The 57022-nt window shown below is 41.4% G+C and carries 64 protein-coding genes and 1 riboswitch (1 of these 65 cut by a window edge); of the genes, 13 read left to right on the forward strand and 51 right to left on the reverse strand.

The window, feature by feature from the left end; all coding sequences use genetic code 11:
- The 12 genes from HNQ84_RS09980 to HNQ84_RS10035 form a co-directional block, all read right to left on the reverse strand.
- On the reverse strand, positions 1 to 294 hold a 294-nt coding region (locus tag HNQ84_RS09980; protein WP_435622015.1), incomplete at its 3' end, for a helix-turn-helix domain-containing protein.
- Between the two features lie 217 nt (positions 295 to 511).
- Positions 512 to 2062, reverse strand: a complete 1551-nt coding sequence (locus HNQ84_RS09985) for a fatty acid--CoA ligase family protein (protein WP_435622016.1) — start codon at positions 2060 to 2062, stop codon at positions 512 to 514.
- 225 nt (positions 2063 to 2287) lie between these two features.
- Entirely contained in the window at positions 2288 to 2965 is a 678-nt protein-coding gene (locus HNQ84_RS09990; protein WP_435622017.1) for an ABC transporter ATP-binding protein, read from the reverse strand.
- The gene (locus HNQ84_RS09995; RefSeq protein WP_435622018.1) at positions 2962 to 4050 is read right to left on the reverse strand and encodes an ABC transporter permease; all 1089 of its coding nucleotides are present in this window, start codon (positions 4048 to 4050) and stop codon (positions 2962 to 2964) included. The genes HNQ84_RS09990 and HNQ84_RS09995 overlap by 4 nt, the downstream gene beginning before the upstream one ends.
- A 79-nt stretch (positions 4051 to 4129) precedes the next feature.
- Positions 4130 to 5551: a sensor histidine kinase gene (locus tag HNQ84_RS10000; RefSeq protein WP_435622019.1), complete on the reverse strand. Its 1422-nt coding sequence runs from the start codon at positions 5549 to 5551 to the stop codon at positions 4130 to 4132.
- 15 nt (positions 5552 to 5566) lie between these two features.
- On the reverse strand, positions 5567 to 6235 hold the full coding sequence (locus HNQ84_RS10005; RefSeq protein WP_435622020.1) for a response regulator transcription factor: 669 nt from the start codon (positions 6233 to 6235) through the stop codon (positions 5567 to 5569).
- 14 nt (positions 6236 to 6249) lie between these two features.
- A complete protein-coding gene (locus HNQ84_RS10010; protein ID WP_435622021.1) occupies positions 6250 to 6489 on the reverse strand; it encodes a hypothetical protein in 240 nt (79 codons plus the stop codon).
- A gap of 252 nt (positions 6490 to 6741) precedes the next feature.
- On the reverse strand, positions 6742 to 7404 hold the full coding sequence (locus HNQ84_RS10015; protein WP_435622022.1) for a 3'-5' exonuclease: 663 nt from the start codon (positions 7402 to 7404) through the stop codon (positions 6742 to 6744).
- Positions 7405 to 7415: 11 nt separating this feature from the next.
- Positions 7416 to 9248, reverse strand: coding sequence for a DUF294 nucleotidyltransferase-like domain-containing protein (locus tag HNQ84_RS10020; protein WP_435622023.1), 1833 nt, complete (start codon positions 9246 to 9248; stop codon positions 7416 to 7418).
- 53 nt (positions 9249 to 9301) lie between these two features.
- The gene (locus HNQ84_RS10025; RefSeq protein ID WP_435622024.1) at positions 9302 to 10951 is read right to left on the reverse strand and encodes a sodium:solute symporter family protein; all 1650 of its coding nucleotides are present in this window, start codon (positions 10949 to 10951) and stop codon (positions 9302 to 9304) included.
- A 26-nt stretch (positions 10952 to 10977) separates the two neighbouring features.
- Positions 10978 to 11280 (reverse strand): DUF4212 domain-containing protein, encoded by a 303-nt coding sequence (locus HNQ84_RS10030; RefSeq protein WP_032100864.1) that lies wholly within the window; start codon positions 11278 to 11280, stop codon positions 10978 to 10980.
- Positions 11281 to 11967: 687 nt separating this feature from the next.
- Positions 11968 to 12702 (reverse strand): MBL fold metallo-hydrolase, encoded by a 735-nt coding sequence (locus tag HNQ84_RS10035; RefSeq protein ID WP_435622025.1) that lies wholly within the window; start codon positions 12700 to 12702, stop codon positions 11968 to 11970.
- 152 nt (positions 12703 to 12854) lie between these two features.
- Between HNQ84_RS10035 and yhfH the strand changes: the two genes are divergently transcribed.
- On the forward strand, positions 12855 to 12986 hold the full coding sequence (gene yhfH, locus HNQ84_RS10040) for a protein YhfH (RefSeq protein WP_080730300.1): 132 nt from the start codon (positions 12855 to 12857) through the stop codon (positions 12984 to 12986).
- A gap of 151 nt (positions 12987 to 13137) precedes the next feature.
- Here the strand turns inward: yhfH and HNQ84_RS10045 are convergent, their stop codons facing one another.
- The 10 genes from HNQ84_RS10045 to hemE all read right to left on the reverse strand — a co-directional run bounded on the left by HNQ84_RS10045 (position 13138) and on the right by hemE (position 26045).
- Complete coding sequence (locus tag HNQ84_RS10045) at positions 13138 to 14847, reverse strand: glycoside hydrolase family 13 protein (RefSeq protein ID WP_435622026.1); 1710 nt, start codon at positions 14845 to 14847, stop codon at positions 13138 to 13140.
- Between the two features lie 18 nt (positions 14848 to 14865).
- Positions 14866 to 15693 carry a carbohydrate ABC transporter permease gene (locus HNQ84_RS10050; RefSeq protein ID WP_055440457.1) on the reverse strand — a complete coding sequence of 276 codons (828 nt, stop codon included), beginning with the start codon at positions 15691 to 15693 and terminating at the stop codon, positions 14866 to 14868.
- 11 nt (positions 15694 to 15704) lie between these two features.
- Positions 15705 to 17000 (reverse strand): ABC transporter permease subunit, encoded by a 1296-nt coding sequence (locus tag HNQ84_RS10055; protein WP_435622027.1) that lies wholly within the window; start codon positions 16998 to 17000, stop codon positions 15705 to 15707.
- 69 nt (positions 17001 to 17069) lie between these two features.
- Positions 17070 to 18377, reverse strand: a complete 1308-nt coding sequence (locus tag HNQ84_RS10060) for an ABC transporter substrate-binding protein (protein WP_435622028.1) — start codon at positions 18375 to 18377, stop codon at positions 17070 to 17072.
- 38 nt (positions 18378 to 18415) lie between these two features.
- On the reverse strand, positions 18416 to 19435 hold the full coding sequence (locus HNQ84_RS10065) for a LacI family DNA-binding transcriptional regulator (RefSeq protein WP_183248390.1): 1020 nt from the start codon (positions 19433 to 19435) through the stop codon (positions 18416 to 18418).
- Between the two features lie 135 nt (positions 19436 to 19570).
- Positions 19571 to 21880 carry a YhgE/Pip family protein gene (locus HNQ84_RS10070; RefSeq protein ID WP_435622029.1) on the reverse strand — a complete coding sequence of 770 codons (2310 nt, stop codon included), beginning with the start codon at positions 21878 to 21880 and terminating at the stop codon, positions 19571 to 19573.
- A 74-nt stretch (positions 21881 to 21954) separates the two neighbouring features.
- Entirely contained in the window at positions 21955 to 22524 is a 570-nt protein-coding gene (locus HNQ84_RS10075) for a TetR/AcrR family transcriptional regulator (RefSeq protein WP_055440452.1), read from the reverse strand.
- 101 nt (positions 22525 to 22625) lie between these two features.
- Positions 22626 to 24044, reverse strand: coding sequence for a protoporphyrinogen oxidase (hemY, locus tag HNQ84_RS10080; RefSeq protein WP_435622030.1), 1419 nt, complete (start codon positions 24042 to 24044; stop codon positions 22626 to 22628).
- A complete protein-coding gene (gene hemH / locus HNQ84_RS10085) occupies positions 24041 to 24988 on the reverse strand; it encodes a ferrochelatase (RefSeq protein WP_032100874.1) in 948 nt (315 codons plus the stop codon). The genes hemY and hemH overlap by 4 nt, the downstream gene beginning before the upstream one ends.
- Before the next feature lie 7 nt (positions 24989 to 24995).
- Positions 24996 to 26045, reverse strand: a complete 1050-nt coding sequence (gene hemE / locus HNQ84_RS10090; protein WP_183248379.1) for a uroporphyrinogen decarboxylase — start codon at positions 26043 to 26045, stop codon at positions 24996 to 24998.
- 181 nt (positions 26046 to 26226) lie between these two features.
- On the opposite strand from hemE, the gene HNQ84_RS10095 reads away from it, so the two are divergent.
- Positions 26227 to 26733 (forward strand): antibiotic biosynthesis monooxygenase family protein, encoded by a 507-nt coding sequence (locus tag HNQ84_RS10095; protein ID WP_435622031.1) that lies wholly within the window; start codon positions 26227 to 26229, stop codon positions 26731 to 26733.
- A gap of 15 nt (positions 26734 to 26748) precedes the next feature.
- Here the strand turns inward: HNQ84_RS10095 and HNQ84_RS10100 are convergent, their stop codons facing one another.
- Complete coding sequence (locus HNQ84_RS10100; protein WP_055440447.1) at positions 26749 to 27117, reverse strand: rhodanese-like domain-containing protein; 369 nt, start codon at positions 27115 to 27117, stop codon at positions 26749 to 26751.
- A gap of 96 nt (positions 27118 to 27213) precedes the next feature.
- Here HNQ84_RS10100 and HNQ84_RS10105 point away from each other — a divergent pair, with 96 nt between their 5' ends.
- Complete coding sequence (locus tag HNQ84_RS10105) at positions 27214 to 28389, forward strand: M20 family metallopeptidase (protein WP_435622032.1); 1176 nt, start codon at positions 27214 to 27216, stop codon at positions 28387 to 28389.
- A 10-nt stretch (positions 28390 to 28399) separates the two neighbouring features.
- Here HNQ84_RS10105 and HNQ84_RS10110 read toward each other — a convergent pair whose 3' ends face one another.
- A complete protein-coding gene (locus tag HNQ84_RS10110; RefSeq protein ID WP_435622033.1) occupies positions 28400 to 29584 on the reverse strand; it encodes an ABC transporter permease in 1185 nt (394 codons plus the stop codon).
- Positions 29577 to 30323 (reverse strand): ABC transporter ATP-binding protein, encoded by a 747-nt coding sequence (locus tag HNQ84_RS10115; RefSeq protein ID WP_435622034.1) that lies wholly within the window; start codon positions 30321 to 30323, stop codon positions 29577 to 29579. The genes HNQ84_RS10110 and HNQ84_RS10115 overlap by 8 nt, the downstream gene beginning before the upstream one ends.
- 401 nt (positions 30324 to 30724) lie before the next feature.
- Here HNQ84_RS10115 and HNQ84_RS10120 point away from each other — a divergent pair, with 401 nt between their 5' ends.
- Positions 30725 to 31144, forward strand: coding sequence for an HIT family protein (locus tag HNQ84_RS10120; protein ID WP_435622035.1), 420 nt, complete (start codon positions 30725 to 30727; stop codon positions 31142 to 31144).
- Between the two features lie 36 nt (positions 31145 to 31180).
- Here the strand turns inward: HNQ84_RS10120 and HNQ84_RS10125 are convergent, their stop codons facing one another.
- The gene (locus HNQ84_RS10125; protein WP_435622036.1) at positions 31181 to 32014 is read right to left on the reverse strand and encodes a peptidylprolyl isomerase; all 834 of its coding nucleotides are present in this window, start codon (positions 32012 to 32014) and stop codon (positions 31181 to 31183) included.
- Positions 32015 to 32179: 165 nt separating this feature from the next.
- Here HNQ84_RS10125 and HNQ84_RS10130 point away from each other — a divergent pair, with 165 nt between their 5' ends.
- Complete coding sequence (locus tag HNQ84_RS10130; RefSeq protein WP_009362001.1) at positions 32180 to 32272, forward strand: YjcZ family sporulation protein; 93 nt, start codon at positions 32180 to 32182, stop codon at positions 32270 to 32272.
- Positions 32273 to 32307: 35 nt separating this feature from the next.
- Here HNQ84_RS10130 and HNQ84_RS10135 read toward each other — a convergent pair whose 3' ends face one another.
- Positions 32308 to 32487, reverse strand: a complete 180-nt coding sequence (locus HNQ84_RS10135; RefSeq protein WP_032100882.1) for a hypothetical protein — start codon at positions 32485 to 32487, stop codon at positions 32308 to 32310.
- A gap of 137 nt (positions 32488 to 32624) precedes the next feature.
- Between HNQ84_RS10135 and HNQ84_RS10140 the strand changes: the two genes are divergently transcribed.
- Positions 32625 to 32966 (forward strand): YhaI family protein, encoded by a 342-nt coding sequence (locus HNQ84_RS10140; RefSeq protein WP_435622037.1) that lies wholly within the window; start codon positions 32625 to 32627, stop codon positions 32964 to 32966.
- Here HNQ84_RS10140 and HNQ84_RS10145 read toward each other — a convergent pair.
- A complete protein-coding gene (locus HNQ84_RS10145) occupies positions 32946 to 33545 on the reverse strand; it encodes an HTH-type transcriptional regulator Hpr (protein WP_183240662.1) in 600 nt (199 codons plus the stop codon). The two genes, HNQ84_RS10140 and HNQ84_RS10145, sit on opposite strands and share 21 nt — an antisense overlap.
- A gap of 135 nt (positions 33546 to 33680) precedes the next feature.
- Between HNQ84_RS10145 and yhzF the strand changes: the two genes are divergently transcribed.
- Entirely contained in the window at positions 33681 to 33863 is a 183-nt protein-coding gene (gene yhzF / locus HNQ84_RS10150) for a membrane protein YhzF (protein ID WP_435622038.1), read from the forward strand.
- Positions 33864 to 33908: 45 nt separating this feature from the next.
- Here yhzF and HNQ84_RS10155 read toward each other — a convergent pair whose 3' ends face one another.
- The 3 genes from HNQ84_RS10155 to HNQ84_RS10165 all read right to left on the reverse strand — a co-directional run bounded on the left by HNQ84_RS10155 (position 33909) and on the right by HNQ84_RS10165 (position 35876).
- A complete protein-coding gene (locus tag HNQ84_RS10155; RefSeq protein ID WP_435622039.1) occupies positions 33909 to 34430 on the reverse strand; it encodes a tryptophan transporter in 522 nt (173 codons plus the stop codon).
- A gap of 98 nt (positions 34431 to 34528) precedes the next feature.
- Entirely contained in the window at positions 34529 to 35605 is a 1077-nt protein-coding gene (gene serC, locus HNQ84_RS10160; RefSeq protein ID WP_435622040.1) for a 3-phosphoserine/phosphohydroxythreonine transaminase, read from the reverse strand.
- A gap of 103 nt (positions 35606 to 35708) precedes the next feature.
- Entirely contained in the window at positions 35709 to 35876 is a 168-nt protein-coding gene (locus tag HNQ84_RS10165; protein ID WP_183248356.1) for a sporulation YhaL family protein, read from the reverse strand.
- A 121-nt stretch (positions 35877 to 35997) separates the two neighbouring features.
- On the opposite strand from HNQ84_RS10165, the gene HNQ84_RS10170 reads away from it, so the two are divergent.
- Positions 35998 to 36183, forward strand: coding sequence for a YhzD family protein (locus HNQ84_RS10170; RefSeq protein ID WP_183248355.1), 186 nt, complete (start codon positions 35998 to 36000; stop codon positions 36181 to 36183).
- A 19-nt stretch (positions 36184 to 36202) separates the two neighbouring features.
- Here HNQ84_RS10170 and HNQ84_RS10175 read toward each other — a convergent pair whose 3' ends face one another.
- The 5 genes from HNQ84_RS10175 to HNQ84_RS10195 form a co-directional block, all read right to left on the reverse strand.
- Entirely contained in the window at positions 36203 to 37702 is a 1500-nt protein-coding gene (locus HNQ84_RS10175) for a coproporphyrinogen III oxidase (protein WP_435622041.1), read from the reverse strand.
- Positions 37703 to 37771: 69 nt separating this feature from the next.
- On the reverse strand, positions 37772 to 38632 hold the full coding sequence (locus tag HNQ84_RS10180) for a Cof-type HAD-IIB family hydrolase (RefSeq protein WP_183240673.1): 861 nt from the start codon (positions 38630 to 38632) through the stop codon (positions 37772 to 37774).
- A 71-nt stretch (positions 38633 to 38703) separates the two neighbouring features.
- Complete coding sequence (locus HNQ84_RS10185) at positions 38704 to 39048, reverse strand: YlbF/YmcA family competence regulator (protein WP_435622042.1); 345 nt, start codon at positions 39046 to 39048, stop codon at positions 38704 to 38706.
- Between the two features lie 62 nt (positions 39049 to 39110).
- Positions 39111 to 40220: a DUF445 domain-containing protein gene (locus HNQ84_RS10190; protein WP_435622043.1), complete on the reverse strand. Its 1110-nt coding sequence runs from the start codon at positions 40218 to 40220 to the stop codon at positions 39111 to 39113.
- Between the two features lie 40 nt (positions 40221 to 40260).
- Positions 40261 to 40551, reverse strand: coding sequence for a hypothetical protein (locus HNQ84_RS10195; RefSeq protein WP_435622044.1), 291 nt, complete (start codon positions 40549 to 40551; stop codon positions 40261 to 40263).
- 100 nt (positions 40552 to 40651) lie between these two features.
- Here HNQ84_RS10195 and HNQ84_RS10200 point away from each other — a divergent pair, with 100 nt between their 5' ends.
- The 3 genes from HNQ84_RS10200 (at position 40652) to HNQ84_RS10210 (ending at position 42981) form a co-directional block, all read left to right on the forward strand.
- A complete protein-coding gene (locus HNQ84_RS10200; protein ID WP_183240682.1) occupies positions 40652 to 40801 on the forward strand; it encodes a hypothetical protein in 150 nt (49 codons plus the stop codon).
- 74 nt (positions 40802 to 40875) lie between these two features.
- Complete coding sequence (locus HNQ84_RS10205; RefSeq protein WP_435622045.1) at positions 40876 to 41757, forward strand: PucR family transcriptional regulator; 882 nt, start codon at positions 40876 to 40878, stop codon at positions 41755 to 41757.
- A 111-nt stretch (positions 41758 to 41868) separates the two neighbouring features.
- Entirely contained in the window at positions 41869 to 42981 is a 1113-nt protein-coding gene (locus HNQ84_RS10210) for an ABC transporter ATP-binding protein (RefSeq protein ID WP_435622046.1), read from the forward strand.
- A gap of 30 nt (positions 42982 to 43011) precedes the next feature.
- On the opposite strand, the gene HNQ84_RS10215 is transcribed toward HNQ84_RS10210, so the two are convergent.
- Positions 43012 to 43254 carry a hypothetical protein gene (locus HNQ84_RS10215; protein WP_435622047.1) on the reverse strand — a complete coding sequence of 81 codons (243 nt, stop codon included), beginning with the start codon at positions 43252 to 43254 and terminating at the stop codon, positions 43012 to 43014.
- A 223-nt stretch (positions 43255 to 43477) separates the two neighbouring features.
- On the opposite strand from HNQ84_RS10215, the gene HNQ84_RS10220 reads away from it, so the two are divergent.
- Positions 43478 to 43678 carry an alpha/beta-type small acid-soluble spore protein gene (locus tag HNQ84_RS10220; RefSeq protein WP_003395655.1) on the forward strand — a complete coding sequence of 67 codons (201 nt, stop codon included), beginning with the start codon at positions 43478 to 43480 and terminating at the stop codon, positions 43676 to 43678.
- Between the two features lie 38 nt (positions 43679 to 43716).
- On the opposite strand, the gene HNQ84_RS10225 is transcribed toward HNQ84_RS10220, so the two are convergent.
- The 14 genes from HNQ84_RS10225 to tenA all read right to left on the reverse strand — a co-directional run bounded on the left by HNQ84_RS10225 (position 43717) and on the right by tenA (position 55579).
- Positions 43717 to 44451: an amino acid ABC transporter ATP-binding protein gene (locus HNQ84_RS10225; protein WP_429631216.1), complete on the reverse strand. Its 735-nt coding sequence runs from the start codon at positions 44449 to 44451 to the stop codon at positions 43717 to 43719.
- A gap of 19 nt (positions 44452 to 44470) precedes the next feature.
- Positions 44471 to 45172, reverse strand: a complete 702-nt coding sequence (locus tag HNQ84_RS10230; protein ID WP_435622048.1) for an amino acid ABC transporter permease — start codon at positions 45170 to 45172, stop codon at positions 44471 to 44473.
- The gene (locus HNQ84_RS10235; RefSeq protein ID WP_183248331.1) at positions 45159 to 45941 is read right to left on the reverse strand and encodes an amino acid ABC transporter substrate-binding protein; all 783 of its coding nucleotides are present in this window, start codon (positions 45939 to 45941) and stop codon (positions 45159 to 45161) included. Before HNQ84_RS10235 ends, HNQ84_RS10230 begins: the two co-directional genes overlap by 14 nt.
- A gap of 97 nt (positions 45942 to 46038) precedes the next feature.
- The gene (locus HNQ84_RS10240) at positions 46039 to 47304 is read right to left on the reverse strand and encodes a hemolysin family protein (protein WP_183248329.1); all 1266 of its coding nucleotides are present in this window, start codon (positions 47302 to 47304) and stop codon (positions 46039 to 46041) included.
- A 277-nt stretch (positions 47305 to 47581) separates the two neighbouring features.
- A complete protein-coding gene (gene thiD / locus HNQ84_RS10245) occupies positions 47582 to 48370 on the reverse strand; it encodes a bifunctional hydroxymethylpyrimidine kinase/phosphomethylpyrimidine kinase (RefSeq protein WP_435622049.1) in 789 nt (262 codons plus the stop codon).
- A 5-nt stretch (positions 48371 to 48375) separates the two neighbouring features.
- On the reverse strand, positions 48376 to 49392 hold the full coding sequence (locus HNQ84_RS10250; RefSeq protein WP_435622050.1) for a MoeB/ThiF family adenylyltransferase: 1017 nt from the start codon (positions 49390 to 49392) through the stop codon (positions 48376 to 48378).
- On the reverse strand, positions 49389 to 50159 hold the full coding sequence (locus HNQ84_RS10255) for a thiazole synthase (RefSeq protein WP_435622051.1): 771 nt from the start codon (positions 50157 to 50159) through the stop codon (positions 49389 to 49391). The genes HNQ84_RS10250 and HNQ84_RS10255 overlap by 4 nt, the downstream gene beginning before the upstream one ends.
- Position 50160: 1 nt before the next feature.
- On the reverse strand, positions 50161 to 50364 hold the full coding sequence (gene thiS, locus HNQ84_RS10260) for a sulfur carrier protein ThiS (protein WP_435622052.1): 204 nt from the start codon (positions 50362 to 50364) through the stop codon (positions 50161 to 50163).
- Complete coding sequence (gene thiO, locus HNQ84_RS10265) at positions 50348 to 51469, reverse strand: glycine oxidase ThiO (RefSeq protein ID WP_435622053.1); 1122 nt, start codon at positions 51467 to 51469, stop codon at positions 50348 to 50350. The genes thiS and thiO overlap by 17 nt, the downstream gene beginning before the upstream one ends.
- The gene (tenI, locus tag HNQ84_RS10270) at positions 51457 to 52071 is read right to left on the reverse strand and encodes a thiazole tautomerase TenI (RefSeq protein WP_435622054.1); all 615 of its coding nucleotides are present in this window, start codon (positions 52069 to 52071) and stop codon (positions 51457 to 51459) included. The genes thiO and tenI overlap by 13 nt, the downstream gene beginning before the upstream one ends.
- Position 52072: 1 nt before the next feature.
- The gene (locus tag HNQ84_RS10275; protein ID WP_435622055.1) at positions 52073 to 52867 is read right to left on the reverse strand and encodes an energy-coupling factor transporter transmembrane component T family protein; all 795 of its coding nucleotides are present in this window, start codon (positions 52865 to 52867) and stop codon (positions 52073 to 52075) included.
- A complete protein-coding gene (locus HNQ84_RS10280; RefSeq protein WP_435622056.1) occupies positions 52864 to 54315 on the reverse strand; it encodes an ABC transporter ATP-binding protein in 1452 nt (483 codons plus the stop codon). Before HNQ84_RS10280 ends, HNQ84_RS10275 begins: the two co-directional genes overlap by 4 nt.
- Before the next feature lie 3 nt (positions 54316 to 54318).
- The gene (locus HNQ84_RS10285; RefSeq protein WP_032100903.1) at positions 54319 to 54909 is read right to left on the reverse strand and encodes an ECF transporter S component; all 591 of its coding nucleotides are present in this window, start codon (positions 54907 to 54909) and stop codon (positions 54319 to 54321) included.
- Positions 54884 to 55579, reverse strand: coding sequence for a thiaminase II (tenA, locus tag HNQ84_RS10290; protein WP_435622057.1), 696 nt, complete (start codon positions 55577 to 55579; stop codon positions 54884 to 54886). The genes HNQ84_RS10285 and tenA overlap by 26 nt, the downstream gene beginning before the upstream one ends.
- Before the next feature lie 89 nt (positions 55580 to 55668).
- Positions 55669 to 55776: riboswitch (TPP riboswitch) on the reverse strand.
- A gap of 131 nt (positions 55777 to 55907) precedes the next feature.
- Here tenA and HNQ84_RS10295 point away from each other — a divergent pair.
- Positions 55908 to 57022 carry the 5' portion of a class I SAM-dependent rRNA methyltransferase gene (locus HNQ84_RS10295; RefSeq protein WP_435622058.1) on the forward strand. Its footprint extends 70 nt past the window's final position, so the window shows 1115 of its 1185 coding nt (coding positions 1–1115); the start codon lies at positions 55908 to 55910; its stop codon lies beyond the right edge, outside the window.

A 57022-nucleotide genomic window follows, 5' to 3' on the forward strand; every position in this document is an offset into this window, starting at 1 on the left:
AAACTTCGCCCGTCCTGCAAAAAAGTTTTTGTACGCTTGACACACATCTTTTATGGCTTGTTTTGTGATGTTGTTGGAATAATTGTTGAGCCAACTGTACTCTTTCGTTTGTTTGAGCCGCGTTAATCTTTTTCTTAATTCACCATCATTTAAAAATTTACCGCCTTGTTTATGATTTTCTTGTTGTTGTGCTAAGGCAAAATTATACGCCCACCTTGCTACACCAGCGCACTCAAATAATCTTGTTTGTTGTTTATGATTAGGAAGTAGCATAACTTTAAATGTTTTAATCATTTTCAGTTAGCTCCTTAATCATCTTCTTGGCTTTATTTGCTCTTTTGCCTTGTAATTTTTTATAAATTGTATATAGAGTTTTATGGATTTTCACAAAAATATTTTAACAGTTACTAACCCCCCCTACTTTTTTGCTGTTTCGCTTTTATGCGTTAAATTATACAAATATATTTTCTAAATATCAAGCAAATTCTAAAAAATAAATAAAAAACGGTGCTTACATCGCACCGCTTTGAGAGATGACTTGTTCTTTTAACGCGCGTCTTAAAATTTTTCCAGTCGTATTTTTTGGCAACTCTTCCAAAAATTCAATCGAACTGGGTACTTTATATTTTGCTAAATGCTCGCTACAATAAGCGATAAGCTGTTGTTCAGTTAGCTGTTTATTTTTGCTTACGACAAAACATTTGACCGCTTCTCCAAAATTCGGATCCGGTACACCAATCACTGCGGCCTCAACGACATCTGGGTGGCTGTAAAGCACTTCTTCCACTTCACGAGGATATACGTTATATCCTCCGACAATAATCATATCTTTTTTCCGATCAACAATATAAAAATACCCTTCTTCGTCCATCTTCGCTAAATCGCCTGTATATAGCCATCCGTCCCGAATCGTATGCGCTGTTTCTTCTGGCATTTTATAATATCCTTTCATGACGTTCGGGCCCCGTACGATGAGTTCCCCTACTTCCCCAACAGGCATTTCTTCTCCTAATTCATTGACAATTTTATTTTCGACATTCATAATGCTCGTTCCGATCGAGCCTGGTTTGCGCGGACGATCAAGTGGATTAAAGCATGTCACCGGTGAGGCTTCCGATAAACCGTACCCTTCAGAAACGATCACGTGAAATTTTTTCTCAAAGTTTTTCAATAACGCAACCGGCATCGATGCGCCGCCCGAAATACATAGACGAATGTGTGCGAAATCTTCTGCCTTGCCGTCTGGATATTGATATAAAAAGTTATACATCGTCGGTACGCCTGCAAACACCGTCGCTTTTTGTTCGCGCGCTACTTTAAACACTTCTGCCGGACTAAATTTAGGAAGAATAAGCACCGTTCCACCGTTCATGAGTGGCGCATTGAGCGCAACCGTTAAACAAAATACATGAAACATCGGCAACGTCGCAATCACTCGGTCATCTTCATGAATTTTTAAATAATCCGCGACATCTTGGGCGTTGCTGTATAAATTTTTATGTGTCAACATCGCTCCTTTCGGTTTTCCAGTCGTCCCTGATGTATATAAAATAACTGCCACATCATCATCGTCGAGTACTGGACCATCGAACGGAACATCACCTATCGCAAGCACATTTGTAAACGATTTCATTTTTTTCGGCACAACAACGCCTTGTTCTTTTCCTTGTGGTGTTTCGCAAATGATGATGTGCTCGACATTTGGCAGGCGCCCATCAAGCTTCATCAGCGTCGGAATGACTAGGTCAAGCGCAATGACAACCTTGACATCACCGTTCGTTAAAATGTAATGAATTTCATCAGGTGTGTAGATTGGGTTAATTGGAATCACTGTCGCCCCTGTGCGCATCGCACCGTACAAACTGACGATAAAATACGGTGAATTGCCTAACAAAAGTGCCACATGATCCCCTTTGTTTACCCCGAGCTTTGCTAGCCCGCTCGCAAACTTCATGATCGCACCGTTCAATTCACCGTACGTTGCAGACGTCTGCTCAAACACATACGCCTCCTTTTCCGGCTTTTGCGATGCAATTTGCTGTAACCGTGAAACTAAATTCATCTTCCCCACCCCTTAGTGAATGAATGATCATTCATTTTAAAATTAAAAAAATTCTAAATGTATTATATTTTAAAAAAGAACAACAAGCAAGCAAAAAACATACGTGTCACATGTTTGGACGTGTGAAATATCGTTTAAGACGAATACGATAAGCAAATGTATGCCGTTCAAACGAAACGGCTAATAACAAAGGGCTCCCGCAATATTGAGGAGCCTTTAAGCGTTTCATTGCTCGATCAGTTTTCCATCTGAAAGATAAACGACTTTGTCGCAAGCGTCAAGTACGCGCTCATCATGAGTAACCATCACAGCCGCCTTATTTCTTCGTTTCACTTCATCGCGCAACATTTGGACGACAACACGCCCCCGCTCAGCATCAAGACTTGCCGTCGGTTCGTCGGCTAAAATAATCGCCGGATCATTCATAAAGGCACGTGCAATCGCAACGCGTTGCCTTTCTCCACCCGATAACTGATTCGGATAATGATGCTTTCGCTGAAAAAGATGAAGTTGAGCAAGTAGTCCATCCGCGCGTTGCTCTGCCTCTTTACGATTTCCTTTCGCTAACTGTTGAACGAGCAACAGCTGATCGCGAACAGTTAAATACGGCACAAGGTTTGCTGCCTGAAAAATAAAACCGATTTTTTGCAAGCGAATCGCGCTCATTTCTTTTTTCGATAGCTGTTGAATTTCCGTTCCGTCGATGATGACTCGACCGCTTGTCGGTGAAAGAAGCGCTCCTGCAATAGACAAAAACGTACTTTTTCCAGATCCAGATGGGCCAACAACAGCAACAAACTCTCCTTCTTTCACCGAAAAAGAAACGTGATGTAACACCGTCACTTTCTGTTCTGCATCTTCATACGTTTTCGTCACACGATCAAGCACTAACAACTCATTCATGCAGCAACCCTCCCGATCGCATCGATAGCATCTACTTTTGCTACTTGATATAACGATAAAAACGTCCCAAGCATCGATAAAACGATAAATAGTGTACCATAAATCCATATGAAAAGAATCGGAAGTTCAAACGGTATACTCTCTGGTAATAAGAGAGACATACCATACGTGCATATGACGCCAACGGCAACACTTGCGCTCGTTAAAAGAAACACTTGTGAAAAAATCGTTTTCGCTAAATAGCTAAACGTCGCGCCAATCGCCTTCAATATACCGAACTGATTTATTTTTTGGATCGTTATAACATAGAAAAAAACAGACGATAAAATGGCGGCGATGATAAAAAGAAAAACGATCATTAGTTGCAAAGAGCTTTGCTCCTCTTTGTAACCCGGAATTCCTTTCAAAGCCTCATCTTTCGTTATTACTTTTACGTTAGATAACTCATCTTCAATTTTCTTTACTTTTTCTGTATTTGTTAAAGCAATAACCGTGAAAAAATGTTTTTCTTTTTGCATGTTTCTCCAGCCATCAAGTGGAACGTGTATGACCGGCGTATGACTAAATGTTTGCTTTTCACTAAATCCTTTAATCGTAAACGTAATTCCCGATCTCTCGTCTTTTATGCGATCACCGATATGAAAACCAGCCTGCTTAAACGATTGGTCTACAACTACTTCATCTGCTTTTAAATGCCGAAACGCTTTTCCTTCCACCACTTTCGGATCCAAATAAGAAGCTTGTTCAATCCCGAAAAATGTAGCGTCTGTTTTATTTTTTCCATTATCCGACGTCACTCCGGTCATATAAATGCCGACAGGAACAGCTTTCGTCTTTTGTACGTATTGTTCGACTTTCTCGACTGTTCTTTCTGACAATATAGAGCGACTAAGTTTGCCATCGGCGTCTTTTTCAATGACAAAATAGTGCGCAGACATTTGTTGAATAGCGGAAGCGTTATCGACAGCCAATCCTTGAGCTAGTCCCGAAACGAACAAGACGAGCCAGACGATGAGCGCCATAATAAACCCGATTAAGCTATAGCGCAGCTTAGCGTATTTCATTTCTTGCACGGCTAAAAGCATTCCATTCACCTCTCCTACAACGATATTCGTTACATCGTTCAGTATAAAAAGGAAAGATGAACAGAAGATGAACGAGCGATTACATTTTTCGCAATTGGACGATAAACATCGTCCCTTCCCCAAGCTTACTTTTTACTTCAATTTGTCCGTCATGAAGGTCGATAATTTTTTTAACAATCGATAAACCGAGACCGCTCCCTTCCTTTTTACGTGTGCGCGCCTTATCCACCTTATAAAAACGGTTGAAAATATACGGTATATCTTCTTCGGCAATCCCGATACCTGTATCTTCAATTTCAACGATGCCGTACTCGTCTGTCTCTTTTATTCGAACGGAAATCGTCCCACCTGTTTCTGTGAACTTGATACTATTTATGAATAAATTTAACCACACTTGTTGCAGTAAGTTTTTATCCCCTTTCACGAGAACAGGGAGTAATTCTAAATCGAGCGCTAACTCTTTGTCGCGCCATTGCCATTCTGTTGACATGATGACTTGTTTCCATTGAACAGAGAGATCAATTCGTTCTTTTTTTATTTTATCTCCTTCTCTATCAAGAAAAGCGAGCGTAAGCAACTGTTTACTTAACACCGATAGTCGTCTACTTTCCTCTTCAATAATCGATAAATAATACGTTTTTTGTTGTTCTGAAAGACGCTCATTTTGCAACGCTTTTGCAAATCCTTGAATGGAAGTTAGCGGCGACTGAATCTCATGTGAAACGTGAGAAACAAACTGCTGTCGCATATTTTCAATATTCGATAACTGGCTTGCCATTTGTGAAAAATGTTTCGCCAGTTGACCAATTTCATCGTCTCTCTTTACTTGCAGCTGAATATGGTAATGCCCTTTCGCAATCATTTTCGTTGCTTTCGTTAACTGTTCAAGCGGCTTCACTAAATAGCGTGTGTTTAGTAAAACAAAAAAGACGCTCAATACAATCGCGAACAAAAGTAAAAGAGCAAAAAAAATGCGCATCTCCCAAAATTGCCATTCGACATTCGGACGAATAAATAACGCTATTTTCTCGCCAGCAATCGTGATCGGCACACCGATCGTATTGCGCAACTCGTTATCAAAAAATCCTGTCACGAACAATCCGATCGGGAAATGTGCAATTCCATGATATACGTTCCCTCTCAAAACGCTTTCTACATCGTCTTCATTTATTTCTCCCCTTCGAAAGCTCCCGCCATAGCATGTTCGCTCTTTTTTATCATTCACTAAACAAATTTGATATCCTAAGTTTCCAATATGTAAAAAGTAATCATCTCGATTGATTTCACGATGTTGCTGAACGAACTGAGCGATGTGCAACGCAACTTCAGCAACCTTTTTGTCATTTTCTCTTTTCAACTGCAATTGATAATAAACGTTTGCAGCAATAAATGAAAATATACCGCTGACCATCATTACAAGCAACGTCGTTACAACAACGCGAACATAAAGTGTCTTCATCGTCTTTTGGGCGACTTCTTTCTTTAACGTCGCGCCTTCCACCTTTCTTTGCTCGTTTTATTTTATATGTAATCGATACCCGACACCGCGAACAGTTTGAATGACAAAATCATCGCTGTCGGCAAACCGCTCACGAATTCTTTTAATATGAACATCAATCGTCCGCTCATCGCCTTGAAAATCAATTCCCCAAATGAGTTGAATAAGTTCTTCACGCGAAAATGTTCGGCCTGGATAACTTGCGAGTTGAGCAAACAGTTCAAATTCTTTCAACGGCAACATATACACTTTTCCATCGGAATATATTTCATAACTTTTGCGATTGATCGTCGTTCCTTTCACTTGAATGATGTGTTCACTTACCATTTGGTATCGACGCAACAATGCTTTTATCCGAAACAACAGCTCCTTTGGCTCAAATGGCTTCGTCACGTAATCATCCGTCCCAGCCATATATCCTTTTTCTTTGTCCACAAGCTGATCTTTAGCTGTTAATAAAATAACAGGCAGATCGTAATGTTTGCGTATTTCTTCACACAACTGATAACCATCTTTATTTGGCATCATAATATCAATAATCGCTAAGTGAATCGTTTGATGATTAAGCACCATCAATGCCTCTTCTCCATCCGCCGCTTCATGCACAACGTATCCCTCTCTCGACAAATAAAGTTTTAACAATTCGCGGACGTGAATATCATCATCAGCTACTAATATATGAATCATGCAATATCCCCCTACTATTCCTCTATTAAAACCGCTCGTTGTACGGGTGGGCAGTATGTTGCTGCAACATTTGTTTCATACAAATAATATTTTTTTCCATCTACCAATAACGTGTTCACATCGATCATTTCGCATTGCTTTCCTTCGTTTTTTAAATGTTGTACAACTGCATGCATAAAGCTGTTTTTATCAAAATACCTTTCATTTAATTCAATAACGATTTTACGTTTTGTATGAAAAAAATGACGAAACATTTCCATCCCTCCCTTTATCTTTGTTGTTTCGCGAAAAATAGCGCCATCAAACCGATCAAAAGAAACAACCATCCTCTAATCATTTCCAATGTGTCATAGTAAAAAAAAGATTTTATTATCACAACAAAACCATATATGAAAAATGGTACTCCAAGAAATAGAAAATACAAAAATCTTGTCTTATTCGTCATAGACCACCATCCTCTGTCTCATTCATATTTTACCATAAAATAAAAAAAAGGGGATCTCCCCTCAAAACGATAGTGAGCGCATTTGGCTATCTGTTGCCCGCAACAGTTCCCCCCATGTTTGATAACCGCGCATGCGGAATTGTTCTAATAGCTCAACGAATAAATACGCGGTCGTGAGCGCATCACCGATGGCGGAATGTCGGTCGTACATGCGCGTGCCGAACGCTTGGGCATAGCGCTCTAAATCACGCATATCATATGACGGTGCAATAAAACCAATTAAATCGAGCGTATCGATAAACGTCGGCTTGCGAAATTTTATTTTTTCACGGCGCAATTCGTGCTTCATAACAAATAAGTCAAACGAAATGTAGTGACCAACAAAACATACACTTTGTTTTTGTTCAACAAACTGGAAAAATTGTTGTAGTGCTTCAAGTGCTATAGGCGCATGTTGCACTTTTTCCTCGGTAATATTCGTTAGTTCAACAATAACTGGTGGAATGTCGCGATTTGGGTTGACGTACGTATGAAACGTTTCGTCTTCAAGCACGTTCGTCCCTTTTACTTGCACCGCACCAATTTCAATTAATCGATCTACGGTTGCCACATTAAATCCCGTCGTCTCTGTATCAAAAACCGTAAAAACAACGTCATCGATCGGTGTCGATAATGGGATGTTATCATTTAGCTTATAGTCCATCGCCTTTCGTAAAAAAAACATCATCATCCCCCTCAAAAATGAGAAAATAATTGTGCTTGCAGTTGCTTTAACGTTTTTAAGCTTAAAATCAGTTCATCTTTTTCACGCGTTGTCATCGTTGTAAACGACAAGACAGACGATGATTGTTTATTTGCTTTATAGTGATTCCATTTATGGCGAATGTAAATGGATAACACGTTTTCCGCCGCTTTCTGTACATCCTTCGCAAACGATGGAGACAACACTTGTTTTTCTTTTAGTTTCTCGATTCGCTCAAACGGCGTACCGCATACAATCCCATGAATTAACCCTAAAATTTGCACGCTATGGTGGTAAGGAAATAGTACTTCTTTTTTCATATCAATCGTTTTCCGTTCAAGTCCAAAAATCGAACGAATCGGGCGATCGAGCGTTGGAATTTCATTTTGCCTTTCCATCTCAACAAGGCGAAAAAAGAAAATTTTTGCCCGATTTAACTGCCCGCGAATTTGTTGTTCAAACGTACGGTGCAAATCAATGTCCCCATATATAAATCGATACGAAAAAAAGTTTTGCGCTAACAACAAATTGTCATTTGTCGCGTGAATCATCCATTCACGCAATCGGTCTCTCCACGTCTCTAGCGAACCGCGCCACGCTTCTTCACTCGCCATCATTTTCCCTTTGCATCGCTCATATCCAGCTTTCTCCATGACACGTACAATCGCCTCACCAAGCTTCGCAAAATACGATGCATGTTCGTCACTTTCATACACGAGAAAATGGTCTTGATCGGTAAGTAAAAACTGCTCTCTCCGTCCACTTGATCCCATTTGGTAAAAGGCGAAGCGACACGGAGGTTCGCCTACTTCGTTTAGCGCTAACGCCATACAACGTAAGACGAGCCGATCGTATAGTTTCGTAATCATATTTAAACATTGGGAAATCGGCACTTGATCGCGCAACATCGTCGCCAACAACTCATAAATCGCCGTTTTTACTTTTGGCAACGTCTGTTCATCGGAATGATCAATTTGTTGAATCATCCGCATGATGCTTTCGTTTTTCTTCCTCATTAAGTCGGAAAACGTGACAATTCCTTGTACTTTTCCATCATCTACAACAGGCAAATGTTTTACCCCGCGTTCAATCATCATCGCAAGTGCATCATAATAATACGCAAATCGTGAAATCGTTGCGACGTCCTTCGTCATCACGCGTTCAACGACTGTATCATACGGAAGCGATTGTCCTAGCACACGCTCGACAAGATCCGTTTCTGTTAAAATCCCACATAACTTTTGTTCATCTGTCACGACGATCGAACTAATATGAGTGGCCGCCATTTTTTTCGCCGCTTCTTGCACAGTTGCGCTCGGCGGAAGGGTCACAACATCGCGAATCATTACATCCTGGACAGGAACAACAAACGATGTAGAATCACCAAATTTCCGCGCCTGCTTAATTTGTTCTGCAAGCGACACATACACATCTTTTAAACGGACACATGCCTGTGTAAGCAAATAATCATGCACGTTCGGATCATCCCACAACCGCGATAAAACAGAAAACGGAATAATTAACACTTCGCATCGTTCCGCTGCCCTGACCGCGACAAGCTCTTCTTTGCCTCCTTTGGATGCACCTAAAAAATCGGCTAAGCTTGAAAAACCGATTAGTCCCCCTTTTTGCACAACTTCGAGCACTTCATCATATCCTTCATGCTCGACATATACTTCCGCCACCCCATTTAACAACAAGACGAGTCCTTTACGTTGCTCATTTTTCCCTAAAATCGTATCGTCTTTTTCAAACGTTTTTTGTTCACATTGAGCAACGAGTCGATCAATTTCTTCATGTGATAAACTGCTAAATAGTGGATGCATCTCTATCCCCTCCCTTATAAAAACGGCATCTGTGTACACAGATGCCGAACGTATTATCTCATCCACACTTGACCGTCTTTATATGTCATTTGCTCTGGATAACGAAGGTCATATACTTCTTCTTGCACAGATTGCGAAGGCTCTTTTGTCATTAACGAAACGACGATATTTGCTAACATGGCTGCAACCGCACCAAATACCCCTGCACCTGTATCAACAATACCCGCAATGGAAAAACCACCATACTTCGCCGCTAAAATGTAGCCCAACGAAACGGCTAAACCGACAATCATACCTGCAATGGCCCCTGCAGCGTTCGAACGTTTCCACCACACACCAAGTACAAGTGCTGGGAAGAATGTGCTTGCTGCAATAGCAAACGCCCATGCAACAATTTGCGTAATTACGCCCGGTGGGTTTAAAGCGACTAAACCAGCTAATACCGTAGCAGCAACGATTGAAATGCGCGCAACGAGCAAACGATTTTGCTCTGATGCATTTGGACGTAAAATGCGATAGTAAATGTCATGAGCAAACGATGACGAAATAGCAATCATTAAGCCGCCTGCTGTCGATAACGCTGCTGCCATCGCTCCTGCTGCTACTAAGCCGATAACGAACATGCCAAGGTTTGCAATTTCTGGTGTTGCCATAACGACAATGTCGTTGCTAATGACCATCTCTTGCCATTGTAAAATACCGTCACTATTTGCATCCGCAATTTGCAATTTTCCTGTGTTAATCCATTTCTCTGTCCAAGCTGGCAATTCGCTAATTTTTTGACCGACAACATTTTTAATTAAAATGAAACGTGAAAACGCTGCATACGCAGGTGCTGATAAATAAAGTAAACCGATAAATAAAAGTGCCCATGCACCTGACCAACGTGCCGCTTTCATCGTTGATACCGTATAAAAGCGAACGATGACGTGCGGAAGACCAGCTGTTCCAGCCATTAATGTAAACATAAGTGCAAGGAACTGCCACTTACTACCTTTCAAAAATGGTTCTGCATACTGTGAAATACCTAATTGCTGATCTAACTCTTGAAACTGACCAACAATTTTTCCGTAAGAAAGCCACGGAATCGGGTTTCCTGTCAACTGGAGCGACATGAAAACGACCGGAATTAAGTATGCGATGATTAAAATAACGTATTGCGCAACTTGCGTCCATGTGATTCCTTTCATTCCACCAAACGCTGCATAAAACGCAATTAACACAACACCAATCATCGTACCGACTTTTGCGTCTACTTCAAGCAAACGTCCAATAACAACTCCTGAACCAGAAAGCTGTCCGATCGAGTAAACGAATGAGATGATGATCGTACAGAGAGCTGCAATTACACGAGCCGTATGACTTTCAAAACGGTCGCCAATAAACTCTGGTACTGTATAACGACCGTATTTCCGAAGTTGTGGAGCAAGTAAAAACGTCAACAATAAGTATCCACCTGTCCACCCCATAATGTATGCAAGACCGTCATACCCTAACAACATAATCGTACCGGCCATACCGATAAATGACGCTGCGCTCATCCAATCTGCTGCGATCGCCATTCCGTTTGAAAACGGCGAAATACCACGACCTGCGACATAGAAATCAGACGTTTCTTTCGCTTTGTTATAAATAGCAATCCCAATATATAATGCAAATGACGCAATAATAATGGATAAAGACACGAGAAATTGTGTATCCATGATGCTCCCCCTTCCCCTTTGTTCTCTTAATGATCGAGCGCTTTTCCAGCGCTTAATTGTTCATTTTTCTCTTCGCTAATGCCGTATTTTTTATCGATGCTGTCGCTTACTTTTGCGTTAATAAACAACAAAATAATGAACGTGACTACTGCACCTTGTGCCCCCATAAAATAATGGAACGGAAAACCGTTGAATGTCATGGCTTTAAACGACTCTGCAAACATGACAACACCGAATGAAACAATAAACCAAATAATCAAGAAAATAACAATTAATCGCACACGTTCACGAAAGTACGAATCAGCTACTTTTTTATCAATTTGTTTCAAACAAACACACCCCCAAGTTAAAAATAAATTTGACCGTTTCAAAAAATGGAGCTGGGAACGTTATGACTTCAAATAAAAAGTAAGCGAAGACTGACAAGAATGGAATGAGTAAAAAGAAAGGTTTTTGCTTGCGAAAAGCAACATACAAGCTCACGATCGTAATCCCTAAGATGAGGTAAAACACAATCAAACAAATACCCCCTTCAACTTGTAAGCGTTATCATTTTATTTTAACACCCACCTCCTAACACGTGTTACTAAATTTTAAGAAAATTCTAACACACCCATATTATCTCTACTTTTCAATCTATCGTCAAGCACCTGTTCAAAAAATTTTCAAAATTTTTATTCTGTATTATAACAAATACAACAAAGAATCTAACTGAAAAAGGCTAATCCCAAACTGTAAACATGTTTTGAGATTAGCCCCATCATCTCCATTTACTCTATAAAAGGAAATTTAATATCAAAAAAGTATAAAATAACAAGTATAGTGGTCAAAACAAGCGTTTGAATGCTGTCACGTTTAAGTAAAACGCGATGCGAAGGTTTACACTCTTGTTTTGATGTCCAGCGATGAGTAACATAGGAAGAAAACAAAAACCAACAAAAAATAACTATATAGCTAACTATTCCGTATTGCCACCACGTCATTTGAATCACCTAAAAAGAGAGGTAGACAATCACTTATTCTTCCCACGTCCATCTTGTTTTTGCTAATTGCACATCGCCGTGGAAAATCGTTTTTGCTTCGCTGACAAGCTGTTCGATGTTTCCGAAATGAGGCAAGTGCGTCAGTAACAACGTTCCAACCTCAGCATCACGAGCGATCGTAGCTGCTTCTTCGCTCGTCATATGTCCTGCCTGTTTGGCGTTTTGTCCTGCGTAAAAGTTGCATTCACAAATGAGCAAATGTGCATGTTTCGCAAAAGGAACAAACTGCGGTAAATAGCTCGAATCCGCTGTATACACAACCGTTTTTCCTCCTGCTTCTATGCGCATCGCATAACAAATCGCCGGATGTTCCGTTTGCATAAACGAAATCGTAAATGGACCGATGTGAATCTTCTTATTCGGATCATATGCCACCGCTTTTGTCACTCCTTTATGCCCAAGACGCGCAAATCCATCACGATCGAGCGAATGGCCGTAAATGGAAAGTTCCGTCAAATCTATACCTAAATTTTTCTTAATAAGCCGCGCGTATTGAAGCGGACCAATGTCTGCCACGTGATCGTGATGATAATGCGATACGATCACCGCATCAATTTGTTCAATATCAATGACGTTTTGCAGTTGGGCTAACGCTCCGCTTCCGCAATCGACTAACAAGCGAAACCCATCGTGTTCAAATAAATAACATGACGTTGCTTCATTTTTTTTCGGAAATGCACCCCAATAACCGATGACTGTCACCTTCATATGTATTCACCTTCCTGACAAAAATGTGTACAACTACACAATACCAAATTTCCGAACGAATTTCACACATATAAATGTTATAAAACAACTATTGACAAAAGGCAATCTGTTATAATACAATAAAATCAACAAAAACGAAGGGGTTGGGGAGTATGCTAGAAAAAATGTCTGAATTTTATAAAAAGTTACCACCAAAAACATGTTGTGAATGTGGTAAAGAAATGGAAGAGCAACATGAATGCTATGGAAACATTTGTGTTCAATGTTTAAACGTCTCTTGCTAAGAAAAGCGCAAAGCGCCCGCCTATCGGTGAAGAGCGCACAAGCCCCACCGAGGAGGCTGTTGCCGCCACAGTGTGGGGCGAAGCGACTCGAGCCGATGGCGCTTGGAGCTAGACATCAATTCTTTAAAAAAGCAGCCTGCGTGGCTGCTTTTTACTTTAACTTATATACACGTGCTTCATACGGTTTTAGCACGATCGTGTCAATGGATTCATTTTCATCGACCGCATAGTTGCTGATGAGCAATTGTTTTTCCGTAAACGTGATGTGTGCTGGCAATGTAAATGTCGGTTGCTCGCTACTAAAGTTTGTAATGACAAGCAACTGTTCATTGTTGAACTTGCGCACGTATGCATAAATTTGTTCATCATCTTCAAGCAATAGCTCGTATGAACCGTACACGATAATTGGATGCTCTTTTCGAAGACGAATGAGCTTTTTATAATAATGGAATACCGAGTTTTCATCTTGTAACGCTTGTTCGACGTTAATGTCTCGGTAATTCGGATTCACGTTAATCCATGGGGTGCCTGTTGTAAATCCTGCATGTTGTGTCGCATCCCATTGCATCGGTGTGCGCGCATTGTCGCGACCACGATAATGAATCGCTTTTAAAATTTTGTCTGGGTCTTCCCCTTTATTGACGACAACATCGTTCCATAAATTTATCGTTTCGACATCGCGATAATATTCGATCGACGGGAAAGCGACGTTCGTCATGCCGATTTCTTGACCTTGATAAATGTATGGCGTTCCTTGCATCATATGTAGCCATGTGGCTAACATTTTTGCGCTTTCCACACGATACGTTTTGTCATCGCCAAAACGCGAAACAGACCGTGGTTGATCGTGATTTTCTAAATAAAGCGAGTTCCACCCTTTTCCATGCAATTCAACTTGCCATTTGCTCACAATTTTTTTCAAATCAGTCAACTTCCACGGCTGAATGTCCCATTTTCCAAGATGACTTCCCGGTTTTGAGTCAACGTCCATATGCTCAAATTGAAACAACATGTTCATGACGCCGTCTTGCTCGTTCGTAAACCGAATCGCATCGTCTGTCGTGACCATCGGTGTTTCTCCGACCGTCATAATGTCGTATTTGCTTAACACTTTTTCTTTCATTTCACGCAAATAGTCCATTAATTTTGGACCGTTGACAAAATATTGCCCACCCCATTGATAACGGTCATTCGGATTCGTCACCGGAGCATCTGGCAATCCTTCCACTTTCGACAATAAATTAATCACGTCCATGCGGAATCCATCAATGCCACGGTCTAACCACCATGTCATCATGTTGAAAATTTGTTCGCGTACCTTTTCATTTTCCCAGTTTAAATCTGGTTGTTTTTTCGAAAATAAATGTAAATAATATTCTCCAGTCGCTTCGTCGTACTGCCATGCTGAACCGCTGAAAAACGATTGCCAATTGTTTGGCTCTTTTCCGTCTTTTCCTGCACGCCAAATGTAATAGTCGCGATACGGGTTATCTTTTGACTTGCGCGATTCGATAAACCAATGATGCTCATCAGACGTATGGTTGACGACTAAATCCATCACTAATTTCATGCCGCGTGCATGCATTTTGGAAAGAAGCTCATCCCAATCAGCAAGCGTGCCGAACTCGTCCATAATGTCTTGATAGTCACTAATGTCATAACCGTTATCATCGTTTGGTGACTTATATACAGGCGATAACCAAATGACATCAACACCAAGTTCTTGTAAATAATCTAATTTTTCGATAATACCTCTTAAATCGCCAATCCCATCCCCGTTCGAATCTTTAAAACTGCGCGGATAAATTTGATATACAACCGCTTCTTTCCACCATTGTTTCGTTTTTGGAATCGATTCCATTTTCTTTTCCCCTCTCCGCTATTCTTTCACTGAACCAGACGTTAAACCAGACACAATGCGACGTTGGAATAATAATACCATAATGACGAGCGGGATGGTGACGATAACGGTCGCAGCTGAAATCTCCCCCCATGGAATCGTATATTGTCCTTGGAACATCGCAATACCGACTGGCACCGTTTTATAATTTTCCGCAGTGTTGATGGTTAAAGCGAATAAAAATTCGTTCCAAGCCGCGATAAAAACAAGAATAGATGTCGTAAAAATACCCGGTACGGCTAATGGCAAAATGACTTTAAAATACGTTTGAAGCGGTGTTGCTCCGTCCATTTTTGCCGCTTCTTCTAAATCAAACGGAATTTTACGGAAAAACGTCACTAATAACCAAATCGAAAGTGGTAACGCAAACGTTGTATATGGAATAATTAATCCTAAATAACTATTTGTTAACCCAAACTTTTTCACAAACATATAAATTGGTGAAATTGTTGCGATTTGCGGAAACATGGATACCGATAACACAATACCGAGAATAACTGACTTTCCTTTAAAATCTAAACGGGCAATCGCATATGCCGCAAACGCTGCCACAAATACGGTATATACGGTTGTAATTGTCGCGATGACTGTACTGTTCCATAAATATTTTAAAAACGGATAATTGACAAAAACGGAAACGTAACTTTTTAACGTCGGATGGCTCGTAAACCAATTAAACGCTTCTTCACCAAACAATTCACTTAACGGCTTAATCGAGCTTAATAAAATCCATAAAAATGGAAACATGACTAAAAAAACAAAAACAAATAAAAACACATAAAACAATGGACCGGCTTTCTTTTGCATCGTTGCACCTCCTATTTTCGGTCAGAAATGAGGTCAGCACCTAAAAACTTAATGTAAATCGTTGAGATGATCGCTACGCAAATAAAGACGATCACCGCTAACGCTGAACCGCCACCGAAGTTTGTTTGCGAGAACATGACTTTATACGCTAAAATCGAGATCGTTTCTGTCGAGTTCGCTGGTCCGCCGCCTGTTAAAACGAAAATTAAGTCAAATACCCGGAACGCATCAAGCGTACGGAACAAGAGCGCAACGAGAATGCTTGATTTTAAAAGTGGTAACGTAATTTTGACGAACTGTTGCCACTTTGTCGCACCGTCAATTGATGCCGCTTCGTATAGTGAGCTTGGGATCGTTTGCAATCCTGCAAGCAACAATAGCGCCATGTATGGAGTTGTTTTCCATACGTCAGAGAAAATAACAGCAAACATTGCTCCTGTACCCGTTGTTAATAGCTCACTCATATTATTGATAATACCAATATCCGCAAAATATTTTGCGACAATGCCGTTTTGTCCGTCATACAAAAACTTCCACATTAATGCCGATACTGCTGTTGGAATTGCCCATGGAATTAAAATGGTTGCCCGTACAAGTCCTCGGCCAAAAAATGCTTTATTAATTAATAAGGCAATCGCCAAGCCAAGCACTAATTCAATCGATACCGAAATGACTGTAAACACCGTCGTATTCCAAAGTGCTTTCCATAAACGAGCATCAGTAAAGTAGTTTTTATAATGTGCAAGACCGACAAAGTTCGGTTCAATGATTGCTCCGCTTAACCCGTTTGCAAGTCCTGTTAATTTATCTCCTTGCTTTAATTGACCGTTTTCGTTTAACGATTTTAACGTTTGTTTCGTGTCATTGATCGTTTTTATTAAATCTTCTGCCGCCTGTTCATCGATTGGAACAATTTTTATTTCTTCACTTGGCACTTCGAAATTGTTTAAAATTTCGTCTACTTGCTCATATCGTTTCGCTACTTCTTTATCGGCGCGAATTTCTTCATCCACTTGCTGCAACTGTTCATGTAACGATGTCAGTTGCTCTTTTTCCTCACCTGTTGCTTGAGCTACTTCTTGCTTTAATGCGTTCATTAAAAACGGATAACTTTCTAAATATCGTTCTAAGTTTAAGCTGTAATCCAGATGGAGAGAAGATTTCGCTGGGTTGTTCAGACGATAATCAAAAAGACTGAAATAAAATGACTGAATAACCGGCCAAATCGCAACCGCCAAAATGAGCAAGAGCGACGGAGCAACAAGAATATAGGCTAAACGGCGCTCCGATTTTTTTTCGTTTTTCACTCGTTGTTCCCCCTTTATGCAAAGGATTTAGCCTTCAGCGCTCAGATGAGGCTGAAGGCTAACGTGCAACTACTGCATAACTGCTTTAATTTCTTTTTCCATGTTGGCAACTGCTTCTTCAACTGTAATTTGTCCAGCAATCGCTTTTGATACGTTAATTTGAATAATCTCAGATACTTCTGGATAGTTTGGTACAACTGGACGTGGTACCGCTGCATTTAATCCGTTAACAAATCCTTCTTCTGCAAAGAATGGGTTCGCTTTTAACACTTCTTCGTCTTTAAATAACGCTGGAAGCGTTGGTGCTAAACCACCATAGATCGCAGAAATTTTTTGACCTTCTGGACCAGTCATAAACTTCACAAATTCCCAAGCTGCTTCTTTATTTTTCGAATATGCGTTAATTGCTGTCATCCATCCACCTAATGCAGCTGCTGAACCTTTATCACCAGCAGGTAGTGGCGCAACGCCTACTTTATCAACAATTTTTGATTGCTCTGGATCGTTTGCTAACGCGTATTGATATGGCCAGTTGCGAATAAACGGTGATTGCCCTTCAATAAACGCTGTATGAGACTCTGGCTCTGTAAATGTCGTAATGTTGCTTGGTACAACGTCAGATGTTGCAATTTCAACCATTTTCTTCAATCCTTTAATTGTTTCAGGGCTGTTGACGACAACGTTGTTGTTTTCATCAACGATTTTTCCACCGTATGCCGCAATAAATTCAATTGCGTTACATACTAATCCTTCATATTGTTTTGCTTGCATTAAGTATCCGAATTGTGTACCGCCTTTTCCTTTAAACTCACGTGCAGCCGCTAACAATTCATCCCATGTTTTCGGCACTTGATCTTCTGGCACGATATCTTTACGATAGAATAATAGTCCTGTGTCAATAAATTTTGGCATCGCCCATTGTTTTCCGTCGAAGTTTCCAGCTGCAAGCGCACCTTGGTTATATGCGCTTAAATCAATGCCATCTTTTTCAATGAAACGATCAAGCGGGAGAACATATCCGGCTTGCGCAAATTCTGCTGGCCAAATCACGTCTAAATCCATCACATCAATTTCAGATGATTTTGCGTTTAACATTGTCACGTATGCATCATGCTGCGCCCCTGTGTCTGAAGGCATTTCACGAAATTCGACATCAATGTTTGGATATTTTGCTTCAAACGCTTTCACGATTTCGTCTGTCGCTTTTGTTGCATCTTTACCACGAGCATAAACGATTTTTACAACTTCTTCCGATTTTTTTGCATCGTCTTTTTTGTCCGTCGTTTCTTTTTTGTCCGTGTCTTGACCGCCAGAACAAGCTGTCAAGCCGAGCGTAAGCGCTAACAACGCAGAAGAGAATTTTGTTGCCTTCTTCATGAAAAAATCCCCCTTTATTTAATAACTTGAAATGTATGTCAAGCTTCACTTTCATGAAGCTCGCTACCCACTGTCGATGCGCGCACAATAAGCTGAAGTGGAAATTCGTAAATTTCTTTCACTTCATATTTTTTTGTCTGAATTTTTTCTACGATAATATCCACCGCTTTTTGTGCCATTTGTTTGACTGGTTGATGCACAGTTGTAATCGTCGGATTCGTTAGCTCGGTAATCGCTTGATTGTCAAAGCCAACAACAGCTAAATCTTCAGGGATGCGATAGCCACATCTTAACGCTTCAGATATAATGCCAGCCGCCACTTCATCGCTTCCGGTAAATACAGCAGTCGGTCTTTCTGAAAGCGCCATCATTTGATGAAACACGCGCTTTCCATCCGCGATGTGAAACACATCACGAAACGCGTACCGTTCATCGAATGTCAGTTTATATTCTGCTAGCGCTTTTTTAAAGCCGATTTCCCGCGATTGTGCGACATTGCTCCGATAGCCACCAGAACAATAGGCAATTTTCGTATGCCCTCGTTCAAGTAAATGTTTCGTTGCTATGTATCCCCCATACACTTGGTCAAGCCGAACGGTTGGAACGTTTGCACAGTCATCAAACTCATTACAAAGAACAATCGGCCCATACTGTAAAAAAGGTTTTAACTTTTTCCATTCATTTTGAATGGAAGCCAAAATAACCCCGTCAACTTGTTTCGTTTTCAATAAATTCATATAGTTTAATTCTTTTTCCGGCGAATAGCGAGTCTGACAAATAATAAGCTGGTAGCCATGTTCCGCTGCTGCGATTTCCGTCGCTTCTACAAGCTCACTAAAAAACGGATTTGTAATTCGCGGAATAAATAGCGCTAAAATACTTGTTTTTTGATTTCGCAAACTTCTCGCCGATGAATTAGGTACATATCCTAACTTCTCCATCGCTTCAAGCACGAGCTTTCGTTTCTCTTCTGACACGTACGGGTGATTGTTTATGACGCGCGAAATCGTCGTCCGTGAAAGCCCTGTTAGCTTGGCGACATCTTCAATCGTCGCCATCCTTCCATCCCCCTTATTTCAATTGAAAAGAAACGAATGAAATCGTTTTCATATTCATATTATACTTACATTACCTTGTATATGCAAGTTAATTTTTTAAAAAATTTTTTATAAACAAAAAGCTCCCGAAGCATATTACGCTTCAGAAGCTTGTTCTACAATTGTTGTAAATTGGCGACGATGTTGGATTGTAAAATACGTTAGCGTTCCCGCCATCATCACAACAATAAACATGAGCAACTTTCCGATGTTTTCCCACATAAACGAGAAGTCGCCGCTTGAAATGACCGCTTTTAATCCGAAAACAGAATATGTCATTGGAAGCCATGCGTTAAAATGTTGCAACGCACGTGGAATTAATTCAAGCGGGAACGTTCCGGCACTTGTTGTCAATTGTAAAATTAAGACGACAATCCCGATAAATCGCCCTGGGTCACCAAAAACAGTCACGAGAAATTGAATGACTGATAAAAAGGCAATGCTTGTCACCACGCTAAATAAAATGAATAACGGAATGCTTTTCACTTGTAAATCGAGCCCAAAAAGCAATACGCTATCGGCAAGAAGTGCTTGTAACACACCTACACCAATGAGTACACCAAATTTTGCAAAAAACCATTGAAACGGTGAGCGTGGCACCCCAGCTGGTTCACGGAGCGGAAAGACGATCGAAAGTAAAAGCGCCCCAACAAACAATCCTAATGACAAGAAATATGGTGTAAATCCTGTTCCGTAGTTTGGCACTTCATTGATTCTTTCATTTTTTACTTTCACCGGTTCAGCAAACATGTTATATACGTCTTCGTTTGCTTTGACGTCGCTTGCTTTTTTGGCACCTTCATTTAATTTATCTGCTAGTTCTCCTGAACCATCCGAAAGCTGATTCATTCCATCTTGTAATTTTTCTGTACCATTCGTTAGTTCATTCATTCCGTTTGCTAATTGTTGTGCACCATCCGCTAACCGATGCGCACCGTCTTTCAGTTGGTCGCCTCCATTCGCAAGAGCTTGCAAACCAGAAGTAAGTGTTTGACTACCATTTGCTAGTTTCGCTGTTCCTTGCTCCGCTTCTTTCATTTTTTCATGTAACGTATTCATGCCCGAAACAAGCTGTTCTTGCCCGTTCACTAACGCATTTGCCCCATCAGCGAGTTGTTGTTGCCCAGCAAGCAGTTGGTTTACGCCACTATCAAGAGCCGTATGCCCTTCATGTAGCTTCTTTGCCCCTTCGCTTAAAGACGTCGCCCCTGCTTGTAACGCTTGAGCACCATCATTTAACTGCGCAACACCTGTTTCTACTTGTTTGCTTCCTAGTGATAATCGCTCAACATTTTGTTTGAACTGCTCATATACGGCTTTTTGCATTGGGTCTGACGTTTGCGCAATAAGCGCATCAAGTTGTGCAGCTAACTGCTCTAACCCACCTGTCACTTGTGTTGCACCTGTTTGAACTTGTGACGCTCCTTGTCGCCACTTGGCAAGCGACGTAGCTAATTTTTCCGCTCCGCCACTTAATTGTTCTGAACCTTGTAAAAGCTGTGGCATACGAGCATCGAGTGCTTTCATTCCTTCAAGCACACGATTTGCACCTGAAGCCAGTTTCGTTGTCCCTTCTTTTGTTTGCTGTGCTCCCGCAAGCAATTGTCCTTGCCCATCTACCATGCGCTTCATCCCGTCATGAAGCGTTTGAACACCAGTTTGAACTTGCATTGAACCGTCAGCTGCTTTATGCAAGCCGTTCGTAAATGTAATGGATTTTTCTGCAAGCGTTTCTAAATGGCGATACAATTCATCGGAGCCATCTTGTGCTTTTTTCATTCCATCATATAGCTTATTCGTTCCTTCTTTTGCATCCATCAGTCCGTCATGCAATTGTTTTGCTCCGTCGCTCGCCTTCGTTAATCCATCTGCCAACGTTTTTACGCTCTCAAACATGTTTTCTGCGTACGTTTCCGTTAATGTTTTTGCTACTTCTGTTTTAATTCTTTCAACCGCTGTTCCACCGATTTGGGCAGATAAAAAGTTAAATCCTTCATTTGGCTTGTAAATAAGTTGAAGCTTTTTCGGATGATTATCTTGTAACGTCGTTGCGTTTTTTGAAAAATCTTCTGGAATTTCAATAAGCATATAATACCGTTGTTCTTTTAATCCTTTTTCCCCTTCACGTTGGCTTACAAAATGCCAATCAAACTGTTTTTTTTCTTTTAACTTGTCAACGAGATCGTCACCAATATGAAGTTCTTCCCCTTCAAATGTCGCGCCTTTGTCATGATTGACAACAGCGACAGGTAAATCGTCTAAATGATCGTACGGATCCCAAAACGCCCATAAAAACATACCACTATATAAAAGCGGGATAAATAAGACAGCGATAACCGGAATAAGCACTTTCCGATTGGACGTGACCGCTTTAATTTCTTGCATCAATAATCGGAATGTATGCATATGCTCAACCCCCTTTTTAAAAATATTGACCAATTTGTTCATTTAGTCACTTCTTGCAAAAAAGAGAAGGATCATCATCGAGATAATCCTTTTAATAAATACAAATCAAACAGTTCAGCCATTTTTTGTTGCGGTAATGGTTCATGTTCTTTTTCCCAATCAACGTTTAAAGCAATATACATTTTAAACATTAAAAATGCTGTTAATTCGGGATCACACGAACGGATTTCCCCTTTTGCCATCGCCTCTTCTATTTTTTCACGAACGTAAGCAATCATTTCACGATCAAGCCGCTTCATCACATCACGTACAGCTGGCGTGCCGATATCACGCACTTCTTGTAACAGCTTGATCGTCAATTCATGCTCTTTGCGAAACGTAAAAATACGTTGCAAAGCACGTTGCACATTTTCTTTAAACGATAAGTGCTGATCAATTGCCGCATCTGCCTCATGCTTAATTTCAGAAATAATCGAAGAAACGATTTCTTCTAACAGTTCTTCTTTGCTTTTGAAAAACGTATAAATCGTCCCTTTACCGACATTCGCCATTTTCGCCACTTGATCCATCGTCGTTGCTTTATAACCAAAAAGCGAAAACGACTTCGTTGCCGCTTCAATAATTTGTTTTCTTTTTTCTGACATAGGCGTTCATCCTTTATTTTGACTAAATGAACATTTTGGTCATTTCGTTTTATATCTTATCATAATGGATATATGTTGGCAAGAAAAAAAGGTGCCTAATATTATAATGACACCTTTTCTTTCGTATAAGCTAAATAATGTAACACTTTTTTTACCGCTTCTTCTCCTTGATCGATACAATCTGGAAGCCCAAGACCTTCATACGAACTTCCTGCTAAAAAGACGCCTGGAAGATGTTGTTGCATATCTTGTTTCACGCGCTCCATTCGTTCACGATGACCGACCGTGTATTGCGGCATCGATTGTTTCCAGCGCGTCACAATCGAAAACATCGGATTCATCGTCATATTCATCACTTTATTCAAATCGTCCATCACGACTTGGACGATATCGTCGTCTGTTTGATCAACAATCGCTTCATCACCAGGTCGACCGACGTAACAACGCAACAAAACGTACCCTTCTGGTGTCGTATGTGGCCATTTTTTATGCGTCCACGTACATGCGGTAATCGTATAGTCGCTATCGCGTGAGACGACAAACCCTGTCCCGTTCATATCTTTCGCTACCGCTTCTTTCGGAAACGCTAATGCGACCGTTGCAACAGACGTAGATGGCATCGTTTCAAAAGAAGAAAACATCGTTTCATTTGGAAAAAGCGATGTCAATGATTGGTGCGGAACAGCAATAATGACGCTATCCACCTCTTTTTTCGCCCCGTTGCTTAACGTTAAAACGTAGCGCTCACCGACTTTTTCAATACGATCCACACGTACCCCTTTATGCACCGTTCCTTTTTCTAGCTTTTGCTCTATCGCATCAACGAGAGACGACAATCCTGTTTTTAACGTTTGAAAAATGCCTTTGTCGCTTTTTTGCTTCGTTTTTTGTTTCGGCATCGACCGCTTCATTCCTAACACAAGACTTCCGTGTTTTTGCTCTAAATGGAAATACTGTGGGAACGTCGCCATTAAACTGAGCTGGTCAATATCTCCTGCATAAATACCCGATAGTAAAGGTTCAATGAGACGATCAACAACTTCATTCCCAAGGCGACGACGGAAAAATTGTCCGAGCGATACGTCTCCTTGCGCTTTTAACGGTGGCAAAACAAAGTCAGCTGCTGCGCGCAGTTTGCCAAACGGGGAAAAGAGACGCGTCATGGCAAACGGTGCGATTTTTGTCGGAATACCCATCACCGCACCACCTGGAATTGGATGAAGCGTTCGATTGACGAGAATGTACGATTGACCGGCCGTATTATGCAAGAGCTCTTTTTCAAGTCCGACTTCGTGAATGAGGCGTGAGGCGCTCATTTTTCGTGCCAAAAAAGAATCTGGCCCTCGTTCAATGATAAATCCGTCGCGATAAACGGTTTGTACTTTCCCTCCCAGTCGATGGCTCGCTTCAATTAATTCACAGGAAATTGGCAGCTGCTTTTCATGTGCCTCTTTTTGCAAATAATACGCTGCCGTTAATCCTGTCATACCACCGCCAATAATGACGACTTTCTTTTTCATAATGATCCGCCTTCTTTACGTAAATGGTTTAACACAACGGTTGCAAGGGCGTCAATAAACTGCGGATGCGCATTTGGCATCGGCGGACGATAATAACTCACACCAAGTTCGTCCGTTACTTGTTTACATTCAATGTCGTTATCGTACAACACTTCTAAATGGTCAGCGACAAAACCAGCTGGAACATATACAAAAGCCTCGTAGCCCTTTTCTTCGTATAGTTGTCGCGTTAAATCTTGCACATCAGGACCTAACCACGGTTCTGGCGTATTTCCTGCACTTTGCCAACCAGTGACGTATTCCGAAACACCTGCTTCTTTTGCAATGAAATCGGCTGTTTCTTGTAGTTGTTTTGGATACGGATCCCCCATCGCGATAATCTTTTCAGGCAAGCTGTGGGCTGAAACGATCAACACCGCTTTTTCCCGCTCTCGTTCAGTCATCGAAGCATACGTTTCTTTTACTCGCTCGGCCCAATATTGAATAAATTTCGGTTCAGTATACCAACTTTCCACACATGTCAATTTCGGTCCGCCTAAGCGAGCCGCTTCTTCTTTCGCCCGTCCGTTGTATGATTTCACACTAAATGTCGAAAAATGCGGGGCTAATACGATCGAAACTGCTTCCTCTATTCCGTCTTCATACATTTGTCGAACGGCATCTTCAACGAACGGTTCAATATGCTTCAATCCTAAATACATGCGAAATTCAATATCATCCTGCACTTCATTCAGTCGCTCGGCAAGCTTTTCCGCTTGTTGTTTTGTAATGGCTGCAAGCGGGGAAATGCCTCCAATTGCTTCATAGCGTTCGCGAAGATCTGCTAGCATCTCTTCCGACGGTTTGCGACCATGTCGAATATGTGTGTAATATCTCTCCAAATCTTCTTCTTTATATGGCGTGCCATATGCCATAACAAGCAATCCCATGACTTTTTTTGACATCGTTCATTCATCCTTTTCTTTTTGCTGAATAATCGTGAATAAATGCTGTAAGTCGCTTTAACGTCTCCGGCTTGATTTGTGGGAAAATGCCGTGCCCTAAGTTAAATACGTATCCACCTTCATGCGCCATGCCTTCATCTAAAATTTGTTTAACGCGTTCTTCAATGACTTCCCATGGGGCGAGCAATACAGCTGGATCTAAATTGCCTTGTAACGCTTTTGTAAGCCCCATCTCGCGCGCTTCACGAATCGATAAGCGCCAATCTAAGCCGACAACGTCAAGCGGTAAGTCATGCCATTCTTTCGCTAAATGGCTTGCTCCAACGCCGAACATAATAAGTGGAACGTTTTCGTCGCGAAGCGCTGTAAAAATACGCTCCATCGTCGGTTTAATGAAATAACGATAATCTGCGACGTTCACCGCCCCAACCCATGAATCGAAAATTTGAATGGCGCTTGCGCCAGCGCGAATTTGCGCTTTCACGTAGCGAATCGTCATGTCTGCTAGCTTATCCATCAGGGCAAACCATGCTTTTGGCTCGGCATACATGAACGCTTTCGTTTTATTATAGTTTTTCGACGGTCCACCTTCAATCATATAGCTTGCTAAAGTAAACGGCGCACCAGCAAAACCAATAAGTGGAACAGTCAGTTGCTCTTTCGTCAATAGACGAATCGTTTCAAGCACATACGGCACATCGTTTTCTGGATCAATCTCCCCAAGACGCTCGACATCCGCAAGCGAACGAATCGGATTGTCAATTACTGGTCCAATGCCTGCTTTAATATCGACATCGACGCCGATTGCTGGAAGCGGTGACATAATATCTTTATAAAGAATGGCCGCATCGACGTTATATTGTTCGACAGGCAAACGTGTTACATATGCGCATAACTCCGGCTGATGTGTAATTTCAAAAAGTGAATATTTTTCTTTTAACGCACGATATTCTGGCTGCGAACGCCCTGCTTGTCTCATATACCACACTGGGACGTATTCCGTTGCTTCTCCGCGACAGGCACGTAAAAATGTATCGTTTTTAATCATCATGTCCATCCTTTCTCGTTATGTAATCGCTTCTATTATAAGTGTAGCGAAATTGCTCATTTGTTTCCACTAACACAACTATACCGATTTTTTCACCGTCTGGGTAGTAATAATACGCAACGTTCATGAAATCGCCAAGAAGAAAAGAAAGTGGTAAAATATGAGTAGTGAATGGAAGGAGATGATATGGATGTACGTATTTATGACAAATGGCACAATCGACTACTTGCAACGATTGCGTAGCCAGTATGCAAACGAACATATGCTACTTGTATACAATGAAGATCATGGCATGCTTATTCATGAAACAGAAGGAAAAAGCATTTTTCATGAGCCCCGTCCATACGAAGTACTTGATGCGGTCGGACCATTAGATGGATCATTCGTTGTTTGCAATAACATTCCTGTCACCGATGAAGGAAGACCGTTGTTTGAACATCGTTTTCAACAACGGGCGCGCTTAATTGAACAAGAACCAGGGTTCGTCGCCATTCGCGTGTTACGTCCGTTAAAAAGCGATACGTACGTCATTATGACGATGTGGGAAAATGAAAGCGCCTTTCGTCGTTGGCAACAGTCAAAAGCTTACGAAAAAGCGCATGAAAAACGTGGCACAGAAAAAGGAATCGATCAACAACGATCCATTTTTCCACGCCCGTCATATGTGACAACATACACCGTCATAAAAGAAGGCTGACGTTTTGTCAGCCTTTTACCCGTTCCAAGCATTCATGCCGCCACGCACGTTGACGACACGTTTAAATCCATTTTTCGCTAATATTTTAGCTGCTTGATTGCTGCGCATACCACTTTGACAAATAACGATCGTCTCTTTCTCACGGTCGAGTTCATGTAGTTTATCAGCCAATTGATGAAGCGGAATGTTTTTAAATTGGCGAATGTTGCGCGCACGATATTCCGCTGGTGTGCGTACATCAATAAATTGACGGTCTTTCGTTTGTTTTAATTTTTCTTTTAACTCATCTGGTGTAATATGTTCTACACCTTTTGTTGGTAACATTTTTGTTGCTACAAAATAAATAAGCAAAATAATTAGAACAACATTGATCCATGTGCCCATATATTCTCCTCCTAAATACGTATATGGGTATATTAACCCGTTTTCGATGATTTGTCAACGATGGTATAATGGTAAAAAACAGAAGGAGCGGTGCGTGTGAAAACATTACTATTTGCAAAGCTTGACGAATATTACAACGAAATGGTTACGATTCGTCGCCATTTGCATCAATATCCTGAACTGTCGTTTCAAGAGTATAAAACAGCAACGTATATTGCAAATTACTACGAACAGCTTGGCATTCCTGTGCGAACAAATGTCGGAGGAAACGGGGTAGTTGCAACGATTCAAGGTCAACCAGGCGGAAAAACAGTTGCGCTTCGAGCGGATTTTGATGCTCTTCCGATCCAAGATGAAAAAGATGTGCCATATAAATCAACAATGCCGGGTGTCATGCACGCGTGTGGACACGATGGTCATACTGCCACACTACTTGTTCTTGCCAAAGCGCTTTATGAATTACGCGAACATTGGTGCGGCACGATCGTTTGCATTCATCAACATGCAGAAGAATATGCGCCGGGTGGGGCAAAAGCGATGATTGAAGATGGTTGTTTAGAAGGAGTGGATGCAATTTTCGGCACACATTTATGGGCAACAGAGCCGACAGGCGTCATTCAATATCGTATGGGACCGATCATGGCAGCGGCAGACCGCTTTCAAATTATCATTCAAGGTTCTGGTGGCCACGGAGCAGAGCCACACAAAACAAAAGATGCGATCGTTACGGCATCACAGCTAGTGTTACATTTACAACAAATCGTCAGCCGTCGCGTCAATCCGCTTGAACCTGCTGTTGTTTCCATTGGCTCATTCGTTTCCGACAATGCATTTAACGTCATTGCCGATCGTGCTACATTAGTCGGGACGGTACGGACGTTTTCGGAACAAGTACGTGACGACATTGAACGAGAAATTGAGCAAATTGTTAAAGGTACATGTATCGCCAACGGTTGTACATACCAATACACATATATGCGCGGCTATCCACCTGTTGTCAACCATGAAGAAGAAACGAAATTTCTCGTCTCCATCGCTCGTGAAATCGAAGAAGTCACCCATGTCGTCGAAATTCCTCCTCATATGGGCGGTGAAGATTTCGCTTATTATTTACAACATGTCAAAGGAACGTTTTTCTTTACAGGGGCAAAAGCAAAAATGACAACCGCTGCCTTTCCGCATCATCATCCGAAATTTGATTTTGATGAACGCGCAATGCTTATCGCGGCGAAAACGCTCGGTCTTGCAGCCATTCAATATATGGAAAAATGAAAGAAGCGGTTCAAGCCGCTTCTTGTTTTTTTCCTGCATAAAATATCATCGCTATGTAACATGCTAAAACAATGGAAAGCGTCAGTAGCATAGGGAACACACCATGAGCTATATATGCAACGATAGCAAAAATAAGCGCCTGGTTCATTCCAATAGTAAATAACACACGCATAAATGACCGATGCGCCTCAACGGATGACAACGGATAAAGGAAGAGCAGTGGATGCCCTCGGTGGTATGAACGAAGCGAAAGTAATTGAACGGCTGTCGCATACGAACATAAAAGGGCAAACCACTCCACACCGCGAGGCAACATGAAAATGAAGACACTGCCGATTGTTGTCAAGCGAACGAACAAACCAAAATAGTCGCCCGCACGAAAAAATGTGCGCACATACAAATACGTATACGGTCGCATATGCCAACGATCGAGCAAATGGAAAACGAAACGAAGCAACGTCCGTTTTTTTACCGTATGTTTCATGTGAGGAACATCAACAAACGCGTGAACGAGCCGATAAAATGTTTGCATTCGTCGCCGTTCGTCGGCAAGCAACTGTTCCCATTGAAGTCCAACTTTTTTTCCTCTACGCTCTACATGTAACGCAATAACAATCATAAGTAAAATAATGACGGCCATAAATCCGTATTGCTTCACAAGTAAGAAATAAAAAAACAACACGTTCATGAAAAAACGAACGAACAAAGGAAAGAGATGGCGCCCTATTCGAGCATCTTCATTCCATTGAATGAACATATTCCACCCTTTTAACGCCATCGCCGCAATGATGACAACCAAAGGTGACTGCTCCGAAAACTTTAAATGGAGTGGAAGAAACATAACAAATACAATGAAGGAAACATACAAATGAACGAAAAAGCTATATATGCTTGCGCGCCAAAAATACGGACGAAGCTGTTGCTCTAATGGAAGAAGGAACACCGCATCCGCTTCCTTTAATAACGTACGCACCCCGCTTTGTGTGCTAAATAAAGCAAATATAAACGAAGCGATTACAGTATAAGGGAACGATATGAGTTCATCGACCGCCCGCTTATAAACAACAGCCCCTACTCCTATCCCAATAAACAAGACAAGCAATAAATGGTCATTAAACATATATCGACCATATCGTCTCACTTCTGCTACATAAGCAATAAACCGCTTTTTCCATAACTGTTTTCCATCAATCATCGTTCGTCTCTTCCTTCGTTAATTCGATATATATATCATCCAGCGTTGCATGAGGCATATGTAGCTGTTCTTGAAGCATCGGTAATGATCCCGCCGCTTTCACTTGCCCATTATGCAAAATGACAAACGAATCGCAATATCGTTCTGCTGTCGCTAAAATGTGCGTCGACATCAAAACGCCCGCTCCTTGCTTTCTTCGTTCATCAATAAGACGAAGCAAGGCTTGAATGGCGAGTGGGTCTAATCCAACAAACGGTTCATCAATAATGTAAAGCGGAACGTCCACTAAAAAAGCGCACATAATCATCACTTTTTGTTTCATTCCTTTTGAAAAAAAAGCAGGGAACGCACCTAATTTTTTCTCAAGCCGAAACGCCTTCAGCAATTTAGGCACACGTTGTTCATATTCCTCATCACTTACACCGTACGCCATGGCGGTCAGGCGCAAATGTTCTTCTAGCGTTAATTCTTCGTACAAAGCAGGCATTTCTGGAATGTATGTAAATTGTGCACGATATTGTGTTGGGTCGTCTCCAAACGTCATTCCGTTCATCGTAATTGTCCCTTTGCGCGGTTGCATCAATCCGATAATATGTTTAATCGTCGTGCTTTTTCCTGCTCCATTTAACCCGATTAATGCAACAACCTCCCCTTCATGTACGGTAAACGATACGTCATCTAAAATGTTTTGCTTCGTATAACCTCCAAATATGTGTTGGACTTGTAATAGTGCCATCATCGCTTCCCTTTCGTATATGATTATTTTTTATTTTAACAAATGAATAACGAAAAGAAAAACGGGTTATGATAAGTAGCGAAGAGGGACAAACAAGTAGTAAGTCGCAGTGAGCAACAAAGCAAGTTCAAGAACACAATGAAATGAGGTGTCTACGGGCCGCACATTAGCTAGCCTGTAACAACGAAAACACTCCCTGAAAAGGGGATGGTCATCTTGAACAACGTCATACTCACAAACGCGTAACTGACTCTACTCGTAAATGAGGTGTTCCCAAAAGACACGTAATCATGAAGCTCCCTCTTCAATGGGCAGGATGCGATGCGCATCCTGCTCTTTCCGTTTTCCGAAACGACAATCGTGTGGTAAAATAAAGACAAAATGGAAAGAAAGGTGGCGTCATCATGAGCGACTGTATTTTTTGTAAAATTATAAACGGGGACATTCCTTGTGCAAAAGTATTTGAAAATGACCATGTCATCGCCTTTTTAGACATTAGTCAAGTGACGAAAGGACATACGCTTGTCGTACCGAAAGTACATAAAGAAAACATTTACGAGTTAACACCGGAAATAGCTCAACGTGTATTTGAAGTTGTTCCTACAATCGCTCAGGCGATTCGCGAACAGTTTTCACCAGAAGGTGTCAATATTTTAAGCAATAACGGAGAAATTGCAGGCCAAACGGTGTTCCATTATCACATGCACATTATTCCACGATATGGTAAAGGGGATGGATTTGGAGCCGTATGGAAATCACATCAAAGCGACTATACGTTTGATGAGTTGCAACACATTGCTGCACAAATCAAACAATCGTTATAAAAAGAAGGTGTCCACGTTGGGCACCTTCTTTCATCATTACTCGCTCTTTAACGCATCTTTTAACGATTTGTCTTTAATGTCTACATTTGCGTCTTTCATCAGCTGATCTAACTTTGATTGTACTTTCGATGTATCGAGCTTGCTTTTCTTTACTTCATATTCAATTTCTTCTTTCATTTCGTCAAATGACTTTTTCTTTTCTTTATCTGTTACTTTAATAATATGGTAACCAAATTGTGTTTTCACTGGATCACTAATTTCACCAACGTTTAACGCATACGCTGCCTTTTCAAACTCTTCGACCATTTTTCCAGGTCCGAACCAGCCCAAATCCCCACCTTTTTGTGCCGAACCTGTATCTTTCGAATATTCTTTGGCTAATTTCGCGAAATCTTCCCCTTTTTCTAGCTTCGCTTTAATTTCTTTTGCTGTCTTTTCATCTTCGACTAAAATGTGACTCGCTTTTACTTTCGGCTTATATTCATTGTAATATTTTTTCAACTCTTCATCTGACACTTTAATATCTTCCATCGCTGCTTTTTGGCGCAACAAATCAAGTTTTACCATATCTCGAATGGCTTCTTCTCCATTTTGTTGCACCGCTAAATCATATTGAACACCATACATCTCTTTTAAATTCTCGATTTCCTTATTTAGCTCTTCATCCGTTACTTTAAATTTTTTACTTAACACTTTCTCATGTACGAGATCGCGTAAGACGTCTTTGCCGTAACGTTCTTTCATTTCGTTATACAATTCTTCTTTTGTAATGTTGCCTTCCTTCGTTTCGACGACAACGTCCGATCCGTTATTACAAGCCGAAAGCGCAAGCATCGCTGCTGCCGACATGGCAACTGTCCATTTTTTCATTCTCCCACAACTCCTATCTATAAATGTACACAAGACATACTATACCATATTTTTTCCGAAAGCTAAAATAAAGCACGTATGCGCCCATACCATTTAACCTCTAGTGACATACAATACATTGTCAAAGCGTCGCAACGCCTTCATATACGAAAGGAGGTGTCGTCTATGGGTGCAGGAGTAGGATATGCAAACGGATTTGCGTTAATCGTTGTGTTGTTTATTTTATTAATTATTGTTGGTGCCGCTTGGTTATACTAAACGAAAGAAAGCTGACAGGGACGCTGTCAGCTTTTTTACGCAAACAACACTTCGATGTAGGAAGAAATAAGTAAAATGGTAATAAGGACATTAATTGTACGAAATACTTTTGGCTGTTTCTCTTCTGGAATTTCTTTTTGAATACAAAGAGCATTTGTTAGCTGATTAATAATGAAAAGTACAACGGTCGCAAGGGGTATAAAATAAAGCGCCAAACCGGTCCCCTCCTAGTTTTATGTATTTACTCCCCTACTTTACAACGATTTTTTCGATAAATCAATAATGGACATTTCATTTATACAACTATTCCTGTAAAATAATACACATAAGTACATTAAAGGAGTTTCGAAAGATGGGCATTGAACAACGCATTGAAAAACTCGAATATTATTGTTCACTCATGTTGGACATGATTACACCGGAAAAAAAGCCATTTCACGCGCTTGTCATTCGTTACGGCTTGACAAAAGAAGAAGTGGAAAGTATATTGCACCTTTGTGAACAATTAAGCGAGCAATATAAACAACAAAAAGAGGAAGGTTTCGTCATCTTCACCTCGCTTTTTACACAGTTTGCGAGTGCGCTTCATCCGAACCTTCCACTTGCCGAGACGATTGACGCGTTAAAACAACAACAGCTATTCGTTCCGCTTATGACAGAGTTTCAGCGCTTATTACATACGTTCAACGAATGAAGCTACTTCTTCTTTTTGCTCATCTTTCTTTTTTAACTTCCCATTTTCTTCAATAAACTCTTGTTCAATGTTTTGAAAAGAACGCTCAAAAATTTCCATAAAATCGTCTCCGTACACATTTCGGATCATACACATCATTTCTAACATTTCTGGAAATTTACCGTACAATTCATATAACGGCTGAATACCTTGAAGAACGGATGTTCGTTTTGGATCATACGACTCCATTAATTTTAATAAAATCTCTTCTCCTTTTTCTGTCAGTTCAATGTACGTATTTCGCTTATCATCTTCTTTTTTCGAAAATGACAACAATCCCCGTTCCTCTAATTTTTTTGAAAAATTAAATGCTGTCGATACGTGCATGACACCAAACTTGGCGATTTCAGAAATGGAAGCCCCTTTTAAATGGTATGCAATCCATAAAATATGATGCTCGTTAATGTTTAAGTCAAACGGTTTAATCCATTGTTGCCAATCTTTTTCGATTGATTTCCATAATGCTTTGCTTAATTGGGCAACTCTTTGACTAAATAACATCGCCTCTTTAACAGAATAATGTCGTTCCGTGCTTTTCATCTCTCCACCCACTTTTTCATATTTCCTTCTTTTTATCTTTTATTATGCCAGTAAAACAATAAATAATAAAGTATTAAATGTTAGAATTTTTTAATAAATTTAAATATACCACTTTTCAAACTAGGAGGAACAAACATGATCATCGCGACGGCGACGATTGGGTTAATTTTTTTATATTTGACGATTGCCACGTTTTCTATGTTGAATAAAGCGCGCATGTATCCACCGAAAAAAGTGTTAAAACAGCGCATGAGCGTGTTTGGAAGCCTTACCATTTTTTTTATCGCTGTTACCCTTTTGCTCATGCGTATGCAGTAAGAACGATATAAGGAAAACCCGACCATAAACGATCGGGTTTTTTTATTATTGTTGTGGAACGGTATATGTTCGTCTCATCAGCGATTGTATGATCGGGTAGATGACGATCATTGCAATCGTATTGACCAACGCTGTCGGAATGACAACAGCGACGAACAGTCCACTAAACGTTGCTCCCCCTGGCAAACCAACAACGGTCAGCGCAACAGCTAAAAACGTTGCTCCTGAAATGAACGTACCTACAGCAGTCAGCAATGCCGCTTTCAATGGCGTCGCTTTCGCCTTTAGTAACGTAAACAATCCAAAAAAGAGTGTCGCTGTCACGACTTTATCAACGACGTTCGGGATAAATCCTCCCGGAAAACTCGTCGTCACGCCAGAAATAATACCTGTGGAAATAGCTAACAAAATAACCGCTGTTTTGTTCGGAAAGAGCATAATGCCTAAAAACATCATCGTTAACATCATATCCGGCTTCATCCCGAAGAAAAACCCCGGAATGACCGCATGCAACACCGCACCAATGCCTACAAAAAGCGACAATAATACTAACGTCCTCGTATTCATTTCTCATCTCTCCTCGTCTCATTCTTTTCTCTTCTCAGCTTGTAAACAAGTCTAACAACATTATAGCACTTTAAAGCACCAAGGTAAAATAAAAATTTTCAAAAAATATTTTTTCGGAACGTTTCCATAAACTGTACAAGTGCTTCACACGCTTCCATATCAACTGCGTTGTAAATGGATGCCCGACAACCACCAACAGAACGATGACCCGCTAGCCCGATCAATCCCTTTTCTTTTGCTTCTGCTAAAAACTTCTTTGTGAGCTCTTCATTCGGCAATGTAAACGTGACATTCATATGCGAACGGCTTTCTTTTTTTGCATGCCCTTTGTAAAAACCTTCACTTTCATCAATACAACGGTACAACAGGGCAGCTTTTTCCGCATTTTTCTTTTCGATTACTTGAACGCCGCCTTGTTCTTCTACCCATTCGAGCACGAGCGATAACATATAAATCGCAAATGTTGGCGGGGTGTTGTATAACGAACGGCTTTCGCTATATGTGCGATAGTTTAACATCGTCGGCAAACGATCGTCCCCTTTCGCTAGCAAATCTTTACGAATGATGACAACCGTCACACCTGAAGGACCTAAATTTTTCTGCGCCCCCGCATAAATAAGGGCAAAACGACTCACATCAATGTCACGGCTTAAAATATCACTCGACATATCCGCAATTAAATCGACAGACACATTCGGAAATTCGCGCCATTGTGTCCCTGCAATCGTATTGTTTGACGTAATGTGCAAATACGCAGGACGTTCAGACAATTCGATATTCGTCGGAATATATGTATACTTTTCTTCTTTCGACGAAGCTGCGACGTGCGTTGCCCCTACTTTTTTCGCCTCTTTCATCGCCTTATCCGACCATGAGTCTGTTAACACGTAATTGCCGACTTCCCCTTCTTTCAACAAGTTCATCGGTACCATCGAAAACTGCAAACTCGCTCCCCCTTGTAAAAAAAGCACATCATGCGTGTCTGGAATGTTCATGAGTTTGCGCAACAACATCTCCGCACGCTCATGAACCGCATCATATTCTTTACTTCGATGGCTTAACTCCATGACAGACATACCTGTTTGTTGAAAGTTGAGCAATTCTTTTTGTGCTCGCTCTAAAACAGCAAGCGGCAAAGCAGAAGGCCCTGCATTAAAATTGTACGCTCGTTTCACGCTTTTCTCCCCCTCATGTCATGTAATAATATATATCCTAACATGAAACACAAAAAAATGAAGAAAATTTTTTGTGAATTTTTAAAAAAAGAAAAGACCTTGTTTATTCCAAGGCCTTTTGTCGTTGTTCGCGCGCTTGCCGAATACGTTCCATATACACTTCCCCTTCTTTTTCTAACAACTTTTCATCTATTTTCTTTTCTTCTCTTGCTGTGCGAATGGCCATATATCCGCTAATCATAATACCTGCAAGAAGCAATGTGATAAGCATGTGCATCCTCCTTTAAGCTTGTCTTACTTTACACATATGCAGACAAGCGAAAAAATAGACGTATAAAAGAAGGAAATGCTTATGAAGGAGCGAATATATGCGAAAGAAAGGGGTTGGGAAGATGAAAACATATACGCTTACTGTTTTTGAAAAGACTGGTGAAAAACTGCTCGATGAAACATTTACTGCCGCAAGCGATGAAGAAGCAAAACGAATCGGCGAACAAAAACTAAAAGAAAAACAGTTTGAACATAAAACGCATCGCTGTACAACATCGAGCGGCAAACTCATTTTGTTCCATCGATAAAGCCCCGATCGTCTCGGGGCTAAAATAATTGTTCCATCATTTTTAACTTTTCGTTCGTGTAATGTTCGTAGTTTTCGTTATACGCTTTCGGCTCTTTCGGGTTAGCAAAATGCGTAATCGCTTTTGTTTCTGGATGCACAAATTTGCTCGATGCCCCACATCCTAACCCGATAATTGACTGTTGCTCTTCCATAATCATAATGTTATAAATGCTTTCTTGACCTGGTAAAGCGTAACCGACGTTTTCTAAATTGCCGAGAATATTTTTTTGGCGATATAAATAATACGGCACATAACCTTTTTCTCTCGTCCACTGTTCCGCTCGCTTCATCATTTCATTAATTTCATCACGATCCGCCACTTTATAATTTTCTTTATTTTTCGTCATCTCAGACGCACGCTTAAACGACAACGTATGCACCGTTAACGACTCCGGCATCAGCTTTTCCGTTTGTGCAAGCGTATAATGAAACTGCTCAACACCTTCTCCAGGTAAGCCGATAATTAAGTCCATATTAATATTGTTCATCCCAGCCTCGCGAGCGAGATGAAATTTTTCAATCGTCTCTTCAACCGTATGATGGCGTCCAATCGCTCGCAACGTTTCTTGAATATATGACTGCGGGTTAATGCTAATACGGTCGATCTTCCATTTTTTCAACACCGCAAGTTTCTCCGATGTAATTGTATCTGGTCTTCCTGCTTCGACTGTAATTTCACGTACGTGCTCAACGTTTGGGAACACGCGATACATGTGCGCATATAATGCATCCATTTCCTCTGCCGTAATGCTCGTTGGTGTGCCGCCACCATAATAAATTGTCGTAATCGGAATGTTGCGCTCTTTCAAAAATCGGCCAATTTGCTCCATTTCGTAATGCAATCCAAACAAAAACGCATCAACGGATCCTTGTTTTCCTTGAATCGCATAGGCTGGGAATGTGCAATATGCACATTTCGTCGGACAAAACGGAATGCCGATATAAATGCTTACTTCGTTCGATAAATCGTAAAGATCTGGCACGACCGCCAACTGACGATCAACAATTTGTTGCATGAGCTGAATTTTTTCATCCGTCACTAAATAATCTTCGCGCAACTGACGATGTGCTTCTTCTTTTGTTAAGCCGGAGCGCAATTTTTGATGGAGTAACTTCACCGGACGAACACCTGTCAAAATACCCCATTTTTGAATGGAATTTGTATATTGCTGCATAAGTGATAAATATATATATGAAACCGCATGTTTCATTTGCTTCATGCGCCCTTTTTCTTCTTCTGTTTTCCACAATCGTTCGTAACGAGCTTCATACGTGCCACCGTGTTCATCTTGCAACGTACCAACAACGACGAGCTGCTCGTTCTCATGTACAGCAATCTTCACACGCACGTTTGCTTCTTCTGTCGATACGAAAGAGAGCGTTTGCTCTTCAAAAAATAAACCGGTAATGACCTCAAGTGAGCGTTGAAAACGTTCAACTCGATCAAGTCCGCAAATGTCAATACGCAATGAAATCACCTTTCGCCTCAAAATATTAAACTCACTTAAGTGTACAGAAGAAGCGAAAAGCTCGTCAAGAAACGGAAATTATTTTTTCTCTATTGTACGAATTTGCCGTAAAAACTGAGGACGATGTTGTTTGCGGAAATGTTCTTTAATCATGTATGCGACACCCAGTTGTTCGTTTGAACGTGTCACCCAATCGGCAATAGCTTTGACTTCTTTCGGAGCATTGCCCATTGCAACACCAAGCCCAGCTGCTTCAATAGCTGGCATATCATCCAAATGATCTCCGATAACGACCATTTCTTTTAATGAAATGCCGAGTTCGTTTCCGAGACGAATTAACCCGTTTAGTTTTGAAACGTTTTTTGGCAGTAATTCGATTTTTCCATCACTAACGCTGAGAGAAACATCCGGAAACGCACCCTCGATCGTTTCAACAATTTCATCACATTCGTCTTCATTTGAGTAAAACACATCGATTTTCATTACATCAATCGGATCATCGCGCAACACATCACTTAACGAGTCAACAAATTGTGCTGGATAAAAAAATGGATCCCCTAAAATCGTTTTCGCAATCATGTTGTTTTTTATTTTTTTGCGATTTCCGATCGAATACCGTTCGTGAAGCAACCGAACGTTGCAGTTGAAATGCTCAAGCACGTGTACAATATCGAACGTTTTTTGTGCTGGAATAACCGACTCATATAACTTTTCTTCTAATGATTTCGCAACGAGCGCCCCTTGAAACGTCACTAAATATGAATCTAACTTCAGCGCTTTCGCTACTTTTTTCGCTGATAAAAAGTTTCTTGACGTGAGCAACGTAATATATACATCCTTTTTCTTCACAAAGTCGATTGCTTCTTTCGTTTTTTTCTCTAATTTCCCATTTTGTTTTAATAATGTTCCATCAATATTTAGTGCAAGTAATTTATACATGAACGTCCCCCCTCGATGTCGTGGCTTCATTCATACGTATGACAAGGGTATAAAAAAAAGAACACCCATTTTTATGAGTGTCCGTCATATAGCTGTTCAATTGGCTGAATCATTGCAGTCATCGCTTGGGCGAACAACTCGTTTAAACGTTCTTCGGCATGAATGAGTCGTGCTATGTTTTCATTCATCTCAATGACGTGCAAATGTTGTTGGAGCAACTCCATATCCGCATCGCTTACTGGCAATCCACTTATTTGCTTTTGTTGCAATTGTTTTTGTAACGTACGAAATCTAGCAAATAATTGGTGCGCAGTCGGATCGCGCTGCACTTGCTCATACGCGCGACGAAGCTCTGCAAATGGTTCGCTTGTACGGATCGCTTCCGAAAGTTCATAAATAGCTTGAAGGACGTCCATGGGACACGCTCCTCTCATTTTCCCTTTCTTTTTACACTATGAGCGAAACGGCCACTATATGTCTACAGTTGAACGAAAAACGTGATACAACCTTGAACGAGCCCGATAATCCCACCTAACAAAGCACCTAAATATGTAATCATTTTAAATTCACGACGCGAAATCGTTAAAATCATTTCCTCCAGCCGTTCAACTGAAAACGATGCGACTTCTTCACGCACGACATCTTGCAAATGAAGGCGTTTCATCCATTGCTCGATGCGTTCGGAAGCAAATTGTAAAAGAAAACGAACGAACGTCGGCAATGAGTCACGTACATAAGGGGCAACAAGTACACCAAGCGGTTTTTGGAGTGGCTCTTGTACAATTGCTACTGTAAACCGTTTCACCCATGCGACAACTTTTTCTTGATCGATGATTTGCTCCACCTCATGTATGCGCATCTTCTTCACTTTTTCCCATTCGTTGTTGAATAGTTGTACAAGCAGTTGTTTCGCCCCATCGCTTTGTAAAAATTTCACGATTTCCGGGCGAATTTTTTCCGCCAAACTAACGTTACCAAGAAACATTTGAAGCATATTACCAAGCATGCCGCGACTTTGTAAAAATTCATTGATCATATGTTCAATTTGACGCTCTCCTTGCTCGCTCTCTACATACGTGCGCAAACGGAGCAATAAACGATCGACGATAGAAGGAATAGCATGATCTACTTTTTGCAATAACTCACTTGGAATGATTTCATCAAGCGGACGTTGCCGATATTGCGACATCAACGTTTTATATTTTGCTTCTATCCATGTTTCCACAATTTGTTCAGGATAGCTCAAACCGAACTGCTCAAGCCATTGTTTAACAGTCCGATCTGATTGCAGCCATTTTTCTACTTCTTCTTGTACATAGTTCGTCATATCTTGAACGAACGATTGATCGTTTAATTTTCGACGCAATCCTTCGGCTGTTAATAAATGTTCCACAACCATGCGCCCAAGTTGCTCCGCTAGTTCCTCTCTTCGCTTTGGAATAAGCCCGGGCGTAAACGGTAGTCTTTTTCCTGCGATATAAATTGGACGATACGGTCGAAAGAGCATTTTAATCGCAAGAGAATTTGTCATTCCTCCAATAAATGCCCCGACCACGATCATAAATAATAAATAAAGAAAAAGCCCCATAACGATCTCCCTTCTGCCAATAAGCTATTCTAACCATTCATTATAGGGCTTGTCCGTTATGAGCGCAAATATGTGATAACTGTTTATGCAACTGTTTTAAACATTTACATAACAATAGACGAAACACTTCTCGCTCCGTCGCATGTTCAGATGCAAACCATGCTTCTTTATATATATTCATTTTCTCAAATTGGTGTCGCCAATCATCTTTTGTCTCTTTCTTTTCTCTATCCCATTCCTTTCCGATGTGCAATACATATAAATAACGAATAAGTATTTCTTCTTCTTTATCTAAATGGTAATTCATTAATGTGTGTAAAAACTGAACCATCATTCCTCTCACCTCTCGTCATGAATATATGTGAATACGAAGTGAATAATGCATACTTTTTTCTCGTTCATACAAAATAACGAATAAGGGGGCATGTATAATGAAAGAACGCGATAATTATGAATGGGATATTGATCGAATGATTAACGAGGGCATGGCGGGAGGTTATGTATATTCATGCCATCACGCAACAAATATTGAAGAAGCACGCGATGTTCAAGCGGAACAACCACCACATGAAGTAAGATGAAGCGGCGAGCATTTTCTCGTCGCTTTTTGTATAATGAAAATGGGCGTGGTGGGAGACGAAAGGAATGGACATACATGCTAGAAAAATTGCGAGCATATTATCAAGATGCGTTTGTTGAATATGGACAAGCGAACAAACGAGATGAGTACGAGTGGTTCGCTACAGAACATGGTGAGCTTTTCGGCATCAAAAAAGAAGTGCTCACACCAAAAGAACATGCGCTATTAGCAACATTATTTACACCGCATGAATCGTTGACTACTTGGATGAACAAACAACAACAAGCATGGTATCGTTTTTTGATCCAAGGTGATGAACGTGCTTTTGACCAATTACCTACTTCGACATATACACGATTTATTTACTTTTACATACAAAAAGGAACAGTAGACACGCATGATTTTATGGAAGCCATTCAATCGCTTTTTCCTTATGACGTGACGATCATTTCCGAAACAGAACAACAATGGATGATCATTGAGCAACAAGAAGAGAGCGTTGCCTCTACCCTTCACGAATGGATTGATACGTTATGTAGCGATTTTTACATTCAGTTGCGAGCATATATTGGACAAAAATGCCCACACTCACTGGCGCTTGCGCATGTATTTGCGGCAGAAAAGCGATATTTTCACATCGGGCTGAAACATACCCCTGCCCAACGCGTCTACTGCATTGAAGACGTCTTCCCTCTTTTGTTCATTAGCGGTGAGGAGATGACATATGCAACGATGTTTTTACAGACGTTCAAACAAGAGCACGACATGTTAAGAACGATGAAAACGTTTTTTGAATGCAATTTAAACGTCTCACTGGCGGCGAAAAAACTTCATATGCACCGCAACAGTTTGCAATATCGCATCGATAAGTTTATTGAGAAAACAGGCATTGATATGAAACAGTTTAAAGGGGCGCTGACTGTTTATTTAGCCATTTTGCTTCATGAACACAACTAGGCACATTGCACGAAAACGTTTTCTTTTTTTGTGCACGTTGTCCATTTACGTGTCGTTCGTTTTTATATATGCTTGAATCAAATGAAATCGATTACATGAGGAGGCATATATATGGCTGAGCTTCGTTTAGAACATGTGTATAAAATTTATGACAACAACGTAACAGCTGTAAAAGACTTTAACTTGCACATTAAAGATAAAGAATTTATCGTTTTCGTCGGTCCATCAGGTTGCGGAAAATCAACAACACTCCGAATGATCGCAGGACTTGAAGAAATTTCAAAAGGCGATTTTTATATTGACGGGAAACGAATGAATGACGTTGCGCCAAAAGATCGCGACATTGCGATGGTGTTCCAAAACTACGCGCTCTATCCACATATGAGCGTATATGACAACATGGCGTTTGGATTAAAATTACGCAAGTTCCCAAAAGATGAAATTGATCGTCGCGTTCGCGAAGCCGCGCGCATTCTCGGTCTTGAGCAATATTTAGATCGCAAGCCGAAAGCATTATCTGGCGGTCAGCGTCAGCGCGTTGCATTAGGACGTGCGATTGTACGGGATGCAAAAGTGTTTTTAATGGACGAACCTCTTTCCAACTTAGATGCCAAATTGCGTGTCCAAATGCGCGCAGAGATCGCAAAACTTCACCAACGTTTAGGCACAACAACCATTTATGTTACACACGATCAAACGGAAGCAATGACGATGGCAACGCGCCTTGTCGTTATGAAAGACGGAGTCATTCAACAAGTCGGTACGCCAAAAGAAGTGTATGAAAAACCAGAAAATATTTTCGTCGGTGGATTTATCGGTTCACCAGCGATGAATTTCTTGCGAGGGATTCTACAAGACGGTGTATTCGTTATCGGCGATGTGAAAATTGCCGTGCCAGAAGGAAAAATGAAAGTGCTTCGCGAGCAAGGTTACGTTGGAAAAGAAGTCATTTTAGGTATTCGTCCAGAAGACTTCCACGACGAGCCTGTATTTCTTGAAGCATCACAAAACACAAAAGTGAGTGCCCATGTCGAAGTCGCAGAATTGCTTGGTGCAGAAATTATGGTATATTCGCAAATTAACGGTCAAGAATTTGTTGCGCGCGTCGATGCACGCACAGACGTCAAAGCAGGTCAAACAATCGACCTTGCGTTAGATATGAATAAAGCCCATTTCTTCGACGTCAACACAGAATTGCGCATTCGTTCAAATAACGAGAAATAAATGGAAAAGCCCGTTCGCTTGAGCGGGCTTTTATTCTTGAATGAATTGAACGATATCGTCATCACAACGATCGCAATGAAACAAATGAACACAAATGTGCCATTTTCTCGTTTCGGCATATCCATCAACCATTTTCATCATATCTGCATCCATATACGGACTGTAATCATCGAAATAATCCGTTAATTTTCCTTCGTCTTTTAATTTTTCCCCACATTGATCACAATAAAAAACGATTGTCCGCAAACCGTTGCATAACGGACAAATGTCCATGTTCATCCCTCACTTTGTTATTTTCCATTATCTTTCCCGCTTCACAAAAAATTACCACATAAAAAAAAGAATAATAACATGTTTTTTCCCCAAAATAGTAGTACAAGCAAGCAAACAACATTCGATGGGTTAAGCCAAGTTTGGCAGCGTGAAAACATCACGCGTTGCTGGTGCAAATCCAGCTAACCCAACCATAAAAAATGTAACGAGGAGATGATTGAATATGGCAAACACAAATCAATTATTAGTATACGGTGCACAACAAGCAATCGATCAAATGAAATATGAAATCGCTCAAGAATTTGGTGTAAACCTTGGACCAGATGCAACATCACGCGCAAACGGTTCAGTTGGTGGCGAAATTACAAAACGTCTTGTTGCAATGGCGCAACAACAATTAGGTGGATCTTACACAACTAAATAACATGGCTGAAAAACCCCCAAGCACTTCGCTTGGGGGTTTTACTGAATTCGTTGCAAAAACTGTCGTGTCCGTTCGTGTGTCGGATTCGTAAATAGTTGCTCTGGATGACCGCGCTCAATCATCATCCCTTCATCAAAAAAGATGACTTCATCAGCCACTTCGCGCGCAAAGCGCATTTCATGCGTCACAACGACCATCGTCATTCCTTCGTTCGCTAAATCTTTCATCACTTTTAACACTTCACCAACAAGTTCTGGATCTAATGCTGAAGTCGGTTCATCAAATAATAATACTTTCGGTTCCATCGCAAGCGCTCGCGCAATACCGACGCGTTGTTGTTGCCCACCTGATAGTTGAAACGGATACATATGCATTTGATCTTTTAATCCGACTTTCATAAGCAATTGTTCAGCTTTTTCTTTCGCTTCATGTTTTTTTAGCCGTTTTACCGTAATGGGCCCTTCCATCACATTTTCAAGCGCAGTCATATGCGGAAATAAGTTATACGCTTGAAACACCATTCCTGTCAATCGACGAAAGCGAATCATTTCTTTTTTCGAGGGCTTCGTTGTAAATTGAAGTTGCTCGTCATCAATCGTCAACGTCCCTTCATCAGGTATTTCTAATACGTTTAAACAACGTAACAACGTCGTTTTTCCTGATCCCGATGGACCGATAATGACAACGACTTCTCCCTTTTTTACCGTTAAATGAACACCTTTTAACACTTCATGATTTCCAAACGTTTTGCGCAATCCTTCAACAACTAACATCGCAGCTCTCCTTATCCATTTATCGAACAACATAGCGGCTTAAGCGTTTTTCCATGCTCCCTTGAACGATGGAAAGGAAAAAACAAATGACCCAATAAATGAGCGCAGCTTCTGTATAAAGTAATAAAAACTCATAATTTGTTGCTGCAATTTCTTGCGCCTTGCGAAACATTTCCGCCACAAGAATGAGCGAAGCAAGAGACGTATCCTTGACTAAGCTAATAAATGTATTTGATAACGGTGGAACAGATACGCGCGCAGCTTGCGGCAAAATAATGCGACGTAAAGTCTGGACATCGTCCATTCCAAGTGAATACGCAGCTTCCCATTGACCTTTTGGAATCGATAAAATGGCAGCTCGAATAATCTCCGATGCATATGCCCCGACATTTAATGAAAAGCCAATGATAGCAGCTGGCAACGGATCAATTGTTATTCCGATCGTCGGCAAGCCGTAAAAAATAATGAACAATTGCACAAGAAGTGGCGTACCGCGAATAGCAGACACATACGCACGCGCCGTCCACTGCAACAATTTCATGCTCGATAGCCGAGCTAAAGCCGTTAACAACGCGATCGCTAATCCAATGACAAATGTAACTACTGACAACGGAATCGTATATAGTAAAGCACCCTTCACCAATGGGAGAAGGGAACTTTCAGCAATATTCGTCAATCTTTCTAACCGTTCTGGATCGATTAACATATTATTTAGATACATCTTCACCAAACCACTTTTCTGAAATTTTTGCGTACGTGCCATCTTCCATCATGTCTTTTAACGCTTTATTTACAGCTTCAACAAGCGTGTCGCTTCCCTTGCGAAACATCAAACCGCTTTGAGAAGCATCGTCGTGTGTGGCGACAATTTGAATCGGTGCATTCGGTTTTTGTTTGAGAAAATCAAGTACAGATAATTTATCGTTAATCGTTGCATCTACTCGTTTGGAACTTAACAATTCAATCGCTTGGTTAAATCCTTCTACTCCTACAACTTCTGCTCCATATGAGCGAGCTAAATCGGCATAGTTACTCGTCATCGATTGCGCTGCTTTTTTTCCTTTCAGATCATCAAACGACTTCAATTGTTGATTTTCTTTATGGACGACAAGAACAGCTGCTGACGTAATATATGGATCGGAAAAATCGTATTTTTCTTGACGATCTGGACGAATGCCCACTTGGTTTGCAACCATATCAAAACGTTTCGCATCTAAACCAGCAAACATCGCATCCCATTGCGTTTCTACAAACACCGGTTTTACACCGAGACGTTTCGCTACTTCTTTGGCAATTTCCACATCAAATCCTGTTAACTCGCCTGTTTCATCATGAAATGTAAATGGCGGATACGTTCCTTCCGTGCCGATTTTCAATTCCCCTTTTTCTTTGATTTGAGCAAATAAGTCATTTTCTTTTTCGTTTTGACCGCACCCTGCAAGCAATCCCCCGATCACTAGCAATGCGATCAACAAAAACCACTTTTGCATCACACTAACCCCCATTATTCTTATCGGTTTTTACGCCTATTAAGCGTAATAGAAGTTTGATCAGATGTCAATAAAAAAAGGAGCAATCGCTCCTTTTTTATACATTTTCCATAATTGGCTCTCGAATGCGAACGAGCACTTTTCGAATGCGCCGATTTTCAACTTGACGAACGGTGACTGTTAATGACTCATATTCAAACGACTCACCAACGGTAGGGATGCGTTCAAACATTTCAAACACCCAGCCGCCGAGCGTATGGGAAGAACTTTCTAACTCATCAATGCCTAAAATGTCGCAAAACTCATCAAGCGGTAATTCTGCATTAAATTCATATTCGTAATCATTAATTTTTTGGAATGTTTTTACCGCTTCATCATGTTCATCCCATATTTCTCCAACAATCTGTTCTAAAATATCTTCTAACGTAATTAACCCAGATGTACCGCCAAACTCATCGATAACAATTGCCATATGCACTTTGCTTTTTTGTAATTCAGGCAATAACGTGGATATACGCATCGACTCAACGACAAATAGCGGCGTACGCAACAATTGGCGGACGTTTACTTCTTTTCCTTGCACAAGTTGACTGAAAAAGTCGCTTTCCGATAAAATACCGATGACGTTATCAATGTCCCCTTCGTATACCGGAACGCGCGAATATCGTTCACGTAAAAAAATGTCCCGAATTTCTTCGATGGGTTGATTCACTTCTACTGCAACCATATCAATGCGCGGTGTGAAAATTTCACCAACTAAAATATCGTTAAAATCGAGCGAACGATGAACAAGTTCTTTCTCTTTATTATCTATTACCCCTTCTTCTTCACTTAAGTTCACCATCACTTTAATTTCTTCTTCTGTGACAGAAGGAACATCGGATTGATGACCAACGAGTTTCGAGACAAGTTTTTTTAACATGACAAGCAACGCTGTAACGGGAGTAAATAGTTGAATTAACATATACAGCACATCGGAAATAAGGAGCGAAAATGACTCCGCATGTTCTTTCGCCAACGACTTAGGTAACACTTCGCCAAAAATTAAAATTAAAATCGTCATGCCAACCGTACTAACAACAAGACCTGTGCTGCCACCAAACAAATCTGTTGCCACTTTTGCTGAAATAGAAGCCGCAGCAATGTTCACGATATTATTTCCGACTAAAATAGTAGAGAGGGCTTGGTCGAAGTTTTCTGCAATATATAATGCTTTTTTACTTCCGTGCCGTTTTTCATCCACATAATTTTTCAAACGAATTTTATTCACGCTCGAAAATGCTGTTTCTGAAGCTGAAAAAAAAGCGGATAATAAAATTAAAACAATGAGTAAAAAAACTAAACTCAGAGGCAAATCTCCCAATGAACATTCACGCTCCTAATCAAATTAATGGTCATGATTAATATATACGTTAATCATACCAAATTTAACTGAAAAAGAAAACGACTGCGCAATCTGCACAGTCGCTCTTATGACTCGATCAACGTTGTACCGATAAAAAAAGTTAAAAGCAATACGTACGTAATATTTAACGTAATCGAAAGTTCTTCCACTTATCCGTCCCCTCCATCAATATATTCCCCATTTTTATTTTAACAATGGTAGGAACGATTTTGTTTGTCAATGATGTGAACATTTTTTACTCATGAAACGCCCAATGATTCGTCGGACCATGCCCGCTGCCAATTTGCAACGTCTGTTCAACAGCGGCTTGAATGAAACGTTTCGCCACATCTACTGCTTCATATATTGTTTTTCCTTTTGCAAGTTGTGCTGTAATCGCTGCGGCAAATGTGCAGCCGGTTCCATGCGTATGTTTTGTATCGATCCGCTTGCTTTTCCATTCATAAAATTGTTCTCCGTCGTATAAAAGGTCGACAAGTTCATTTCCTTCTCCATGTCCCCCCTTCATAACAACGTACCGAACGCCCATGTCATGAAGCTTTTTCGCTGCTTCTTTTCGTTCTTCTACCGTTTCAATTCGCATATTTGTCAATACTTCCGCTTCTGGAATATTCGGCGTTAATACGTAAGCAAGCGGCAGCAGATGACGTTGCAACGCTTCCACCGCTTCTTGTTTCAACAGCGGTGCCCCGCCTTTTGCGATCATGACGGGATCGACGACAACGCGCGTCCATTTGTATTGCTTCATTTTGTGAGCAACTAATTCGATAATCTCATGGCTAAATAACATGCCTGTTTTCACTGCATGCGGCGATAAATCGACCGCAACGGAATCGATTTGTCGTTCAACCGCCTCAACAGAAAGCGGGTATACTCCTTGTACACCGAGCGTATTTTGTGCAGTTACCGCAGTAATGGCTGACATGCCAAACACATGTAATTGATGGAATGTTTTTAAATCCGCTTGAATGCCAGCACCCCCGCCACTATCTGAACCAGCAATCGTCAACGCTTTATATACCATGCTTTTCACCCCAAATATTGATAATATAGCCGCTTAGCTTCTTGAACGTCATTTGTTCCATGGATAAATACACGTCCATCTGAAAAGACGACAAAACGATGTGGATGAATTGTAAATGAAAGTAAATATTCATTTTGTTCAACGCGAATTCCTTGTTGTTGTAAAAAGGACATGAGCCTTGTCCACTCTCGCTCTCTGCGCTGGACAGGACGAATTTGTACCGTCTCTCGTCCGCACAATACCGCAAATTTCGTTTCATTTTCGTATTGGAGAGCTGGATAAGTTCTTGTTTCACCACACGATGGACAATTATCTTTTTTTAACTTTTGCACATCGATCATCCGATATTGTCCGTTCCATATATCAAACGAAACGAGCTTGCGATTGACGGGAGCATGCACGCATATTTTTAACGCTTCAGCCGTTTGATGCGCAACAACCATATGAACGACAGGACTAATAATCCCAGCGGTATCGCACGTCGCAACACCAAGCGGCACTTCTTCAAGCAAACAGCGTAAACACGGCGTTTCATTCGGGATAATGACGTAGCTTAATCCATAGCTTCCGACACATGCCCCATAAATCCACGGCACATCATACTTTTGTGAAATATCGTTAATGATCATACGCACATCGAAATTGTCGGTACTATCAATAATCACATCCGGTCGCTCACATGCAACGAGATGGTCAAGTACACGTGCATCTGCATCGGCGACGATCGGTTCAACGACTACATCGCTATTGATTTCTTGCAAATGAACCGAAGCCGCGATCGCTTTCGGCAATCGTTTCGTCGCATCGTCTTCCGTATATAGCTGTTGGCGCTGTAAATTGCTCCATTCGACATAATCGCGGTCAACAATCGTTACTTTTCCAACCCCTGCACGTACAAGCGTCTCCGCATTTGCTGCCCCAAGCGCTCCAGCACCGATAATGAGCACATGTTTTTTACGAATGTATTGTTGTCCTTTTTCTCCGATTGGCGCGAACAATTGTTGACGTGAGTAGCGATTCATGAAACGATGCTCATCCCCTCAATTGGACTGCTCGCTGTAGCATACCGCTTTTTCGGAATGCGCCCTGCTTCATATCCTAGCCGCCCCGCTTCAATCGCCAGTTTCATCGCTTTCGCCATTTTTACCGGATCTTTCGCAGAAGCAACCGCTGTATTTAACAATACCCCATCAGCACCTAACTCCATCGCTAACGCGGCATCAGCTGGACCACCAATGCCTGCATCAATAATGACAGGAACGGTTGCTTGTTCAATAATAAATTGAATGTTTAACGGATTGATAATTCCTTGCCCGGATCCGATCGGTGATGCCCCAGGCATAATTGCATGACAACCGAGCTGTTGTAGTCGTTTCGCTAGCACGACATCATCCGACGTATACGGTAAAACAATAAATCCTTCTTCTAGCAACATCTCCGTTGCTTTTAACGTCTCGATTGGATCAGGCAACAACGTTTGATCGCACCCGATCACTTCCACTTTCACCATGTCGCAAAGTCCAGATGCTTTCGCTAAACGAGCGATGCGCACCGCTTCTTCCGCCGTTTTTGCCCCCGCTGTATTCGGTAGCAATTTATATTTCGTTACATCGATTTTTTCTAAAAAATTCGGTTGATCAGGCGCAAAAATGTTCATTCTCCGAACGGCAAACGTTAAAATTTGTGCTCCTGACGCTTCAACCGCTTCTTTTTGAATATCGATGTTCGGAAATTTCCCTGTCCCAAGCAGTAAACGAGATTGAAATGTATACGGTCCGATTTGTAACATATTATCCTCCCCCTACAAAATGAACGATTTCAATACGATCACCATCTGCAATGGCTGTATGTTCATATTTCTCTTTCATAATAATGTTCGCATTGATTTCAACGATCGCGATCTTTTCATGAATACGAAAATATTGTAACAGTTGAGCGACAGTACGAATGTGAGTTGGCAAGTCAATCATCTCACCGTTAATGATGCAACGCATGCCCCTCCCCCTTTCTTATGAGCGAAAACGGTGTCATATCAAATGGAACTTCTTTTCCTTCTAGCATATCGCTCACGCATCGGCCTGTGATGGCGCTTAATAAAATGCCGTTTCGATAATGTCCCGTCACAACGAATACGTTTTCATATTGTGGATGCTCCCCGATATAAGGCATGCCATCTTTTGTTTGTGGGCGAATGCCTGCCCAAGCTTTCTCAAATGTGGCATGAGCGATGTCTGGAACGATTTGCATCGCACGCGCTAGTAAATGATGCACGCTACTTGCTTGCACCGTTTTCGTAAACGAATCGGCAATTGCGCTAGCCCCGATGACAAGGCGATTGTTTGCTTTCGGAACGATATAACAGCCGTTTTTTGCAAATACAGTCGTCCGCAAAAGCGGTGTTTCCGTCGTGACAGCGATGCACTCTCCTTTTACAGGATACATATGTAGCGATAATTGTAATTTTTCTGCGAAAGCGGACGTCCATGCTCCGCAAGCGATGACAATATGTTCCGCATGTAGCGTGCCGCTCGTTGTTTTCACTCCCGTTACACGCTCACCGTCGAAAACAACGTCATACGCTTCCGTATACGGTAAAAAGGTTGCGCCTTTTGCCATCGCTGCACGCGCGAAAGCAACGGAAAGCTGTTTGGCATCGACTTGTTGATCGATCGTATACATCGCTCCGTATTCACTTCGTACGTGCGGTTCGAGTTGGGTCACGTCATCGGACGTTAGCCAACGAACGTGTTGCGGTTGAATACGCCCCCAAAATTCATAATGTTCCGTCAATTGTCGGTGCTCTTCCGCCGTCGTCGCCATTTTTAACATGCCTGCTTCATTCCATCCGACAGCGATGTTTGTTAACTGTTGTAACTCAGCGATAACGTTTGGAAATGCCGCTTGACTTGCTAAAGCAAGCGGAATGAGCGGATGATCTGTCGAAAACTCAGAGTGCGCACCGAGCATGCCGGCTGCCGCCGACGATGCTTCTTGTGCCAATTCTCCTCGTTCAATAACAACAACGTGTGCTCCTCTTTTTGCTAACTCAAAAGCAATGCTACTGCCAATAATGCCTCCGCCAACAATTAAAACGTCCATGTCTCTTCCCCCATTTGCTCTCGATATAACTGAACGGTCGATAACGGATGATCGGCATAATATACTGTCGACATAACCGCAATCCCCGTTGCCCCAGCCGTTAACACATCGCGAACGTGCATAGGCTTAATGCCCCCAATTGCAACAACAGGAATGTGCACACTACATGCTAACTCCTGCAAAGAGGTAAGCCCGCGCGGCTTTATTCCTTCTTTACAGTTCGTCTCGTATATATGACCGAAAATGACGTAATCGGCTCCTTCGTTTTCCGCTTGTTTCGCTTCTGCAAACGTATGAACAGATTGACCGACGCGCAAAAACGGAAACCGTTCTTTAATTTGTTTTACCGACAAACTATGATAGGCGAGCTGAACGCCGCCAACGCCATAAACGACAGCGACGTCCACCCGATCATTGACGACAATTTTTTGCGCCGGCACACTTGCTTCAAGCAATTTTTCCACGATGATGCCAACCTCTTTTGCCGCACGATGTTTTTCGCGAACATGAATGTAATCGACATATGAATGAACGAGCGATGAAATATGAACAAATGTTTCTATCGACTGATTGCCTGTTGAAATGAGATGAAGTTCTTTCATCTTACCGCACATCCTTGATCGCGACGTACGGAAACGCACCTGCCATGTAATAGCCAACAGCGACAATGACACACATGACGACAAATAAATACACATCATATTTTCCGAGCGTCACTTCATAATAAAACGTCCGTGTCCGCTCACTCGTAAACCCTTTTGCTTCCATCGCCACCGCAATACGTTGGGCGCGACGAATGCTTTGCGATAAAAGCGGAATCGCATACCGTTTCACGAGTTCAAGTTTGCCGCGAAATCCTTTCGCTTTTGCCGCTCGCCGCACTTTTAACGCTTGATGTACCGTTTGAAATTCTTCTAACATGATCGGTAATAAACGAACAGCTGCTAAAAAACTATACGCATATTTTGGTTTCAATTTCGCTTGTTGCATGAGTGAATAAAATAAAAGAACGGGCTTTGTCGTGAGCGCAAACATTAACCCAAAAATCGCAAACAAAAGCGTACGAAATCCGAGATGAACACCGCGATAAAAACTTTCTTCTGTAATATGAACAAGCCCCCAGCGAAACCACGTCGTCTCTCCCTTTCCAAACAAAATCATCGACGACGACGTAGAAATGAAAATAAATAAAAACGGGACGAAAAATAAAAGTACATGCTTCATCCGATAACCGCTAAACAACATAAATAACGCGATAAACCCAATCGTCCAATTGATGAGCACATTCGGATTATGGACAAAAACAATCACAACAAACATCGGCAAAAATAACAATAATTTCGCTGTCGGATTTGTTTGATGCAACCATGTTTCTTTATATTCGATATTCCATCTCATCCCATTCCACCTCGCACCAACATACGAGGAGCGATCGGTTCATCAGCAACAAGCTTTCCGTTGTCAATAACCCATCGTCTCGTTGCAAATTGGGACACGATGCGCTCATCGTGCGTCACCATGACAATCGCCTTTCCTTGTTGTCGATACGCTTCAAGCCATTCGAGCAACGCAAACGTATTTTTTGCATCTTGCCCGAACGTCGGTTCATCAAGAAGCAATATGCGATGACGCTCCGTTACTGAAGCGGCAACACTTAGTCGCCGCTTTTGCCCCATTGACAATTGATATGGATGCAAATGCCGTTGCGCGCTTAAATGAAAGCGCTCAAGCAATCGCTCGACTTCCTCAGCTACTTCATGCTCTGAACGTTTTTCAAGACGAAGCGAATAAGCTAGCTCATCATCAACACGATTTGCGATAAATTGAAATTCTGGGTTTTGAAAAACAAAGGCAATGTGATCATACAACAACTCGGCATTTGTTAACGGCTGTTGTTGCCAGTATATATCGCCTTCTGTTCGAATGAGTTTCATCAAGCTTTGTAGCAACGTACTTTTGCCGGCGCCGTTTTCACCTGTAATCGCAATCCATTCGCCCGCATAAATCTTTAACTCGTCGACCGCTATTTTTTCTTCTTTTTGTCGAAAACCGCGGAGCGATTGTACATGTAACAGAACATCCGCCTGCACATAAGGTTGTTGCGCCGTTTTTGGCTTTTCATACGTTTCCCACACGTTCGGATACCAAACGCCTTGTTCAGCAATAAACGAACGATACGTTGAAAAAATTTCATTCGTTGAACCGTCAGCGATAATCTCACCATGTTCATTAAATAAAATGATGCGTTCAACAAAATCAAGAACATGATCAATTTTATGTTCGACGATCACAACCGTTCGGTCCTCCGCCACTTCTTTTAACGTTTCCCATACCGTTTTTGTGCCTTCTTCATCAAGAAGTGCTGTCGGTTCGTCTAAACATAGCACATCAGGTTCAAGCGCTAAAACCGATGCAATCGCCAATCGCTGTTTCATTCCACCTGATAACGTTTGAATCGGCACATGAACGTGTGGAAGGCGAAGGCGCACACGTTGAAGCATGTGCGCGATTTTTTCTTTCATCTCCGCACGAGGCACACCGAGATTTTCGAGCACAAACGCCATTTCTTCATCAACATACGGCATGCAAAACTGCGCATCGGGATCTTGAAATACATAACCTACACGATTTGGAATGTGAAGCGCTTTTGCTTTCATCGGCACATCGATCGAGCGCGGAATAATGCCTGCCATCACTTGCAAAAGCGTGGACTTTCCGCACCCTGACGGACCTAAAAGTAACACTTTTTCTCCTTTTTTAATCGAAAGCGATACATCGGTAAATAACCGCTTTTCTGCCCCCGGAAATTTTAATCGCAATTGTTCGATATGAATCAATGACGTCACCTTCTATTTATCAAGCGAGTCGTAATCTTCTTTTGTCGTCGGGCGCAACAGTTGCGTCACACCTGTCGCTTCGAGCGCTTTTACAAGCGAATAAGCAAATACGCCAGCAATGATAATCGCTCCAACGAAACGCGCACCGATAAATAACGTTAAATTCCACCATGCTAATTGGTCAATATATCCTTTATAAAAATCAAGAACGAGGGAAGCGATCGTCGAACCAACAGCGGCAAGCGATACAACTGCCACATCAAAACGTTTATAACGGAAAGCAGCGAATACAAGCTCAGCAAGCAATCCTTGCACAAAACCGTAAAATAGCACTTCTAGTCCCCATTCGGAACCAGCTAAAAACTCCCCTGATGCAGCCGCGACTTCCGCAAGCAACGCCACCCCTGGCTTACGAATCAATAAATACGCAACAGTTGCGGCAATAAACCACATCCCATAAATAAGTTGATCGAGATGAAGCCCAAGCGGTTTTACTGCATAGTAAAGCGGTCCCCACACTTTATACACAATACCAAACACAATAGCCACCACAACAGTCGTTAATACGTCTGTTAATTTAAGCCCTTTCGTTTGCATAAACATCCTCCTCTTCAATTGGCCAACGTTCTAATTTGTACGCCATGTCCCAAAATAAATATTCATACTGACTGCTGATCCAAAAATGTTGCTTCATTCGCTCCAACTCTTTTTCACTTACCGTTTTCGCAATGTCATTTAAGCGCGCAATTTGTTGTTCGACAAGCTGTCTAAACCAATCGGAGCCATACGCTTCAATCCATTTCGCATAAATCGGATGATTCGGCTGGCAATGCTTTAACCTCTCACCAATTTCGTAATACAACCAATAGCACGGTAAAATAGCCGCTAATACATCGCCAAAGTGTCCCGCAAACGCTGCCCGATACATATGTGACGTGTATGCATACGCGGTTGGTGCAGGAACAAATGACGCCTTTTCCTCTTCTGTAATACCGAGCTCTTTCATAAATGTTTCATGTAGACGAAGCTCAGCTTCATACGTATTTTGCGCATGATTCGCCATGCTTGCGGTCGTTTGTAAATCATCCGCCATCGCTCCGCCAAGCGCTTGCACTTTCGCAAAGTGTGTCAAATAATATGAATCTTGTAATACATAATACCGGAAACAACGTAAATCAAGCGTTCCTTCTCCGAGCTCTTTCACAAACGGATGATGAAAGCTCGCTTCCCAAATCGGATCGACAGCTTTGCGCAACTGTTCTGAAAACAACATTTCCTCTCCCCCTTAAGAAAAATAAAAAACCACTTTCTTTTGCGCAAAGAAAGTGGTTGTAAACGATGGAAATTGACATATAGACACACTTCGCACCGTCTCCACTTCCCTACGCTGGTATGATCCAGATCAGGTTCTAAGGGTCTCAAAGGCACACTTTGATCTCAGCCTATCTAAAGGCCCCCCTAGTGGAATACATTTGTATCATTCACTTTGTCACTAATATTAGCATATTTCATTGAATTGTCAAATATTTTTATCCATATTTGCGCGCATCGTTTTCTTCCTGTATGCTAAAGTAGCGAATATATAGTCAGGAGTGGGATGTATGGCAAATGTATTTTTAAAGCGAAAAAGAAAAAAGCGGCTCGAGCTTGGACATCCGTGGGTGTTTCAAAGCGAAGTCGATTATATTGAAGGAGATTTTGAACCGGGTGATTTCGTCAACGTATATAACCACCAACGTCACTTTTTAGCGAAAGGATATATTAACCCAAAATCACAAATGATCGTGCGCGTGCTGACGCAAAATCCAAACGATGAATTAGATGCGCAATTTTTTATGAACCGCATTCGTCAAGCGTGGGCGTATCGCGAGCGCATGATTCCGGGCGTTCGTTCATGTCGCGCCGTTTATGGTGAAGCCGATTTTTTACCTGGGCTCATTGTCGATAAATACGAAGATGTGCTCGTTGTGCAAATTTTATCGCTTGGCATGGAAAAAAGAAAAGAATGGATTTTACAAGCACTTCTTGACGTTTTTCAACCGAAAGCGATTTATTTACGCAACGACGTCCACGTGCGCGAATTAGAAGGATTAAAACAAGAAAAAGGATTTTGGTACGGTACGTGCGATACGAACGTACAAATTGAAGAAAACGGCGTGAAATATATTGTCGACATTGAAAACGGGCAAAAAACAGGGTTTTTCTTCGATCAACGTCAAAATCGTGCTGCGATCAAGCCGCTTATTACAAGCGAATCGACCGTGCTCGATTGCTTTACACATACAGGTTCATTTATGTTAAACGCCTGCTTATATGGGGCAAAACATGTGACCGCTGTCGATATTTCCGAACACGCCATTGAAACTGCAAAGCGAAACGCCGAGTTAAACGGATTTACAAACGTCGATTTCGTCGTTGCAAACGCGTTTGACTATTTACGTGAATGTGTGCATGAGGGAAAAAAATGGGACGTTGTCATTATTGACCCACCAGCGTTTGCAAAATCCGCTCATGCGGTGCCAAAGGCGCTTGCTGGCTATAAAGACATTAATTTAAACGGCTTAAAGCTCGTCAAAGACGGCGGCTTTTTCGTGACGGCAAGCTGCTCGTACCATGTGCATCCTGATATGTTTCAAGCAATGGTTGCGGAAGCCGCGTTTGATGCAAAGAAAATTTTACGTCAAATTCATTGGAGCGGTGCAGGGTATGACCATCC

This window comes from Anoxybacillus eryuanensis, from assembly GCF_051200995.1.
In the GTDB taxonomy this organism is placed as follows: domain Bacteria; phylum Bacillota; class Bacilli; order Bacillales; family Anoxybacillaceae; genus Anoxybacillus; species Anoxybacillus tengchongensis.

Excerpts from the sequence above, each read along its gene's own strand:
- HNQ84_RS10110 (WP_435622033.1), bottom strand. The coding sequence starts at position 29,584 with ATGATTGATGGAAAACAGTTATGGAAAAAGCGGTTTATTGCTTATGTA.
- HNQ84_RS10070 (WP_435622029.1), bottom strand. The coding sequence starts at position 21,880 with ATGCATACATTCCGATTATTGATGCAAGAAATTAAAGCGGTCACGTCC.
- thiO (WP_435622053.1), bottom strand. The coding sequence starts at position 51,469 with ATGGACGTTTTAATTGTTGGCGGAGGCATTATTGGCAGTAGCATTGCT.
- hemE (WP_183248379.1), bottom strand. The coding sequence starts at position 26,045 with ATGGACATGATGATTAAAAACGATACATTTTTACGTGCCTGTCGCGGA.
- HNQ84_RS10100 (WP_055440447.1), bottom strand. The coding sequence starts at position 27,117 with ATGGGCACATGGATCAATGTTGTTCTAATTATTTTGCTTATTTATTTT.
- hemH (WP_032100874.1), bottom strand. The coding sequence starts at position 24,988 with ATGTCAAAAAAAGTCATGGGATTGCTTGTTATGGCATATGGCACGCCA.
- HNQ84_RS10185 (WP_435622042.1), bottom strand. The coding sequence starts at position 39,048 with ATGGACGTCCTTCAAGCTATTTATGAACTTTCGGAAGCGATCCGTACA.
- HNQ84_RS10125 (WP_435622036.1), bottom strand. The coding sequence starts at position 32,014 with ATGAAAAAATGGACAGTTGCCATGTCGGCAGCAGCGATGCTTGCGCTT.
- HNQ84_RS10145 (WP_183240662.1), bottom strand. The coding sequence starts at position 33,545 with ATGAAAAGCACGGAACGACATTATTCTGTTAAAGAGGCGATGTTATTT.
- HNQ84_RS10035 (WP_435622025.1), bottom strand. The coding sequence starts at position 12,702 with ATGAAGGTGACAGTCATCGGTTATTGGGGTGCATTTCCGAAAAAAAAT.
- HNQ84_RS10190 (WP_435622043.1), bottom strand. The coding sequence starts at position 40,220 with ATGGGGCTTTTTCTTTATTTATTATTTATGATCGTGGTCGGGGCATTT.
- HNQ84_RS10120 (WP_435622035.1), top strand. The coding sequence starts at position 30,725 with ATGAGCGACTGTATTTTTTGTAAAATTATAAACGGGGACATTCCTTGT.
- HNQ84_RS10075 (WP_055440452.1), bottom strand. The coding sequence starts at position 22,524 with ATGTCAGAAAAAAGAAAACAAATTATTGAAGCGGCAACGAAGTCGTTT.
- HNQ84_RS10095 (WP_435622031.1), top strand. The coding sequence starts at position 26,227 with ATGTACGTATTTATGACAAATGGCACAATCGACTACTTGCAACGATTG.
- HNQ84_RS10060 (WP_435622028.1), bottom strand. The coding sequence starts at position 18,377 with ATGAAGAAGGCAACAAAATTCTCTTCTGCGTTGTTAGCGCTTACGCTC.
- HNQ84_RS10010 (WP_435622021.1), bottom strand. The coding sequence starts at position 6,489 with ATGTTTCGTCATTTTTTTCATACAAAACGTAAAATCGTTATTGAATTA.
- HNQ84_RS10170 (WP_183248355.1), top strand. The coding sequence starts at position 35,998 with ATGAAAACATATACGCTTACTGTTTTTGAAAAGACTGGTGAAAAACTG.
- HNQ84_RS10210 (WP_435622046.1), top strand. The coding sequence starts at position 41,869 with ATGGCTGAGCTTCGTTTAGAACATGTGTATAAAATTTATGACAACAAC.
- tenA (WP_435622057.1), bottom strand. The coding sequence starts at position 55,579 with ATGTTGTTTTCAGAACAGTTGCGCAAAGCTGTCGATCCGATTTGGGAA.
- HNQ84_RS10225 (WP_429631216.1), bottom strand. The coding sequence starts at position 44,451 with ATGTTAGTTGTTGAAGGATTGCGCAAAACGTTTGGAAATCATGAAGTG.
- thiD (WP_435622049.1), bottom strand. The coding sequence starts at position 48,370 with ATGGTATATAAAGCGTTGACGATTGCTGGTTCAGATAGTGGCGGGGGT.
- yhfH (WP_080730300.1), top strand. The coding sequence starts at position 12,855 with ATGCTAGAAAAAATGTCTGAATTTTATAAAAAGTTACCACCAAAAACA.
- HNQ84_RS10250 (WP_435622050.1), bottom strand. The coding sequence starts at position 49,392 with ATGAATCGCTACTCACGTCAACAATTGTTCGCGCCAATCGGAGAAAAA.
- HNQ84_RS10215 (WP_435622047.1), bottom strand. The coding sequence starts at position 43,254 with ATGGACATTTGTCCGTTATGCAACGGTTTGCGGACAATCGTTTTTTAT.
- HNQ84_RS10130 (WP_009362001.1), top strand. The coding sequence starts at position 32,180 with ATGGGTGCAGGAGTAGGATATGCAAACGGATTTGCGTTAATCGTTGTG.
- HNQ84_RS09985 (WP_435622016.1), bottom strand. The coding sequence starts at position 2,062 with ATGAATTTAGTTTCACGGTTACAGCAAATTGCATCGCAAAAGCCGGAA.
- HNQ84_RS10220 (WP_003395655.1), top strand. The coding sequence starts at position 43,478 with ATGGCAAACACAAATCAATTATTAGTATACGGTGCACAACAAGCAATC.
- HNQ84_RS10020 (WP_435622023.1), bottom strand. The coding sequence starts at position 9,248 with ATGCATCCACTATTTAGCAGTTTATCACATGAAGAAATTGATCGACTC.
- HNQ84_RS10230 (WP_435622048.1), bottom strand. The coding sequence starts at position 45,172 with ATGTATCTAAATAATATGTTAATCGATCCAGAACGGTTAGAAAGATTG.
- tenI (WP_435622054.1), bottom strand. The coding sequence starts at position 52,071 with ATGAAAGAACTTCATCTCATTTCAACAGGCAATCAGTCGATAGAAACA.
- HNQ84_RS10275 (WP_435622055.1), bottom strand. The coding sequence starts at position 52,867 with ATGAGATGGAATATCGAATATAAAGAAACATGGTTGCATCAAACAAAT.
- HNQ84_RS10235 (WP_183248331.1), bottom strand. The coding sequence starts at position 45,941 with ATGCAAAAGTGGTTTTTGTTGATCGCATTGCTAGTGATCGGGGGATTG.
- HNQ84_RS10005 (WP_435622020.1), bottom strand. The coding sequence starts at position 6,235 with ATGATTCATATATTAGTAGCTGATGATGATATTCACGTCCGCGAATTG.
- HNQ84_RS10180 (WP_183240673.1), bottom strand. The coding sequence starts at position 38,632 with ATGTATAAATTACTTGCACTAAATATTGATGGAACATTATTAAAACAA.
- HNQ84_RS10285 (WP_032100903.1), bottom strand. The coding sequence starts at position 54,909 with ATGTTTATGCAAACGAAAGGGCTTAAATTAACAGACGTATTAACGACT.
- HNQ84_RS10205 (WP_435622045.1), top strand. The coding sequence starts at position 40,876 with ATGCTAGAAAAATTGCGAGCATATTATCAAGATGCGTTTGTTGAATAT.
- HNQ84_RS10115 (WP_435622034.1), bottom strand. The coding sequence starts at position 30,323 with ATGATGGCACTATTACAAGTCCAACACATATTTGGAGGTTATACGAAG.
- HNQ84_RS10140 (WP_435622037.1), top strand. The coding sequence starts at position 32,625 with ATGGGCATTGAACAACGCATTGAAAAACTCGAATATTATTGTTCACTC.
- HNQ84_RS10155 (WP_435622039.1), bottom strand. The coding sequence starts at position 34,430 with ATGAATACGAGGACGTTAGTATTATTGTCGCTTTTTGTAGGCATTGGT.
- HNQ84_RS10165 (WP_183248356.1), bottom strand. The coding sequence starts at position 35,876 with ATGCTTATCACATTGCTTCTTGCAGGTATTATGATTAGCGGATATATG.
- yhzF (WP_435622038.1), top strand. The coding sequence starts at position 33,681 with ATGATCATCGCGACGGCGACGATTGGGTTAATTTTTTTATATTTGACG.
- HNQ84_RS10195 (WP_435622044.1), bottom strand. The coding sequence starts at position 40,551 with ATGGTTCAGTTTTTACACACATTAATGAATTACCATTTAGATAAAGAA.
- HNQ84_RS10255 (WP_435622051.1), bottom strand. The coding sequence starts at position 50,159 with ATGTTACAAATCGGACCGTATACATTTCAATCTCGTTTACTGCTTGGG.
- thiS (WP_435622052.1), bottom strand. The coding sequence starts at position 50,364 with ATGCGTTGCATCATTAACGGTGAGATGATTGACTTGCCAACTCACATT.
- HNQ84_RS10065 (WP_183248390.1), bottom strand. The coding sequence starts at position 19,435 with ATGGCGACGATTGAAGATGTCGCCAAGCTAACAGGGCTTTCACGGACG.
- HNQ84_RS10050 (WP_055440457.1), bottom strand. The coding sequence starts at position 15,693 with ATGCAAAAGAAAGCCGGTCCATTGTTTTATGTGTTTTTATTTGTTTTT.
- HNQ84_RS10200 (WP_183240682.1), top strand. The coding sequence starts at position 40,652 with ATGAAAGAACGCGATAATTATGAATGGGATATTGATCGAATGATTAAC.
- HNQ84_RS10045 (WP_435622026.1), bottom strand. The coding sequence starts at position 14,847 with ATGGAATCGATTCCAAAAACGAAACAATGGTGGAAAGAAGCGGTTGTA.
- HNQ84_RS10015 (WP_435622022.1), bottom strand. The coding sequence starts at position 7,404 with ATGTTTTTTTTACGAAAGGCGATGGACTATAAGCTAAATGATAACATC.
- hemY (WP_435622030.1), bottom strand. The coding sequence starts at position 24,044 with ATGAAAAAGAAAGTCGTCATTATTGGCGGTGGTATGACAGGATTAACG.
- HNQ84_RS10025 (WP_435622024.1), bottom strand. The coding sequence starts at position 10,951 with ATGGATACACAATTTCTCGTGTCTTTATCCATTATTATTGCGTCATTT.
- HNQ84_RS09995 (WP_435622018.1), bottom strand. The coding sequence starts at position 4,050 with ATGCTTTTAGCCGTGCAAGAAATGAAATACGCTAAGCTGCGCTATAGC.
- HNQ84_RS09990 (WP_435622017.1), bottom strand. The coding sequence starts at position 2,965 with ATGAATGAGTTGTTAGTGCTTGATCGTGTGACGAAAACGTATGAAGAT.